Genomic DNA, 51,458 nt, shown 5'->3' on the forward strand with positions numbered 1-51,458 from the left:
CATTGATGGGTATCGGTGAAGCAACAGGTGAGAACCGTGCGGCTGAAGCAGCACGTAAAGCGATTATGAGCCCACTGCTTGAAACCTCGATTGAGGGTGCACGCGGTGTGATCATGAACATCACAGGGGGTACGAACCTGTCCCTGTACGAAGTAAATGAAGCGGCTGAGATCGTAACAAGCGCTTCCGATCCAGAAGTGAATATGATCTTTGGTGCGATTATCGACGAGAACCTGAAGGAAGAAATTAAGGTAACCGTCATCGCCACTGGATTTGAGCATAAGCCTGCACAGCCGTTGCAGCCTGCACGCCGTCCAGCAGCAAGCCAGCAGCCACAAAGCTCCAGCGAGCCTGTTGAAGAAAAAGCGCCTAATCCGCGCCAATTCAACAACAATCAGCAGCAGCCAAGCGGCGATCAATTGGACATTCCGACCTTCCTGCGTAATCGTTCCCGTCATAAAAACGACTAGAACCTTGCCTGCGCAGGGCATTACAGGTTACGATAAAAGGACTTGTTTTCTGCGGAAAACAGGTCCTTTTTGTTTTGACATATAGGTGTAAGCTGGCAGAATATGCTACAGTAATAAATACAGCTATCAAAATAGGTGCGCAGCGTCATCGCATGATAACAATGTCAGATTGAGTTGTATTTTGATGTACTAACAAGGAATGATGAGCGGACGGGCTCATTGAACATAACGATAGATCATCAGGATAGCGAGGTGTAGGATGGAGCCGTTTCAAAGTAATTGGCAAACAGGCGTAACGGAGCAGCGTCCAGAGCTGTTTCTGCTAAGCGGTAAAGAATGGAGCGATGGAATTAGTGCTGGCTTTACCGGAAGGCGTGGAGGCATCAGCAAGGCGCCATATGATTCCTTTAATCTTGCTTATCATGTAGAGGATCAGCCAGAGGATGTACTGGAGAATCGACGTTTGCTATGTCAGCAGCTTGGCTTTGATCCTAAAGGTTGGGTGTGTGGTGAGCAGGTACATAGCAATCATATTGCCTGTGTGACCGCAGAGGATTCAGGCAAGGGCTGGGCAGATCGAGCAAGTGCCTTTCAGGATACAGATGGCTTAATTACCAATGTACCGGGCATACTGCTGACTTCCTTTTACGCGGATTGTGTGCCATTATATTTTATAGACCCTGTTCGGCGTGTCGTTGGGCTTGCTCATGCGGGCTGGAAAGGTACAGTCGCTGATATTGCAGGTGAGATGATTCGCACGATGGAGCGTCAATATGGCAGTCAAGCTGCTGATCTGCGTGCAGCGATCGGGCCATCGATCGGGATGGGACAATATGAAGTCGATGAGCGCGTCATGGAGCATGTCGATGTTTGGACAGGCAGGCTTGAGGGTAATGGACAAGTGCCTACATATGCAAAATCCGGCGCTCCGGGCAAAACGTGGCTTGATTTAAAACAATTAAACCGTGAATTGATGATTTTTGCAGGAATACAGCCTCAGCATATCGAAGTTAGTCAGTGGTGTACGCACGAACGCCATGATCTATTCTTTTCTTATCGTGCAGATGGCGGTCGTACAGGCCGCATGGCAAGCTGGGCTGGTATAGAAACGGAGTGACTACAGATTGGGATTGCAGGAACGAATCGCTCAAGTAGAGCAGCGCATTCAAGCCGCTTGTGAGCGCAGTGGACGCCAGGCAAGTGACGTACAGATGGTAGCCGTAACGAAATACGTATCGACCGAGAAAACGGGTCAGGTGCTGGATGCGGGACTGATTCATCTGGGCGAAAATCGCTGGCAAAATGCGAAGGATAAATGGGAAGCGCTGCATGAACGTGGAGTATGGCATTTTATCGGACATTTGCAGACAAACAAGGTCAAGGATGTTATCGGCAAGTTTGAATATATTCATTCGTTGGATCGATTATCGCTAGCGAAGGAGCTGGAGAAAAAAGCAGCCGAGCTGGAGCTGATCGTGAAGGTGTTTGTACAGATTAATGTATCGGGTGAGGAGTCCAAGTATGGTCTTGCACCGGAAGCGGTAGAGGACTTTTTCCAAGCCTTACAGCAGATGCCGCATCTGAAGGTAGTCGGTCTGATGACGATGGCGCCTGAGGTGGACGAGCCAGAACAGACGCGTCCGGTATTCAGAGGGTTGCGTGAGCTGAGAGATCAGCTTAATACGCTTGGATTAACGGCAGAGCCGATCAAGCATCTGTCGATGGGGATGTCGGGTGATTTTGAGATTGCTGTTGAGGAAGGGGCGACATTTGTACGCCTCGGCTCGATCCTGGTTGGCAAAGAGGAGGATTAACGATGGGTGTAATGAATCGGTTTATGAATTTTCTCGGGCTTCAGGAGGAAGAGGAAGTTGTAGAACGCGAGCAGATTATCGAAGAAGAAGTCGATTCTCGTGAAACTTCTCCTGCGGATGCACGTAGAAACAGTAGAGCCAATAATGTCGTCAGTATTCATTCACAGAAAAATGTCAAAGTCATTTTGAACGAGCCGCGCAGCTATGATGAAGCTCAGGACATTGCAGATCATCTGCGTTCGCATCGCTCGGTGATCGTCAATTTGCAGCGTGTTCGTAACGATCAGGCGCTGCGTATTATCGATTTTATGAGCGGTACGGTCTATGCACTGGGTGGTAGCATTTCCAAGATCGGCGGCAACATTTTCCTGTGTACACCGGATACAGTCGAAATCGAGGGCACAATCGCTGAGATTATGAGCGACGATTTTGATTATAACAAGATGAGGTGATCGGAAGTTGAGCGTATTTTTCGAAATTCTCGGTATTGCATACCGAATCTACATGTACATGATTATTATCTATATCCTGATGTCCTGGCTGCCTAGTGCTCGTGAGAGCTCTTTTGGTCAATTGCTGGCGCGTCTGGTTGAACCTTATCTTGCGCCTTTCCGTCGCTTTATTCCGCCAATCGGAGGCGTACTGGATATTTCGCCGATCGTCGCTCTGTTTGTATTACAGCTGGCGTTTAGCGGATTGATTTACCTGTTGCAAACGATTTTGTTCTAATCGGGTATTCATCGTTTGCACATGTACAGAATGTGTAAGGATTCAAAGCTGAAGCACCAAGCAGACAATAGTGGGACTGTTGCTCTGCTGCATGCTTCGGCTTTTTGCTTTGGATAGGATTTGCTTGGAATAGACGATAGCTGGGTGAATAGAAGATAGCAGAGGAATGGGCTAATTCAGACTCAACCCATGAGCTACCTATGCAGTCATTCGAGCTTTATATAGCGATTAATTTTATCAAAGAGAGACAGCTGCTGAATGGAATAGATGATATAGACCAGATATCAGAGTGAAAAGTATCAGCGTAAAAGGTCATTGTACATCATCTATACAGCGGTCTGGAGGAAAGGTAGTTAGCAGGTATGAACAAAACTATTTTTAGTCATTTTCATCCAGACGAGCGAGAATTTGTGGAACGGGCAGCCGAGTGGATTGAGAATGCAGCCCGTTATCATGAACAGAAGCTGACGGATTTTCTTGATCCGCGTCAGGCGTATATATTGTCCACACTGGCGGCTCGTGAGCCCGATGTGCAGATCCGACTGGAGGGTGGATCGGAGCATGCAGAGCGTAGACGTGCATTAATTGCACCGGATTATGCGGATCTATCGCAGGAAGATATGCAGCTGACGGTGCTGGAGATTACACCAGAAGGGCAACGTTTTACCGAGCTGGAGCATGGCGATTATATGGGCTCGCTGCTTGGACTCGGAATGAAGCGCGACAAGATTGGCGATATTCATGTCCTGGATGATGGCTGTCATACCGTCGTTGCCACGGAGATTGCATCGTATCTTAATTTGAATATGAATCAGGTACACCGACTACATGTGATGACCAGTCTATTACCGATTGAGCAATTACGTGCTGCCGAGCAGGAGCTGCAAACGATGGACCTATCTGTCGCTTCGATGCGACTGGATGGTATCGCCAGCGATGTGTATCGACTAAGTCGCAGTAAAATACTCGTACCGATCAAGGCTGGGCGTTGTAAGGTCAACTGGAAGCCAGAGGAAGATCCTTCTCATGCGCTCAAAGAAGGCGATGTAGTATCGGTACAGGGAATGGGACGCTTCAAGGTGCTGGAGCTGGAAGGTATTACGAAAAAAGGCCGTTACCGTGTGAAAATCGGGAAATTCGTGTAAGCGTCGGCAGGAATATAACGAGGCGATGCTGAATATATAAAAGAGCCCGTGTTGTTTCAATGGAACCACATATCGGTGTATATACAAAAGGATCGCGGCATGCGTCCAGCTGATTCCGTATGGTCGATACGATGTCGTTCAGGCACTGTCTGGCGGTATATATAGGAATACGGGCTTCACAATAGGCGGCATGCTGCCGATATCGTTATCATGTTATTCATTTCGGTAGTAAGCTAGTGTTCAACGATGCTGAAATACAGTATGATAACAATACAAAAGGCAATTCAACGGCCTAATATCATAGGAGGTGTCTATCCATGCCATTAACCCCGCTGGATATACATAATAAGGAATTCTCGCGTCGGCTGCGTGGTTATGACGAAGATGAAGTGAATGAGTTTCTCGATCAGGTAATCAAGGATTATGAGGGACTGATTCGCGAAAACAAGGATTTGCAAAATCAGCTGCTTGCTGTGCAGGAGCGTCTGGATCATTTTGCGAATCTGGAGGAGACACTGAGTAAAACGATCATCGTTGCCCAGGAAGCAGCGGATGAGGTAAAGAACAACGCCAAGAAGGAAGCGCAGCTCATTATTAAGGAATCCGAGAAAAATGCGGATCGTATCATTAATGAGTCGCTGTCGAAGGCGCGCAAGGTGTCGATGGAAGTGGAAGAGCTTAAAAAGCAGGCTTCGATCTATCGTACTCGTTTCCGGACACTGGTGGAGGCACAGCTGGAGCTGCTCAGTCAGGACGGCTGGGACGCCTTGGAAAATCAAACCCGCGAGCTGGAGCGTACAAGCAGTGAGCGTCAGGAGCGCAATGAGCGCGACCGTGAGCAGTGGAATCGTGAACGTCAGGACGAGCGCGAGCCGGAAGAAAATCGTTCGGTAAGTGGCGATCTCTACTAAGCGGCTACATTATGCAGGATCACCTCGTTCCACGGTAGCTGATCCGGTGATGCTATGTTGGAGCTGAGGGATGAATGGTAGCGAAGCTATTTATACAGCCCTATGGCAAATGGTTGACATTTTGCAGAGGAAGCGATATAAATATTTTATGACCATGACGTTTTCTTGGAAGGCGTCACTTCGAAATGACTCGGTAACAGGAGCTTGCTTCTGCACCGTAGTATAGTTGCATACATTCTGTGATGGGGCCAGTACAGGCTATGATCGTTTGTAGAGAGTTGGCGGTTGGTGCAAGCCAATAAACGATGAGCTATGGAAAATCTCCCCGGAGAAGCGCGGCTGAACCTATTCAGTAAGCCAAGCCGGATTGCCTGCCGTTATCAGGGCGCCGCATGAATCGTGCGGGCATAAGTGTCATTATGATCGGAAGAATACGTCTGTGTAGCAGAACGGAATTCTTAACCTATTGTGATGAAACAAGGGTGGTAACGCGAGCAACCTCGTCCCTTTCCAGGGACGGGGTTTTTTTGACGTTTTGGCTAGTGATCAGACAGCTGACGCATAAGGGTAATCGGATGGCGAAAGCGATCCTGCTGCACGGACAGATTCATCATGGTTCGAATTGGAGAAAGGATGGGGAAACATGCAAAGAGTAGATGTGAAAGAGAAAGCACGTGCACGCGATTTGCGCATGCTGAACAAATGGAAAGAGGAGCGTACATTCCAGCGCTCCATCGAGAGCCGTGAAGGTAAACCGAACTTTGTCTTTTATGAAGGCCCGCCAACAGCGAACGGAAAGCCGCATATCGGTCACGTACTGGGTCGTGTAATCAAAGACTTTATCGGTCGTTATAACACGATGAAGGGCTATCGCGTTGTACGTAAAGCAGGCTGGGATACACACGGTCTGCCTGTCGAGCTCGGCGTACAGAAAAAGCTCGGTATCTCGCACAAATGGGAGATCGAGGATTACGGCGTTGAGAAATTCATCAACGAATGTAAAGCGAGCGTATTTGAATATGAACAGCAGTGGCGCGATCTGACAGAAGCAATCGGCTACTGGACAGATATGGATCATCCATACATCACACTGAACAATGGCTATATCGAGAGTGTATGGAATATCCTCGCAACGATCCACGATAAAGGACTCATGTATCGCGGTCACCGCGTAAGCCCATACTGTCCTTCCTGCCAGACGACACTAAGCTCGCACGAAGTCGCACAGGGTTATAAAGACGTCAAAGACCTGAGTGCGACTGCAAAGTTCAAGCTGCATAGCAGTGGCGAATTCGTACTGGCATGGACGACTACACCTTGGACATTGCCATCTCACGTTGCGCTGGCAGTGAATCCAGATATGGAATATGCACGTGTACGCCAAAACGGTGAAGTGTACATCGTTGCGAAAAACCTCGTTGAAAAAGTAATGGAGCCAATCAAAGCCGAGTATGAAGTGCTCAGCACACTGCCAGGTTCCGAGCTGGTAGGTCAAACTTATGATGCTCCATTCAACTATATCCAGGCAGAGAAAACTAATGTCGTGCTGGGTGCAAGCTTTGTTACCGATGCAAGTGGTACAGGTATCGTTCACATGGCACCTGCACACGGTGAAGATGACTATCGTGTATGCCGTGAGAATGGCATCAGCTTCGTCAATCTGGTTGATCTGGAAGGTAAATTCGTACCGCAGGTGACGGATTTTGCTGGACGTTTTGTCAAGGACTGCGATGTAGACATTATCAAGTACCTATCGGAGCATGGCACACTGTTCAGCAAAGAGCGTTATGAGCACAGCTATCCATTCTGCTGGCGCTGTGATACACCGCTGCTTTACTATGCAATGGACAGCTGGTTTATCCAGACTACAGCCATTAAGGATCAGCTGATCGCCAACAACAACGATGTTACCTGGTATCCAGGTCATGTTCGTGAAGGACGCTTCGGTAAGTTCCTTGAGGATCTGGTCGACTGGAATATCAGCCGTGATCGTTACTGGGGTACACCGCTTAACGTATGGGTATGTGAAGAGACAGGCGAGCAATTCGCACCGCATAGCATTGCCGAGCTGCGTGAGCGTGCAATCGGTGACGTACCAGAGGATCTGGAGCTGCACAAGCCTTATGTAGATGATGTGAAAGTACGTAGCTCCTGCGGACAGTACGAAATGAAACGTACACCAGAGGTGATCGACGTCTGGTTCGATAGTGGCTCGATGCCTTTCGCCCAGCAACACTATCCATTTGAAAATGAAGATGTGTTCAAGCAGCAATACCCTGCTGATATGATCTGTGAGGGGATTGACCAGACGCGTGGCTGGTTCTACAGTTTGCTTGCGGTATCTACATTGCTGACAGGACAGGCGCCGTATAAAGCAGTTATGGCAACCGGACACGTACTCGACGAAAACGGTCAAAAAATGTCCAAGTCCAAAGGAAATGTTATCGATCCGTGGGAAGTCATCGAAGAATATGGCACCGATGCATTCCGCTGGGCGCTCCTGTCTGATAGTGCGCCGTGGAACAGCAAGCGTTTCTCCAAAGGGATCGTTGGTGAAGCGAAGTCCAAGCTTGTGGATACACTCGTGAACACACACGCGTTCCTGACGCTGTATGCGACGATCGATGGCTTTGACCCGGCGGAGCATCCATTCCAGCCGTCTGAGCATAAGCTGGATCGCTGGATCGTTTCTCGTCTGAACAGCTTGATCATTGTGGTCGAAAAGGCGCTGGCGGTAAATGATTATCTGAACTCATCCAAAGCAATCGAAGCATTTGTCGATGAGCTGAGTAACTGGTATATCCGTCGTTCCCGTGACCGCTTCTGGGGTGCAGGCTTGACGGAAGACAAGCTGGATGCGTATCGTACGCTGACCGAGGTGCTGCTTACTACAGCGAAGCTGCTGGCACCATTTACACCAATGCTGGCGGAGGATATCTATCTGAACCTGAGCAATGGTGAGAGCGTGCATATGGATGATTATCCAGTTGCCAATGAAGCATTGATCGATGCGGAGCTGGAGCGCGACATGGAGACAGCTCGTCGTATCGTTGAGCTGGCGCGTAACGTACGTAATGAAACGGGAATCAAAAACCGTCAGCCGCTGTCCGAGCTGATTGTATCGCTTGACAAAGACTTTGATCTGGCAAGCTATGAAGAGATCATCAAGGACGAGATCAATGTGAAGGGCATCCGTACGGAGCATGATGATGCGGGCTTTGTTGATTTTAGCTTCAAGCTGAACCTGAAAGTAGCGGGTAAAAAGTACGGCAAAAATGTCGGCTTCCTGCAAAACTTCTTCAAAGAGATGACAGCGGAAGAGACACGTCATGTTGTACAAGCAGGCGTGCTGAACGTAACTTCGCCAGAAGGTGAAGAGCTGCATGTCACAAGCGAAGAGCTACTGGTCGAGAAAAAGGCGAAATCGGGCTTTGCATCCGCATCCGGTTACGGTCTGACTGTAGCGCTGAATACCGATATCACACCAGAGCTGGAGCAAGAGGGCTGGGTGCGTGAGGTTGTCCGTATGGTACAGGATTATCGTAAAAAGCTGGATCTGCCAATCGAGAAATACGTTCATCTGACGCTGAATGTGAGCGATGAGCTGCGCGCAGCGATCGAGGCATTTGATAGCGTTCTGCGTGAAAATGTACTCGTGACCGATGTGACCTTCGGCGAAGTAGAAGGTATGGAGCAGGTGGAGCTGGTCGGTCAAAAAGCGGGTATTCACGTTTCTTGATTGAATTGTAGTAAGTGATATGGAAAGTGATAGAGTGCAGAGATTCAAAATGAAATGATTTAGAGTGAAGTAAAGCAAGCTAAAGTATGCAGTGGCCAGTTATTTCTAATGTAATCCATTGGATAATGTAGTCTATTGGATGATTTAGAACTAAATTAGCCGGCTGCTGCTGAGCCTGTCGTTGTCCTTTTATCCATCAAGTCGTATGGATGCTGGATGACGGCAGGTTTTTTTGTATAATACATGGTGAGCATAATGGATAGTTAGAGGATATCTTATAGCAAATACGATACTATTCATACTTAAAGGATGTATCTCTGCCTGTGAAATTTCACTAGAGACGATGAGTTCATCCTTAACATGCTTCGTTCAATAGACGCACTCTGCCCCCTATGCTACAATAAGAAAAGCTGTGTTTACGATGCAATCGGACAGAATGTAGTGCGCTCCGCTGCCGCCAGCACAGGGATTGAACAAACAGGGTGGAGGATGAACGTGATCTATTATGTAATTGCGCTCGTGGCTATTATTATCGACCAGATCAGTAAATATTTCGTGGCAACACGGATGGAGCTGAGAGAGCAAATTCCGGTGATTGGCGACTTTTTTATGATTACATCGCATCGGAATCAGGGAGCAGCTTTTGGTATTTTGCAAAATCAGCGCTGGTTTTTCATTGTTATTACGATTGCAGTCGTTGTTGCGCTCGTATGGTACATTCAAAAGGTAAAATCTCGGCCGGATAAGCTGCTGCCTGTTGCATTATCGCTTGTGCTGGGTGGAGCGATCGGTAACTTTATAGATCGTGCACGTATGGGAGAGGTCGTTGATTTCTTTCAGTTTAATTTTGGCAGCTACACCTTCCCGATCTTCAACGTTGCAGATTCATGCATCGTGGTCGGGGTGGCATTAATCATTCTGGACGCGATCATCGATATGCGTCGCGAGAAGAAGTAGTATGCCCGCAGGAAAGAGGAGAAGAACAATTGAGTAATCATGAAAAAGAACAAGAACGTACATCACACGTAGAGGAACAGGAAAACCAGCTGCTGGATTCGGCACTGGTAGATGAGCTGTCCGATGAAGATGATGCGGAGCTAGAGACACTGGAATGGACAGTGGATGCAGAGGATGCAAAGGCACGTATTGATAAATACATTACGGATCGTATGCCAGAAGGCATTTCCCGTTCGCAGATTCAAGGCTGGATTGCGGATCAGCATGTGCTGGTAAATGGACAACCAGTAAAGGCGAATCGCAAGCTTGCTGAGGGTGAGCAAGTGCTCGTACGTGTTCCAGGACCTGCCGCTACAGAGCTGCAACCGGAAAATATTCCACTGGATATCGTTTATGAGGATTCCGACTTGATCGTGATCAACAAGCCAAGTGGGATGGTCGTGCATCCAGCGGCTGGTCATTATTCCGGTACAATGGTCAACGCACTGATGTACCATTGCACCGATCTGTCAGGCATTAATGGCGAGCTGCGTCCAGGTATCGTTCACCGTATCGATAAGGATACGAGCGGTCTACTGATGGCAGCCAAAAACGATAAAGCTCATGCATCGCTGTCTGCCCAGCTGAAGGATCACTCGGTTACACGTAAATATATCGCGCTGGTGCACGGTAATGTTGAGCACGATCACGGTACCATTGATGCGCCGATCGGACGTGCATCGCAAAACCGTAAAATGTTTACCGTAACAGAGAAAAACGGCAAGCATGCAGTTACTCATTTTGCTGTAAACGAACGCTTTGGCGATTTTACTGTAGTCGAGCTACGTCTGGAAACTGGACGTACCCACCAGATTCGTGTGCATATGAAGTTTATCGATCATCCGCTTGTTGGTGATCCGATGTATGGACGTGTGCGTGCGAAGGCTTCATTTGTCAAAGGCCAGGCATTGCATGCAGCGGTGCTCGGATTTGTGCATCCGACAACAGGTGAGTATTTGGAATTCCATGCTCCGCTACCTGATGATATGGAGCAGGAATTGTTCGCCCTGCGTAATCGCTGATATTTGATCAATTTAATGTAGTCATAATGGAAGGACCGACGATCTCAAATGAGAGAAGTCGGTCTTTTTTTGCTGTGTATGATGTATATGAAGTCATACAATATTTTCTATACGGATGCGGTGCTTGCTTTATGTTCATATCTTTCTTGATGTTACTCTATATACCTTCAGTTCATTTTTATAGTTATGTATGACGCCTAGGTAACTAATCTGACTAGCTAGAGTATGGAAGCAAATTCCTATGTATCGAAGGCGCACATAACGAAGGGAAGGAGATAAGGGAAAGGACGACTTTTGAGCACAGGAATCTACATTTGCTTCCACTTCGTAGATTCCTGTGCGAGACGGGAGTCCGTCCCTTATTCCTTCCCGAAGTGATTGATGCGATACCTCATCATTCAAGTTAGCTTATCCATCTTCATACAAGAACCCTATATCGTCCTCTACATTTACAAGGTTGACAACCCTGCCCGCTTCTGTCATAATTCAGTTCAGATGAATAAGCACCTTTAATTCAGTCCCGTGAGACTGGCAAGGTAACGTGAATGATGTTCACTGCAAGTACACCCTCCGCTGGAGTGGTGATGGTGCAGTGCGTCGAAGTATGACAGTCATAACCGCTGGTAGATGACTGCACACTCCTTGCCGTTCGGGGCAGGGAGTTTTTTTATGCCCTGTTTTCGAACGGTACCGCAATCACAGTACAGGAGCATGCAGCATAACCATACGACGGTATGCCTGTTAACCACGGGGCCTTAGGTGTAAGCAACATAAACCTGAGGAGGCTATAAATCATGACGATGGATATGCATGTGAACATTATCATGGATGAGACGGCAATTCGCCGGGCACTGACCCGTATTGCACACGAGATTTTGGAAAAGAATAAAGGGATCGAGGATTGCATCATCGTCGGTATTCGCACACGCGGTGTATATCTGGCACGACGAATTGCAGCACGCATTCAGGAGATCGAAGGTACACCGGTTCCTTACGGCGAGCTAGACATTACAGGCTACCGTGATGACCGTAGCGACGAGCCGAAGGCAGCACTGGGCGAGCAGGTTCGACTCACACCGGAAAATCTGAGTATCCGCGATAAGAAGATTATCCTGTGCGATGATGTACTTTACACGGGACGCACGATCCGCGCTGCAATGGATGCGCTGATGGACTGCGGACGTCCGAATCAGATTCAGCTGGCAGTGCTAGCGGATCGCGGACATCGCGAGCTGCCGATTCGACCAGATTATATCGGTAAGAACGTACCAACTTCCAAGCTGGAAGAGATCGAGGTTCGACTGAGTGAAGTAGATGGGAATGATCAGGTTAATATCCTGCAACGTCGGGAGGCCACGGTATGATTATGACAACAACTAATCTGAAACAACGCAGCTTGCTTGGACTGAAGGGAATGGATGCAACTGAGCTGACTTCGATTCTGGATCGCGCGGCTTACTGGGATGCGCACACAGAGAAGCAGGTGTCAGTACTGCAAGGCAAATTCGTAGCGAATATGTTTTTTGAAAATAGCACGCGCACTCGCTTCTCCTTCGAAATGGCTGAAAAGCGTCTCGGTGCAGAGGTACTGAACTTCACCGCTGCGGCATCAAGTGTAGAGAAGGGCGAGTCGATCTACGATACGGTACGTACACTGGAAAGCATGGGCATCGATGCGGGAATCATTCGCCTCAAGCCTGCAGGTGTACTGCAAGAGCTGGCAGAGAAAGTGAATGTTCCGCTCATCAACGCCGGAGACGGTAACAACGAGCACCCGACACAGGCACTGCTCGATCTGTACACGATGCGCCGCCACTTTGGGGAGGTACGTGGACTGAATGTAACGATTGTCGGCGATATCATGCACAGCCGCGTCGCTCGCTCGAACTTCTGGGCACTGCAAGCAATGGGCGCAAATGTAAGCTTCTGCGCACCGGACAATATGCGCGCAGGCGACATTCCGCAGATGCGCTATGTCTCGATGGAAGAAGCGCTGCAATCCGATGTGGTTATGATGCTGCGCGTACAGCTGGAGCGTCATGCGAGTGGAATGATCAAGTCTGCTGAAGACTACCGATTGCACTACGGATTGACCGAAGAACGGGCTGCTCGGATGAAGGAACATGCAATCATTATGCATCCGGCTCCCGTGAACCGTAACGTCGAAATTGACGATGCACTGGTCGAAAGCTCGAAATCGAAAATTTTTACACAAATGCAAAATGGCGTACCGATCCGCATGGCGGTCATCGAACGCGCACTGCGTAATTAAGCATATAGATACGAAACAATGAATAACCATTCAGGTATCCGTATCGTATGCAGTCATCATGCAACGCTGCGGATACCGAAAATTCATAACTGCGAGTATAGCGGTTAACACTTTCGGAGGTTAATAATGACACTTTTCATAAAGAACGCGAACGTACTGAACGGACAAGGCGAGCTTCAAATGAGCCATGTATGGGTTGAGGATGGCATCATTAAGGAGATTTATGCAGCAGAGACGACAGCAGATGAGATTTTGCGTCAGTATGGAAAGGGTCACGAGGTGACCGAGATTGATGGTGAAGGGAAGCTACTTGCTCCGGGCTTGATCGATATGCACGTGCATTTGCGTGAGCCGGGCTTTGAGCATAAGGAAACAATTGCAACCGGTACAGCGGCAGCAGCGAAGGGCGGCTACACAACGATCGCTTGCATGCCGAACACGAAGCCAGTAACCGACAAGGCAGAGGTTGTGAAGCTGATTCTGGACAAAGCAGAGGAAGCGAATGGTGTAAAGGTACTGCCTTATGCAGCGATCACCTACAATGAGCTAGGCCGCGAGCTGACGGACTTTGCAGAACTGAAAGCAGCTGGCGCAATCGGATTTACCGACGATGGAGTAGGCGTGCAAAATGCACAGATGATGAAGGATGCGATGAAGCTTGCTGCTTCGCTGGATATGCCAGTCATCGCACACTGTGAGGATGATTCACTCGTTGTGGGCGCTGCGGTAACGGATGGTGAATTCGCACGCAAGCATGGGCTAAAAGGCATTCCGAACGAGTCGGAAGCGATCCACGTTGGACGGGATATTTTACTGGCGGAAGCAACAGGCGTGCACTACCATGTATGCCATGTCAGCACAGAGCAATCGATTCGCCTCATCCGTATGGCAAAATCGATTGGAATCAACGTTACCGCTGAGGTATGTCCGCACCATTTGATCCTGTCGGATGAGGATATCCCGGGTATGGATGCGAACTGGAAAATGAACCCGCCACTGCGCTCGCCACGCGATGTAGAGGCATGTATCGCTGCACTGGAGGATGGCACGCTGGATATGGTCGTAACGGATCATGCGCCACATAGTGCAGAGGAAAAGGCAAAAGGTATGGAGCTGGCACCGTTTGGTATTACCGGCTTTGAGACAGCATTCCCACTGTTATATACGAAGTTTGTGAAAACAGGACGCTGGTCGCTCGAATTGCTTGTACAGCGCATGACAGCTGACCCGGCAAGAGTGTTCCGTCTGGATACAGGCAGACTGGAGCAGGGTGCTATCGCCGACCTCACCTTGATCGATTTGAATGAAGAACGCATAGTCGATCCGGATACATTTTTATCCAAGGGGAAGAATACACCATTTACAGGATGGAAGCTACAGGGCTGGCCCGTACTAACAATTGTAGACGGTCAAATCGTGTGGTCAGAAAAATCTACAACCACTAGTGCATAAATATACCAACTTGTGATATAATTATTCAGACCTTAATTACGAAGGACGTAGAAGCATCATCGTCCATCATTATAACTTTCAGGAAAGACAGAGGAGTGAAACGGAATGCAGGCAAAATTGTTATTGGAAGACGGAACATTATTCACAGGCCGCAGCTTCGGCGCGGAGGGTGAAACAACGGGAGAGGTTGTATTCAACACGGGGATTACCGGTTACCAGGAGGTACTGTCTGATCCATCGTACTGCGGACAGATCGTAACGATGACCTACCCGCTGATCGGCAACTACGGGATCAACCGTGATGACTTTGAATCGGTTCGTCCGTATATCAATGGATTCGTCGTCCGACGGCATGAGCCGGTTCCAAGTAACTGGCGCGCTCAATACTCTATCGATGAGCTGCTGCGCGAATACGGCATCATCGGTATTAGTGATATTGATACACGGATGCTGACACGCCGCATCCGCCACCAGGGTACGATGCGCGGGATTTTGACTACAGCAGCACTTGCTCCTGAGGAATTGATGGAGCGTCTGCAAGCATCCACACCTGTAATGAATCAAGTGAGCCACACCTCTACCAAGCATGTGTACAGCAGCCCGGGTGCGAAGGAACGCATCGTGCTGATCGACTACGGCGCGAAGAGCGGTATCGTACGCGAGCTAACGCAGCGCGGCTGTGACGTAGTGGTTGTTCCACAGGATACAACGGCTGAACAGATTCGTCGTCTGCATCCAGATGGCATTCAGCTGTCTAACGGCCCTGGGGACCCGAAAGATGTGATGCATGCAGCTAACGTAATCGGCGAGCTGCTGGGTGAATATCCAATCTTCGGCATCTGCCTCGGACACCAGCTGTTCGCACTGGCATGTGGCGCAGATACAGAGAAGCTCAAGTTCGGTCATCGCGGTGGGAACCATCCGGTTAAAGACCTGAGCACAGGCCGCTGCTACATCACTTCTCAGAACCATGGCTATACGGTAAAAGAAGAATCGATCCAGGGTACAGAACTGGAAGTTACTCATATTAATAACAACGATAAAACGATCGAAGGCCTGAAGCACAGCAAATATCCGGCGTTCTCGGTACAGTATCACCCGGAAGCAGCACCAGGCCCATTTGATAACAGCTACCTGTTCGATCAATTCCTCACGATGATTCGTGAGCATAAGCAAAGCCAGCCTCAAACAACACGTCAGGCTGAAATGTTCGCCGCTGTGAAAGGAGCACGTTAATTATGCCTATCAATAAAGACCTCAAAAAAATCCTCGTTATCGGCTCAGGTCCGATCGTTATCGGTCAGGCTGCTGAGTTCGACTACGCTGGCACCCAGGCGTGTCAGGCGCTGAAAGAAGAAGGCGTTGAGGTAGTGCTGATCAACAGCAACCCGGCAACGATTATGACGGATACGAATATGGCAGATAAGGTGTATATTGAGCCCATTACACTGGAGTTCGTCACCCAGATCATCCGTCAGGAGCGTCCGGACGGACTGCTGCCAACACTGGGCGGACAAACGGGTCTGAACATGGCGGTTGAGCTGGCACGTGCTGGCGTACTGGAATCCGAAAATGTAAAACTGCTCGGTACACAGCTGAACTCGATCGAGAAAGCGGAAGACCGTGACCTGTTCCGTGAGCTGATGAGAGAGCTGGAGCAACCGGTACCAGAGAGCGTTATCGTTACTACGCTTGAAGAATCACTGGAATTTGCTAATGAGATTGGCTATCCGATTATCGTGCGTCCAGCGTACACACTTGGTGGTACAGGCGGCGGTATTTGTGCAAATGAAGAAGAACTGCGCGAGACGGTAGCAGCAGGTATCCGCTACAGTCCAATCGGACAATGTCTGGTGGAGAAAAGCATCGCGGGTATGAAGGAAGTTGAGTACGAGGTTATGCGTGATGCGAATGACAACTGTATCGTCGTATGTAATATGGAAAACTTCGATCCGGTTGGCGTACACACAGGCGACAGTATCGTCGTGGCTCCGAGCCAGACACTGTCCGATCGTGAGTATCAAATGCTGCGCTCCGCATCACTCAAAATCATTCGCGCTCTGAATATCGAAGGTGGCTGTAACGTACAATTCGCTCTGGACCCACAGAGCTACCAATACTATGTGATCGAGGTCAACCCACGTGTCAGTCGCTCCTCGGCACTTGCATCCAAAGCAACCGGTTATCCGATTGCGAAGATGGCAGCGAAGATTGCAATGGGCTACACACTGGACGAGATCGTGAACCCGGTTACCGGACAGACCTACGCTTGCTTCGAGCCAACACTCGATTACATTGTAGCCAAAATTCCACGCTGGCCGTTTGACAAATTCACCAGCGCAAACCGTAAACTCGGTACGCAGATGAAAGCAACCGGTGAGGTTATGGCAATCGGACGTACATTTGAAGAAGCGATTCATAAGGCAGTGCGCTCGCTGGAGATCGGTGTACATCGCCTGTACTTGAAAGAAGCGGTGGAGCTGACGGATGAGAAGCTGACCGAGCGTCTGATCAAAGCGGACGATGAGCGTCTGTTCCTGGTAGCAGAAGCATTCCGTCGCGGCTACACCCTGGAGCACATCCATGAGCTGAGCAATATCGACTGGTGGTTCCTGGATAAAATCGAGCGTATTGTCGCTTACGAATCGGTTATCGCCTTTGAAGAGAAGCTGTCTGACGAAACGCTGTACACAGCGAAGCGTCTGGGCTTCACAGATCGTGCTATCGCTGAGCTGCGTCAGCCGAATGATCCAAACGGCACATTCAGCAATGAGCAGTCCATCCGTACGTACCGTAAAGAGCTTGGACTTGTACCGGTATACAAAATGGTCGATACCTGTGCAGCTGAGTTTGAGGCGACAACGCCTTATTACTACTCCACTTATGAGACTGAAAATGAAGTCACGCAAAGTGCAAAACAAAAAATCGTCGTGCTTGGCTCCGGTCCAATCCGTATCGGTCAGGGGATCGAGTTTGACTACTCTACTGTACACGCGGTATGGGCAATTCAAGAAGCAGGCTACGAAGCAGTTATTATCAATAACAATCCAGAAACGGTATCGACGGACTTTAACACATCGGATCGTCTGTACTTTGAACCATTGTTCTTCGAGGATGTTATGAACGTGATCGAGCAGGAGCAACCAATCGGCGTTATCGTACAGTTTGGTGGACAAACAGCGATCAACCTGGCGGCTCCACTCCAAAAAGCAGGCGTGAATATCATCGGTACAAGCCTCGACAGCATTGACGAAGCAGAGAATCGTAAAAAATTCGAAGCGCTGCTGTCCCGTCTGAATATTGCTCAGCCACAGGGTAGCACTGTTCAATCGGTAGACGAAGCCGTCGAAACCGCGCAAAAGCTCGGCTATCCGGTGCTCGTACGTCCATCCTACGTACTTGGTGGACGCGCGATGGAGATCGTATACTCTGACGAAGAATTGCTGCGCTACATGGCAGAAGCGGTAAAAATCAATCCAGAGCATCCGGTTCTGATTGACCGCTATATGCTAGGTAAAGAGGTTGAGGTCGATGCGATCTGTGACGGCGACACGGTTGTCGTACCAGGGATTATGGAGCATATCGAGCGCGCAGGCGTTCACTCCGGTGACTCGATCGCAGTCTATCCGCCACAGCATCTGTCCGCAGAGCTCAAGGAGAAGATCGTTAACATCACGATCAAAATTGCCAAGGAACTGAAAACAATCGGTCTGGTCAACATCCAGTTCGTTATTTTCCAAAATGAAGTGTATGTGATCGAGGTGAACCCACGTTCCTCCCGTACCGTACCGTTCCTGAGCAAAGTAACGAATATCCCGATGGCGAATATCGCGACACAGGCGATTCTCGGACGCAAGCTGGCTGATCTAGGCTACACCGAGGGTCTGTGGCCAGAAAGCGATTATGTATCGGTTAAAGTTCCGGTATTTTCCTTCGCTAAGCTGCGCCGCGTAGAGCCAACACTCGGCCCGGAAATGAAATCGACCGGTGAAGTTATGGGTCGTGACCTGCTATACGCAAAAGCATTATACAAAGGTCTGATCGGTGCAGGTATGAAAATTCCATCCACAGGTGCACTGATCGCAACCGTAGCAGATAAAGACAAAGAAGACGCGGTACGCCTGCTCAAAGGCTTCTACCGTCTCGGTTACAAAATCATCGCTACTGGCGGAACAGCCGAAGCACTGAAAGCAGCGAACATTCCAGTGACGGTTGTGAACAAGCTATCCGAAGGTACACCGAATATTCTTGATCTGATTCGCAGTGGACAGGCGAACTTCGTTGTTAACACATTGACGAAGGGCAAAACACCGGAGCGTGACGGCTTCCGTATCCGTCGTGAAGCGGTAGAGAACGGCGTCGTATGTATGACATCGCTCGATACAGTAGAAGCGCTGCTGACCATGCTCGATACGATCAACTTCTCATCCTACTCTATGCCCGTGTTGAGTAAAGAAAAGCAAGCTGATCCAGAAAGCAAAGTCGTACAAGCAGCTGTAGGTCAATTGCAGGATCAAGAAACGATTCTGAGCTAAATGTAGATAGAACCACCTATGCGGCGGACCATACACGTGTCCGCCGTCATTTGTGTGCGCATTTATGATCTGGTTTTAGTTTTGACAGATGCAAAGTGCTGTGGTGACAGAAGCTGTTATGACGGGACAAAGATAGTCCGATTTGACCAAAATCAGAAATAGACAAGGAGATGGCAGGCGATGACCGAATATGTACATACCGCGGCTGCACAGCGACTGATCGTGGCGCTGGACTATCCAGATGTAGCGCAGGCACGCAAGCTAATCGATACGCTTCAGGGGATTCCATGCTACATCAAGGTGGGCATGCAGCTATTTTATGCGGCAGGGCCACAATTTGTGCGTGAGCTAAAGGAAAAAGGCTACTCCGTCTTTTTGGATCTGAAAATGCATGATATTCCGAACACTGTCAAAGGCGGTGCGCATAGCATCACCCGACTTGGTGTGGATATGTTCAATGTACATGCTGCGGGTGGTCGTGAGATGATGAAGGCAGCCGTAGCAGGTATGGAGCAGGCGCTTAGCGAGGATGCCACACTCCAGCGTCCGGTGCTCATCGCGGTCACACAATTAACAAGCACCTCTCAGCAGACGATGAACGAGGATATCGGCATTCCAGGCAGTGTAGAGGAGACGGTTGTACGCTATGCTAGTCTGGCGCATGAATGCGGACTGGATGGAGTAGTATCATCGCCGCTGGAAGGCCCAGCGATCAAGGCATCGTGTGGACGTTCCTTCGTCACCGTAACACCAGGCGTGCGTCCAGCCGGTACCGATGTTGCCGATCAGACACGTATTATGACACCGGGACGCGCCATTGCAGCCGGTAACGATTATCTCGTTGTCGGACGCCCAATTACAGCCGCTGCTGATCCGAGAGCGGCAGCCGAGCAGATTATAGAGGAGATGAACGAACATGTTAACCATTGAAGAGATTCCAGCACATATCGCAGCAGCCTTGCTTAAAATTGAAGCCGTCGCGCTTCGTCCACAGGAGCCATTCACATGGACGTCTGGTATCAAGTCGCCGATCTATTGCGATAACCGTCTGACGATGTCGTATCCATTTATCCGCGATCAGATTGCAGACGGATTCGCTACGATCATTCGTAATCAATATCCAGATGCAGACGTGATTGCAGGGACAGCAACCGCAGGGATTCCACATGCGGCATGGGTAGCAGAGAAACTAGATTTGCCAATGGCATACGTACGCGACAAAGCCAAAGGACATGGCAAGCAAAATCAGATCGAAGGACTAATCAAGCCAGGTCAACGCATTGTAGTCATTGAAGACCTGATCTCAACAGGCGGAAGCTCGATTAAGGCAGCAGAAGCGATCCGCGAAGCAGGCGCAGAGCCACTCGTTGTACTGGCCATTTTCAGTTATCAGCTTGATAAAGCTGTGCAAGCCTTCGAAGATGCTAATCTGCCACTGCAAACCCTGTCTAACTATACAGCATTGATCGAAAAAGCGGTTGAGCTGGGTACAGTCAAAGAAGAGGATCTGGAGCTACTGCATTCCTGGCGCGCAAATCCAGAAGCATTTGGAAAATAAGTATTGGATGATAGAGGCTAATGCATAGTTGTACGTAATATTAACGACGTTGATGTCGTCATATAGCTTCAGCATAGTCAATTGTTTACGCAGGTCGATATGTAGTCCGGGTGTATAGGACGATCTGGTATGCTGAACTGTATTGATAGAGGATAAGAATAGTAAAATAATAAACGCTGTATGTCATCCAATTGGAGCATACAGCGTTTTATTTACATTTACGATCTAAAATCTAAAATCTAAAATCTAAAATCTAAAATCTATAGCCTACAACCTACAACCCATAGTCTACGATCTGTAGTCGTTATTTTTAGTTGTATGGTATATCAATTGCTCCTTACATCCATCATTAAATGTTATTAGAGCAAAAACCTGCATTCCTGAGCGAGATCATTTAAAGTAAACGAATGGTCAGTTGTAGAGACGCTAACGCCAGTATACAAGCAATCCACTGCAAAAATGATTGACAAATACTCAGAAATTGCGGTATATTAATTGAGTCGCTGTTTACTTGATACACTAAAAGAAAACGTTCTTTTGGTCATGCGGGCCTATAGCTCAGTTGGTTAGAGCTACCGGCTCATAACCGGTTGGTCGGGGGTTCGAGTCCCTCTGGGCCCATACGTAAAAGACGATTCATTCGCGAAAGGTGCGGATGAATCGTCTTTTTGTTTTGGAGCGGTATGCTTGAAGGAATATACTTGAAACGGTATGTTCATACGAGATCATATCCTATTGCTGTATATTGCTGTTACTTTTTGTGTTTATCCTTATCACTCGTAAAATCATCCTCAAGCTTCTCTACGGATTCATCCACTGCTTCCTCTAGCAGATCGGCAGCGCGATGCTTGGCATGGGGATCTGGCTCTGGAATCGGATCGACACCAGCACCTGTCCCCTGTTCAAAGGCTTCATCATCATGCTTGTGCTTGTTATCCGGAGTGTGATCATTGTTAGGTGTATTCATCTGGATTCATCCTTTCTGAATGCGCTATAGGATAGTCGATAGGTGATCATTGGATATGCCGCTACCATCACGGTAAGAGCCCGCAACGTCACGGCACCTATGCTATCGAATAAACCATAACGTTATCGACTGAATCAGTATTCAGAGAGGCTATGCTCGGTAATACGGCTGAAATTACTCTTTTGCTACGCATCAGATCGTCTATTCCTATCGATTCAATATTCATACTACATCAGTATGAATATCGTATTAGTACCAACAATGTGTTAGCATCAACATTGCAGTAGTATCAGCACTGCATTAGTACCAACACTGCATTCATATTCAATATCAATACCGATCATATACTGCTCCATGTGAGCTTACTCCGTCCACTTCGGGGATCGTTAACCCGGCGCGCGTATACGCATCCTCCAGAATCGTCAATGCGGAACGCACGCCGATGCCAAAACGATCACAACCCGCGGAACGCATCGCCAGCAGAGTCTCCAGATCACGAATACCACCTGCGGCTTTGATCTGCGCAGCATCGCCAACAGTAGAGCGAATAAGCTTGATCGTCTCGACAGTCGTTGGCTTCGGTCCCCAGCCTGTTCCCGTCTTCACAAATGCCGCGCCTGCGGAGACGACCAGTTCGCTTCCTCTGCGAATCTCATCATCGGTTAAATAAGCAATTTCCAGAATTGCTTTCACCGGAATACCCTCAGCGGCATCAACTACCGCCTGTATATCGTGTACTACACGCTTCGTATCTCCAGATTTGAGCGCTCCCACATTAATGACCATATCTAGTTCACGGCAACCAAGCTCAAGCATTTCACGCGCTGTATGAACCTTCATCAATACCGTATCTGCACCGGAAGGAAAACCGACCACACCGGTCACCACAGTATCTGGTGTATGCTTCAGCTCGCGAATCACATAGTCCGTCATATATGGCATTGGACTAGCACAAATACAATGATAGGCCTTTACAATTCCAATTAATAGATCGACCTCGTCATGTGTCACATCCGTCCGTACAGCACTGACATCGACCCAGCGCCCAATGTTGGCAAGCTCTAACTCTGTATGTTCCATATTGTATCTCCTTTTAATAAAGATAATTATCTTTTATGTGATCAATATAGCGGATGAAATCCTGAAATACAAGCTCTATCTTTATAACAAGCGAACTGAAAAACCTCATTAATACTTTAAAACGTTGATTAATACTATAATTAGCACTGTGTAATAATAATTTTTCTACTTGAATCGATATTCTATCAAAACGCTCAAGAATGAAAGCGCTTGACAAAAGATAGTTATCTTTAATATATTCAATGCAAAGACTCTATGCAAAAGTAGCTCATGCTTAAAGCTAACTACAATTTTTCTATATATAGCTAATGATAGATAGCCAATCATAGAAAGAGGGAGCGCGATGTCGTATCTAATCTCTTACGATCTAGGCACTGGTGGAGTGAAGGCTTCGCTATACGATCGTCATATGCAGACCGTTGCACGTTCGTTTACCGAATATGCGACCTATTATCCTCAGCCGAATTATCATCAGCAGCGTCCTGCGGATTGGTGGCAGGGGATCGCACAATCGACTCATTCATTGCTATCGACTGCTGGTGTGGATGCTACACAGATTGCTTGCATTAGTTTATCCGGGCATAGTCTGGTTAGCGTGCCCATTAGCCGTACCGAGGGTGCATTGCTGGAGCAGGTGCCGATCTGGTCAGACAAGCGTGCTGAAGCTGAGGCAGCATTATTTTTCCAAAAGGTAGACGAGCAGCAATGGTACCTGCGCACAGGTAATGGCTTCCCGGCAGCCTGCTATCCGTTATTCAAGCTGATGTGGATGCAAAAGTATCAGCCCGACATTTTCGCACGAACCGATGTGATGCTCGGCTCAAAGGACTATATCAACTACAGATTAACTGGAGCGATCTATACCGATCCATCGTATGCATCCGGGCTAGGCGCGTATGATCTCAAGCAGGGTGTACTAGTAGAGGAGTGGCTGGATGTAGCAGGCATTGCACCTCATGTATTTCCGCCGATCGTTCCGTCACATGAGTTAATCGGACATGTCACAGCGGAGGCAGCGGCCTATACCGGCTTAGCAGAAGGAACGCCGGTCGCATGTGGTGGTGTAGATAATGCGTGTATGGCGCTGGGGGCTGTTGGCAGTGAGGAGGGACGTAGCTATGTGTCTCTTGGCTCATCCAGCTGGATACCTGTGAACTCATCAGAGCCTGTACTGGATATAGCGACAAGGCCATATGTATTTGCCCATATTGCCGAAGGGATGTATACGAGTGCCTATTCTATTTTCGCCGGGGGAAGTTCTCTGCGCTGGGTACGAGATCAGTTATGCTCGGAGCTGGCGGAGCAGCCGGACGCTTACGATAGGATGAATGAGCTGGCAGCAGCAGCGCCGCCTGGCTCGAACGGTGTACTTTTTGATCCGAGTCTGGCAGGTGGAACTTCGCAGGATGCAAGTGTCCATATTCAGGGAAGTTATATCGGCTTACAGCTAGCGACCACACGTAATGACCTGATTCGTGCAGCAATGGAAGGAATCGCTATGAATCTCAAGCTGTCGCTCGATCTACTACGTCAGCGCACACCGATTACGGGTGAATTGTTATTTTGCGGTGGAGGAAGTCGTAGTGCGTTATGGCGACAGATGTTTGCCGATGTGTTCGATATGAACATTGTCAAAACGAATATTGATCAGGATGCGGCTTCCCTGGGAGCGGCTGCGATTGCAGCGCGTGCAGTAGGCTGGTGGAACGATTACAGCGGGATTGCGGATGTACATATCGTCGAGCATACAAGCCAGCCTGAACCGTCCAGTCGTGAAATATATCAACACATATTACCTGTATTTCAGCATATTCATGAGCAAATGGCAGCCCTTGGGGAGTATATGCATCATCATACACGGAAGCATCAGGCACAATCACCAATCACTAGCAGAATGGAGGAATGAGCATGCAGATCAATTCGATAGATACAAGCTTTTCTCTGGCAGGGAAAACAGCCATCATTACTGGTGCTGCATCCGGTATCGGACGAGCCGTGGCGCAGCTATTTGTAGAAAAAGGGGCTTCGGTTGCGTTACTCGATCTGAATCTGGAGCAAGCACAGGAGGTGGCAAGTAGCCTGGAGCGTGCAGCGGCATTCGCAGTCGATGTGGGAGATCGTGCTTCGGTTGTGCAGGCGGTTAGTGCAGCGAAGGAACATTTTGGACGTTTGGATATTCTCGTTAATAGTGCAGGGATTGGGCCGGTGGAGTGGGCAGAGGATTATCCAGAGGAAGACTGGCATCGGACGATGCGTGTGAATCTAAATGGTACATTTTTCATGTCACAGCAGGTAGGACGCGAGCTTATTGCTGCCAAACAGGGCGGCAAGATCATCAGCCTTGCCTCGCAGGCAGGCATTGTAGCCATCGATCGCCATGTGGCCTATAGTGCCAGCAAGGCAGCCGTTATTTCCGTTACCAAATCGCTTGCTTACGAATGGGGCAAATACGGCATTCAGGTCAATGCCATTTCTCCAACGGCAACGTATACACCACTAATCGAAGGCTACTGGGAAGGGGAGATCAAGGACGAGGCGATTCGCAATACACCTGCTGGTCGTTTTGCTGAGCCAGGCGAGATTGCTGCTGCCGCCTTATTCCTTGCAAGCCAGGCATCCAATATGGTGACAGGCGCGAATCTTGTTGTAGATGGAGGCTATACGATCCACTGATCTAGCGTTACAGTAAGGCAGCCATCGTTTTAGTAGATAGGATAATCGATAGGCTGAATGGAATATGGGTATCGCACTACTTATGAAGCTATAGCCATATCGTCATCATCCTATGTGCCATAGAATGAATATCATAGCCTGTTAACGAACCCTATCAGATTCAGTAGCCTGCTATTCCAGCACGGCTTACTTCCATCTCCCTTATCAGCGTCTGCCCTCCAGGTAGACGCTATATTCGTATTTGTCTGCTACCAGCTTGGTGATACTGTATTCAAAAGGCCCTTGTTCGATAAAGGTTAGCCGTTTACTGCATAATAGCGGAGCGCCAAGCGGCACCTGTAAAATCTGCGATTCTGTAAAATCAGCAGCCACCGCTGATAATCGCTCTGACGCATGTAGCAAAATCAATTGATACGTTTGCTCCAGAAAAGCATACAGGCTGTTAAATGTATTACTATACTGCTCCAGTCCGGGCACCTTGCTAGCACGCAAATAATTATTCATCAATGCAATCGGCTGTCCATCCGCATATTGCACCCGCTGAACCCAGTAGACCTGCTGTCCTGCGGGGAGTTGGAGCTCGTGGGCAATCGATTCCGGCGGTGAGATCAATTGAATCGACATACCGCGCGTTTGCACATCATAGCCTTTGGCGATGAGCGTTTCGGTAATGGAGGTGAGATGGTTTAGTCGCTGCGTTGTAGAGGTATCGAGCACCTCGGTGCCTTTGCCCTGCGTTTTGCGAACAAAGCCTTCGCTATGTAATTGTTCAATCGCTTTCCGAATGGTCGTGCGGCTAAAATGAAATCGTTCCTCCAGCTCGGATTCAGTTGGTAATAGCGTACCGGCTGGATAGACACCTTCTTTAATATCTTGCTTGAGCAGACTGTATACTTTGCGATAAGCGGGAATATTATTCATGGACTGGACTCCTTTGGCGATCGATCAGCAGGTCAAGCGAGCAGAGAGAACTGATGTACAGGTACGTATACTATCGCTCCTACATCACGATGCTCCTGCTCTGCATGCCTGTATAAGCTGATCTTGCCATAAAAAGAATCTTTATTCAAGAAAAGATCATGATCTTTCAAATAAGTTAAAGCGCTTAAACTTTTAGGGCAAATAAAAAGTATACAAGACGACGAATCCGATCAGAATACATGGTAGAAAGTCCATAGCTTGCCTGTTCGGTGCAACGCTCCGGCTACCATGCTTCTACAGCGTAAAATGGAACGAAAGTATACACTACAGATGAAAGACAGCCTCGCTAATGAACAGCAATCAGATATAGCGCTGTTGGTCACGCTCGCATGTAGAATACAGCTCCCTACTCTAGCAGCGTGTATATACGATCTAAGCCACATATGCTCATACCTGGTTTAAACGTAGCTTGTCTGTTCACTCGTTCATTCCCGTCACCATTTTAGTGTGACAACCGATTTGGCAGGAACTGTGTAGTTCACCGACTGGTTGTTCCAATTGACTTTAACCGTCCGTGCACTATTTTGCGAGTTGTATAGCACGACTGCTTTGGAGCCGTCCGTGTTTTTGAACGCTACACTTTGCATGTCATTAAAGGTATTGGAGTCGATTCGATAAGCACCCGGACTTACAAATTTGCTAAAGTGACCGAGCAGATAATATTGCTTCGTGTACGTTACCTTATCCTCTGGATTGCTGGAGTTATTATCCGAGTTCTGGATCGTGACCATGCCTTTATTAGTGTTATTATCACCAATCACGCTTGGGCCATCCTTCTGATCCAGAGCCGCATTCCACAAAATAATTGATTTCGACCAGTTGCGAGTCATTCCGATAAACTCATTGATCATATTGTCAAAGCCCTGTGTGGTACCATTTACCGGATCATTCCAATCACCAAAGCCACCCTCGGTGAACCAGATGTCTTTGTCTGGATGCGCATTATGCATATTCGTCATCGCTGTAAAATCGCCGCCATAATGATGGAAGGCACTACCAGCGATGTACTGAGATTTGCCATTGTCCTTCAAGCCCTGTACAACAGTACGCGGGAACGTCCAGTTATCATAGTTATGATCATAAGCGATCACCTTCGTATTCAGACCCGCAGCACGCAGTGCCGGGCCAAGATAGTCGCCGATCATACCAATCTGATCCTGCTCGTTCATGAGCATACCTGGATAACGCCCTGGCTCGAATAATGGCTCATTTTGCGGTGTGACCGCATAGATCGGAATCCCCTGCGCCTGGTACGCTTGAATGAATTTGACAAAATAATTAGCATACACTGGATAATTCTCAGCCTTGAGCTTGCCTGTACCATTTTTGTCATTCGTTGTGTACTTCATCCATGCCGGTGCGCTCCACGGGGAGGCGATGATTTTAATTCCGGCATTTTTAGCCAGTGCGGCTTTAACGATCGGGATGATATAGGGTTGATCGCGCGAGATACTGAACTGATTCAGCGCTGTATCTCCATTTACATCATCATAAGTATAGGTGCTCCAGGCAAAGTCACTTGCGCCCATCGGCTGGCGCAGCATACTCATTGAGATACCGGAGCCGCTGAACAGATTACTCATCACTTCATTACGCTTTGTACTGCTGAGCTTGTAATTAAGCAACCAGGCGGAAGCATCGGTAAGGGAGACGCCAAATCCGTCCATCTGCTGATATGTCGTGCCTTCATTAATGTTAACTGTGTAATCTGCATTACCTGTGGTGCTGCTGAACGTCAGATCATTCTGTCGGGTCAGCCGTCGATCTGTGCTCAGCCCTACCTTGGGCTCAGCATTCGGATCAGCGGTTGTAAGCCATACCTGAGCTTTTTCATTAGCAGCATAGGCAGAGGATGGCGCTACAGAAATGAGCGGCGTAATGACCAGACTACTTAACAAAACTACATGAAGACTCTTTTTCAATATCGACATCACATACACCTCGGTTTGCAGTTGTAAGCGTTTCACCGAACATCGCTCATGTTATCAGCAGGCGGAAGGATTTACAACCTAATTTTTACATAATTATCTAGTTTTAGATCGCTTATATGATATGGGAATAGAGTGAGGTGAATGGAGATGATAAAAAGTGAAGGCAGGCAAGCTTTACGGATGAATGCTAATTTTCGCTATGCTTATGCCAGTTTTTTATTTTTATGTTTTGGATAAGAATAGATAGTCGTTATAGGTGAGATGGAATGGCTAAATAAATGGTAGCACGGTCAAATGGGAACAAGTCGTGAGAACTATACTAAATACTGACAATCAATGCTAACGAGGGAATAAGATTGCCGCGAATGCTCATTTATGAATAATATGAGACAATCCATACGGATTTTGGACAAATTGATGCCTGTGCGCACATATACAAGCAGGAATTTGGGGCGGTGTGGTGTAATTTTACAGAGAGCCCCATTTTGCTGCCTATTGTGACTGGTGGCGAAAGGATGCCTGATCCTATGGATCATCATGAAAGCGGTATACTTTGTTATTTTGAAATGGTTATCTATCTTGTATTTCAAGCGAATTGACCATGCAATGAGCGTGTATTACCAAGACCATGAAAAAGGGGAATCCGTACATGTCGATGTCTATTCAAAACAAGGCAATGCTCATTACGTATGCCGATAGCCTGGGTAGTCATATGGGCGAGCTGGCAGATATTCTGGATCAGCATCTTGAGGGTGTAATCAGTGGTGTGCATTTGTTGCCATTCTATCCTTCCTCCGGCGATCGCGGCTTTGCACCAATGGATTATACGAAGGTGGATCCAGAGCTGGGAAGCTGGGAGGACGTTCGCCGTATTAGCCAAAAATTTTACATGATGTACGACTTCATGATTAATCATATTTCACAGCAATCGGAGTATTTTCAAGATTTCTTGGAAAAGAAGGACGAGTCCGAATACGCAGACCTGTTCATCCGCTACAAGGATTTTTGGCCGGGTGGCGAGCCAACCGATGCCGACGTTGATCTGATCTATAAGCGTAAGCCGCGCGCTCCGTATGTTGAGGTGACGTTCAAGGATGGAACAAAGGAAAAAGTGTGGTGTACCTTTGACGAGCAGCAGATTGATCTGGATGTAACGACAGAGACGACGCGTCGCTTCATTCGGGACAACTTGAATTTCCTGGCGGAGCAGGGGGCATCTGTTATTCGTCTGGACGCATTCGCCTATGCCAACAAAAAAATCGGTACGAACTGCTTCTTCGTCGAGCCAGATATCTGGGAGATGCTCAAGTACGCTGCTGATCTGACCGAAGCTAAAGGTGTTGAAGTGCTGCCAGAAATTCACGAGCACTACAGCATTCAGCTCAAAATCGCAGAGCAGGGCTACTATGTATATGACTTTGCGCTACCAATGCTCGTACTACACGCGCTGTACAGCGGACAAACGAATCGCCTTGCACACTGGCTGAATATCTGTCCACGTAAGCAGTTCACCACGCTGGATACGCATGACGGCATCGGCGTGGTCGACGTTAAAGACCTGATGACCGACGAGGAAGCCGAAATGACACGCGAAAGCCTGTACAGCAAAGGCGCGAATGTGAAGAAAATCTACAGCAGTGAGGCATACAACAATCTGGACATTTACCAGATTAACTGCACGTACTATTCTGCGCTTGGTAACAATGATCAGGCGTACCTGCTCGCGCGCGCGATTCAGTGCTTCGCACCAGGGATTCCGCAAATTTACTATGTGGGTCTGTTAGCTGGTGAGAACGATATCGACCTGCTGGAGCGCACGAAGGAAGGGCGTAATATTAACCGTCATTACTATAGTAAGGAAGAAGTGGCACAGGAAGTACAACGTCCTGTCGTGCAGAAGCTGTTCGATCTGCTGCGCTTCCGTAATACGAGTGCGGCATTTGACGGAGAGATTGCGGTGGAGGAAGCTGGCGATCATCTGCTGCATATTACGTGGACGAATGGCGGTACAGCTGCACGTCTGGAAGCTAATCTGAAAACGCATGAGTTTACGATTAGTGAGACGCAGGATGGGGCAGCGTGGAGTACGGTTTTTTAAAAAGGATAGCTTGAAGCAATCTGGACATGTATTAGATTAAATGTACGAAATGAAAAAAATGAACGAAATACGCCTATAAAAGAGAACGCAGTTAGATTGGAAAGAACATCTGATTGAGGTTCTGATTCAGCACGGAGATACAATATACAGATAGACGTAGAAAAGGAGCGCAGATTGGCGCTCCTTTTTGTTTTTCTATGGAATATAAATCAGCAGTTTATGCGGTTTATTAACAGTTAGCTGGTAATGGGTAAATAGATTAAAAAAAATTGCTTTACAAGTTGCTGAATTCGTTATATGATATATTGGTGTTCGGCAATCACAGCAGATATCATCGAATGCAAGCATACATAGTATATCGTGGTAACTAAGGCAACATCTGTGACAGCATCACACTTTACATCATGCCGGGGTGGCGGAATTGGCAGACGCACAGGACTTAAAATCCTGCGGTAGGTGACTACCGTACGGGTTCGACCCCCGTCCTCGGCATATAGATTAACATGGAAAAGCCCTTGTGAATACAAGGGCTTTTTTGTTTTTAGAATTAATCTAGTGTGTAAAGCTTACATGATTTCTCACATTAAAATAGAGAAGTTTACCAAGGGAGCGCGCAACCTTGATTATATGGAGGACACTTAGGAGGCGTTGCAGCTGAAGTAACAATAGAAAAAGATAAGGTAAGAACTGCGGTCAGAACCAAAATAGCTAAATATTTTTTCATATGTAGCACCTCTTTCATTAGATTTAAATTAATATAACAAATAAATTCTTTTAATGGAAGTAAATGTAATAATAATGTTAGCTAATAATTATATTTTTAACAAAAAATTTAATGTCTATAATGGCTTGTTCTAGATATGTAGTTTTATTACTACCTAAAAAATGAGGGGTAACAACCTATAATCTATAAATTGTAAGCGCCTCCAATAATGGTACGATAAATAGACCAGACTATACCACAGGAGGACGATCATGCAAAATCAAACTAACTCTCCCTCAGATACTGTGCCGCATCCATCTCATTCATCTCAAACGATTCATAGCGAACGTGACCTACAACGCTACGAAACCGGCTACGATGCCTGGCTTTCCTACATACCTCTCCAGACCTTCCCAGCTACAGCGAATGCTGAAGCCTGGGCAGCTTGCTGTCGCCATATTCATGTAGCAGCCGAGCAGCAGCATCCTGTGATACAAACTGCTACACAGGAGCTAGCTCGCGGCATCAGCTCCATGCTAGGACAAACTGTCCAATACACCAGTAGTGAACTCAACCAAGAGCCATCCCACTCCCATGGGCAGGAGACAGGAATCTGGCTTATTCCACTACATACCATTGTCACACCAGCCAACGTTCCCGACACTTACGAGCTTCCAGAGTGGCTAACCTCCATGTATCCACAAGCCCATGATGATGTACAGCAATGTATGGCACAGGGTGAAGAAGGCTATGTTCTGCGCGCATGGCCAGCGGGCAACCAGAGCACCTCCAATAGTCATACTGGCTATCCCCATTCTACTGCTACATTAATATCGGATACGAGCAGTGATGATCGTCATCCTACAGCGAGTGAATCAAGCTCTACTACCAACACGACCAGCAATGGCAGCAGGCTTATCATTCTGGCATCTTCTCCAGAAGGTGTGCTTTACGGTACGTTCCATCTACTTCGTCATATGGGCACCGGACAGCCGCTGGATCAGCTTACAGCGATCAGTCGTCCAGCTAATCGTCTACGTATGATCGACCATTGGGATAATGCGGACGGTAGTATTGAACGTGGATATGCAGGACAATCTTTTTTATATGAAAATAACGCCTTTACTCGCGATTGGGACAGACTGCATGATTATGCGCGTCTGCTCGCTTCGACTGGCTTTAATGCGTTGTCGATCAATAATGTCAATGTACATGCGACAGAGACGCTATTCATTACCGACGCCTTTTTGCCAGATGTAGCTGAGATTGCGAATATATTGCGCAAGTATGCGATTCGTTTGTATTTGAGCGTCAACTTTGCCGCTCCAATGGAGGCAGGAGGGCTATCTACAGCCGATCCGCTGGATGAAGCGGTGCGACGCTGGTGGCAGGAAGCGGCAGCGAATGTGTATCGTTATATGCCTGATTTTGGTGGATTTCTCGTGAAGGCGGATTCGGAGAATCGTCCGGGGCCGTTTACATATGGACGAGATCATGCAGATGGCGCGAATATGCTGGCGGCGGCACTGGAGCCCCATGGTGGACAGGTGATCTGGCGCTGCTTTGTATATAACTGCAAGCAGGATTGGCGTGATCGGACGACAGATCGAGCGCGTGCGGCATATGATCATTTTCAGCCGCTTGACGGGAAGTTTGCCGATAATGTGATGCTACAGATCAAAAATGGGCCGCTTGATTTTCAAGTACGTGAGCCGGTGTCGCCGCTATTTGGAGCGATGCAGCAGACGCATCAGTTGCTAGAATTCCAGATTACACAGGAATATACCGGACAACAGCGCCATGTATGCTATCTGGTGCCACAGTGGAAGGAAATTCTCGATTTTGATACAGCGGTAAATGATCGCTTTGCTCCAGTAAAACAGATTGCCAGCGGCTCGATCTGGCAACGTGAATGGAATGGGATTGCAGCAGTCGGGAATGTCGGTGCCGATGGAAACTGGACGGGACATCTATTAGCGCAGGCGAACTGGTATGGATTGGGACGACTGGCATGGGAGCCAGATACCCGTGCAGAGACAATTGCACGTGAGTGGGCGATGCTCGTATTTGGAATGGATACCGAAGTGGTTGAGACGATTACGACGATGCTGCTTGATTCCCTGTCCATTTATGAAAATTATACATCACCACTTGGCATCGGCTGGATGGTGAATCCTAATCATCATTATGGGCCGAATGTCGATGGTTATGAATATTCACCGTGGGGCACGTATCATTATGCCGATCATATGGGGATTGGTGTCGATCGCACGATTGCGACAGGAACGGGCTATACGGCTCAATATGCGCCTATCAATCGAGATCGCTATGATTCGCTGGAGAGCTGTCCAGATGAGCTATTGCTCTTTTTCCATCATGTTCCGTATACACATGTGCTTCATTCTGGGAAGACGGTGATCCAGCATATTTATGATACCCATTTTGAGGGAGCAGAACAGGCAGCAGAATTGATTGCACGCTGGCAGACGCTGGAGGGACGGATGGCTCTAGGCCTGTATACGCAGGTGGCAGAGCGATTAGCAGAGCAAGCGGAGCATGCAAAAGAATGGCGAGATGTGATTAATAGCTATTTCTATCGTAAAAGTGGAATTGCAGATGTGCAGGGTCGGGTCATTTATTAAGTAGAGTGAGCAATCGATCTAGAATCGTCCTGCCCTGTTAATCCGCTAATATGTATAAACTACTAAAATTTAAAATTACTAAGGCAAGCGCGTGTTCCGTCATGCGCTTGGGATATAATCCTGCACCATAATAAATGAAGCTCTTGTCCGTAACCTAGCGAGAGAAAGGAGCGAGCTACGATGCAGATGGAACCTTCCCGTTCCAGCCATACTCTAACAACCAGCTATACGGTACAGCAGGTGATGGAACATCTATTTCATGCCGACCAGCATACGATTCGTGAACGCCAGTCAACAGGCACAACGGTAGATGGCTTGGAAACGGGAGTAGCCGATACGATCGTAACAGGAATAGCGACTGCCTTTTCTGCCAGTCAGCGAGTGATTCAGCAAGCAGCAGCACAGGGTGCAAACGTACTGGTTGTACATGAAGGGATATTTTATAGCCATCATGATCAGCGAGAACGGCTGCATGACGATCCGGTATATCAAGCGAAGTGCACGCTGATCGAGCAAATCGGTATGCACATCATTCGTCTCCATGATGCCATTCATCTGGAACGACCGGATGGGATTATGGAAGGCTTGCTGGGTCAATTGGGATGGCGACAGCAGGTAGTAGAGGAGATGGCGGTCTGGTCTATTGTTGAGCTTGAACAGCCGCTACAGCTCCAACAGTTAGCCCAGTGGCTCAAGCAGCAGCTCGCCGCTTCCTATATGCGATTGTCGGGTGAATCCGAGCAGATTTGCCAGCGTATCGCTGTACTGGTCGGTTATCGTGGAGGTGCGACACATGGTCTGCCCTTATTAGGACGCGATGATGTAGACGTACTCATCGCAGGCGAAGGCCCGGAATGGGAGCTGCCTGAATATGTACGTGATGCGATCGAACAGGGACGTAGTAAAGGACTGATTATGCTGGGACACGCGGAAAGTGAGCAGCCGGGTATGCAATGGCTGGCGACTCGACTTGCAGCGCAATACGAAGGCTTGCCTGTTACTTATATTCCAAATGAGCCTGTATTTCGCGTGATATAGTAGCGCGGAATAGCGAAGCTTCAATGTTCCGATCACGCTTTATACAAGCGACGAGGCATGCAACTACTTTTCCCGGGAAATAATAGCTTTCTGATGTACCGATAGAATCATATACCATCTAAACTAATATCATCCCAACTAACTATCGACGCTCTGACGGACTACAGCCACGTAGCTGGCGAAACACGCGGTTAAAGGTACGCACATTGCCAAATCCACAATCTAATGCAATATCGATCAGCTTTCGCTCGCGAATCGACATTTGCTGCTCGGCGCGCTGAATACGTAGCTCATTGATATAGGTATTGTAGCCGATCCCGGTCACATTTTTAAAAAATCGGGAAAAGTGGAATACACTCATCCCTGCCTCATCTGCACCATCCTGCAAGGTGAGCGGCTGCGTGCAATTTTGCTCCAGCCAATCGAGTAAGCCCTGCATAACCGCAAGATGAGCAGCGCTTGCTCTGCGACGAATAGCAGGGCCGTGTGCTGGCATACAGCGTAGACATAGACCGCACAGCATATGAAGCAGTCCGGTAATAACGGTCTCCGCATGAGCCTGCTGCTGCTCATGCTCCAGCAGTAGCTGTTCCATAATCGCTGCAAGCTGCTGTCTAATCTGTTCATTATCTACGCTAGAGCTTATCGAAGCCGCATCAGCACGCAAAATAAAGCCAGAATGCTGCCGCTGCTCGATAGGCCATCCCGCAGGTGCGCCGATCAGTCGTGGATTGAAAATGACCATGATCAACTCTGAATCCGAGCCCGTATGCTCATAATAATGAATATCTCCACTACCACAAAAGGCAAATTCACCAGCCTGTAGCATCTGCACCTCTGAATTGATGCCGACACGTAGCGATCCCTGGCGTACATAGATAAACTCCAGATCATGATGCCAGTGCGCAAGAAAGCTCATATTATGAACGGTGCCGATTTGCACAGGCCAGCCTTTGTTATAGGAACGGGTTTCATGAAAAGCTCGCATATTCATTCACCTCATGAACGATATTGAAGGATATTATAGAAAGCTTGCTCAACAGAGTCGAGTGGAAGACGCTTAGAACGAACTCAATGCTCTGCATCCGATATTAGCAAAAAATGTCCACTGAGACAATGAAATTGACGCGCAAATTGTATACGCTTGCATTACAATTTGGCTATACCTGCATCATGCAGCTAGATACTTCAAAATCAGATGGGAGCGTATCAATATGAAAAAACAAGCATTGCTCGTCAGCGGCGGCTGGGATGGACACCAACCGAAGGAAGTGGCCGATATTTTCGCAGAGGTATTGCGTCAGGAAGGCTTTGATGCAGAGATTTCGTACACACTGGATGCTTTTCTGGATGAAGAACGTCTGAATAGCCTGAATCTGATCGTACCGATCTGGACGATGGGCGAGATCAAGGACGAACAGCTACAGCCCGTGCTACGCGCAGTTGCAGGCGGTGTAGGCATGGCAGGCTGTCACGGTGGGATGTGTGACTCGTTCCGCAATAGCGTAGATTGGCAATTTATGACCGGATCGCAATGGGTCGCGCATCCGTTCAACGATGGTGTGGAATATGAAGTGAATATGGTGCGTACATCGTCAAGCCCACTGATTGAGGGCATTCCCGATTTTCAGGTAAGCTCGGAGCAATATTATTTACATGTCGATCCTGTAGTGAATGTGCTGGCAACCACTACATTCCGTATCAGTGAGGGCCCTCACTCCGCCAATGGTGAGATTGTGATGCCTGTGGTGTACACGAAGCGTTGGGGCGAAGGCAAGGTGTTCTATAATTCCCTTGGACATCAGGCAAATATTTTCGATATTCCAGAGGCAAAAGAGCTCATGCGCCGTGGGATGCTATGGGCAGCGCGTTAAGCCAGTCGATAATTATGATGCAGGGATTGATCATAATTACAGCTTATTTATGCTTATGACCCGTATGCATAACTCCCACATAACAGCTGATGTGGATACATAGGCATTTAATGAAGCCTAAATCCGAATCCAATTGTAAATCGAAACTGAATCACAACCTTCAACATCGGATACCTATACCTGAAAGGCGGAACCCATCATGCGTAAAGTGAAAATTGGTATCATCGGCTGCGGCAATATTAGCAGCATTTATATGCAGAATCTGACGCGCACCTTTGCTAATACCGAGGTGTATGCGTGTGCAGACCTGAATCCAGAAAAAATGGAGGCAGCGGCAAGCGAATATGGCATTCCGAATCAGTGGACAGCCGAGCAGATCATCACAAGCGACGAGATCGAGATCGTTGTCAATCTGACCACGCCAAAGGATCATTTTGAATTATGCCGTCAGGCGCTGGAAGCAGGCAAGCATGTATACGTGGAAAAGCCACTTTCCCTTTCATCAGAGCAGGGGAGAGAGCTCGTACGTCTGGCAAAGGAAAAAGGAGTATTGCTGGGCGGAGCGCCGGATACGTTTCTCGGAGCAGGCTTGCAGACGTGCCGCAAGCTGATCGACGACGGCTTTATCGGCGAACCCGTTGCAGCCACTGCCTTTATGGTCAATCACGGACATGAGAGCTGGCACCCGAACCCATCGTTTTATTATAAAAAGGGCGGCGGCCCAATGTATGATATGGGGCCATATTACCTCACCGCACTCGTCTCCTTGCTGGGGCCAGCACAAACCGTAGCCGGTATGACCAAAAAGTCATTTGAACAGCGTACCATTACGAGCGAACCGCGCTTTGGGGAGGTGATCGATGTCGAAGTACCGACCCATATCGCTGGTACCGTGCGTTTCCATGGGGGCGCAGTGGCTACGCTTATTACCAGCTTCGATGTGTGGAGCAGCACATTACCATGTATTGAGATCTATGGAACACAGGGCACGCTGATCGTTCCAGACCCGAATACATTTGGCGGCCCGATTCGCCTGCGTACAGCACATGGAGATACCTTTAGCGAAATTCCGTTATTGCACCAGTACGAAGAAAATAGCCGTGGGATCGGCATTGCCGATATGGCAGACTGTATCCTGCACGGCGGCACCCCACGCGCAGGCGGCGAACTCACCAGCCACGTGCTGGAAATTATGGATGCCTTCCATAGTAGCGCCGATTCTGGCCAATACGTGACCCTGCAAACAAGCTGCGAGCAACCCCGTTCGTTGCCAACCGGACTTGTCAAAGGGCAGGTAAGGTAAAAGAATCGACATATAAGCTAAACAAGCATCCCAATCCGCAGGTAGGAGCCTTGCAAAGCCCACTCACATGCTGGATGTGAATAGGCCCAGTTCAAGCTCCTCACCTGCACACCCTCAACGTATGAAAGAGCATAAAAAATACGATCCCCTCTAAGTTCATGTCCTGTGGTGTGGACAGGACAACCAAACGCTTTGCCTTCTCACAGTATCCCCCCGAGAAGACAAAGCGTTTTTATATGCAATCCCACCTATATTATTTTCAATGTCTTTCTAAATACATGGCTTCTCTAAAGAAATGAAAAACACATAAAGTCTTAGTAACTAACCAATCTACAATTCCAAACTGCTAAATTTAAGACGATAAAGCCATTAAACTAAAGAATACACTATACACTAAATACTAATCTCTATTTTAAAAAAGCCCCAAATCACAAAATAAATTCAGCTATAAACCAATCATCGACACAGTTATACATATTGCGCAGCATGCGATCTCCATCACCATTTGCTGCTCCCCCGTTGGAGGCAGAATTATATTGCAAGATGCAATGATGCAAAGCGCACGGAGCGAGGGCAAGGAAATAAGGGAAAAGGACGACTTACAGTGTTAGTGCCTTCCTAACACGGGATTCAATGAAAAGTGATTTTTGCGAAGCAAAATATCTTACAGCTTTGGAGCGCTGAGAATCTACAATTAACTCCCATTCCGTAGATTCCCGCGGCTCCACCCGAGTCCGTTCCCTTATTCCTTGCCCGAGCGGTGCCCCTCGCCCCCACCATCTGCAAAAAAAAGCTGAAACCAAACCCAATATACATTATCATAAAAAGAGGGTAATAACAGAAAGGAGCCTGATGCACCGCACCACTAGCACCAGATGATACCCAGCGCATTATGCAGCTACATACATCGATCATCTGGATGGAAACAAAGAAGGGATGTTGCTTATGTTTGGAAACGATTGGGATGATATATTAAAGGAAGAGATGGAACAGCCGTATTTTGGGGAGCTGATGAGCTGGCTGGATGAGGAGTACAAGGAGCATACCGTCTATCCGCCGCGTGATCTGCTGTTTCAGGCACTTCGTCTAACGCCATATCATGAAGTGAAGGCCGTTATTTTGGGACAGGACCCGTATCATGGTGCTGGACAGGCAGAGGGTCTGAGCTTTTCCGTGCAGCCCGGGGTAAAGGTGCCACCTTCCCTGCGTAATATTTACATAGAATTAAAAGAAGATATGGGCGTGCCGACTCCATCGCATGGCTCGCTTGTAAGCTGGGGCAAGCATGGCGTGCTGCTGCTTAACACTGCACTGACTGTACGAGAGGGCAAGCCAGCCTCGCATCGCGGCAAGGGCTGGGAGCGTTTTACCGATACGATCATTCGTCTGCTGAATGAACGCGAGCAGCCGATGGTATTTCTGCTATGGGGCAATCATGCAGCAGAGAAGGAGGTGCTGATCAATACGGAGCATCATCTCGTTATTCGCTCGGCGCATCCAAGTCCATTTGCTGCACGTAAAGGCTTTTTCGGAAGCCGTCCGTTCTCACGGACAAATGCATTTTTGCAAGAGCATGGTCAGCAGCCAGTAGACTGGACAATTCCGGAGCTGAATTAAGCATGGGGCGTGGAGGTGGGATCATGAAACAGTGGGAAGGCAAAAAGGTGGTTATTACGCGGGATGATGAATATCATTCCAGGCTCTACGGCACCATTCAGCATTGGGATGTGGAGAAGAATCGGCTTGTCCTGCAACCCGGCTCCATCCATATCCTGCTGAATGATATTTTGCATATCAAAGAGCTGGACATGCTGCCACAGGATCTGAATTCTGCGGCATGGGAGCTGAATTCAGTCGGTTATGTGATGAAGCAGCCTGTGCAGTTCGATAATGCGATCCTGTTCGGCTCCAAGGTGATGATCTGGAAGGAAGATCAGCTGATCGAGCCATTCGCTCGACTGATTCGTCATAATCGGGAGCGTGTCATACTAGACGATCAGCGTATATTTACGAAGGCGGATCATGTATTTGTAGTTCGCTCGCGCCGTGGCGGCTAAGCCATAGATGTCTTAGTCACATGTTAAATAAGTACAATCAGATAGGTAGGAAGCGAGCCAAAAGGCAAAGGAGGACTATCGTCGCCAATATGGGGCGATAGTCTTATTTTGGTAAAAAAACGAGGTTTTTTACAGCAGAAGCTTCAATTTTTTGGCTTTCTCTCCGATATTATTTAAGGACTGAACACAGACGAAACTATAACTCAAGGAGAGAAATGAATGACACATACTGTGAAATTAGGAAAATGGATGTTGTCGCTTCTGCTCATGAGTACACTGCTTTTTCCAAGCGGAGTATTCGCTGCTGATACGAGTGCCGTATCCCTGAAGTTTTCAGACGATAATGCACTGACGGTATCGCTTGACGATGATACGAAGGATCTGACGTTGTATGCGGTAGATGGTAATGGCGACACGACAGATGTAACGGATGAAGCAACATGGTCTTCAAGTACACCTACTGTAGCTACAGTGGATAAAGGAAGCGTGGATCCTGTAAGTGCGGGAACAGCAACGATCACTGCCAAGTACGGCGATCTGGCTGCAACCAAAAAAGTAACGGTCACCTCTCCATACACTAAGCTGACGCTGTCTCCAGCAGAAGCTATGAATGTAACGATTGGCACGCCTTACGAATTTACAGCGACAGCTACCAAAACAGACGGCACTACAGTAGACGTTACCGATACGGTTACATGGTCTACATATGATAGTAAGGTAGCCAAAGTAGTAGAAGGACAGGTTACAGGTCTGTCTCAAGGCAGCACAGCGCTGACTGCCAAATATGCAGGTCTGACAGCAAGCACGAATCTGTATGTACGTTCTTCCTTCCAGGGTCTGATTCTGACACCGGAAGAGGATCAAGTGATGTTTATCGGACAAGCTCCGCTGCAAATTAAAGGCGAGGTTGTAAATGCAAGCTCAATTCAGGATGTAACGTCCGATGTAAAATGGACATCCTCCAACCCGATGAATGCGACAGTGAATGGCGGTCTGCTTACTCCATGGGTAGAAGGAACGTCCACGATCAAAGCACAATACGAGGATTTTGCAAAAAGCTTTAAAGTCACTGTATACAAAACAATGAAAAAGCTGGAGCCAAGCGTAACATCGATTGAACTCGTAACCGGTCAATCTGTAGCGGTACCGAAAGTAAAAGGTACAGCAGTAGATGGTACAACGGTCGATCTGTCCAAAGCAATCGATTGGAGCATCGATAGCGCTGTAGCAACAATTGACAATAACAAGCTGACCGCTGAAGATGCAGGCGATGTGACACTGGTAGGTAAAGTGGGCAACATGCAGGTTAGCATTCCAGTTAGTGTCAAAACGAAAGTGATCAATCTGACGGCATCCGTGAGTAACCTGAGCATTGTTGTAGGTTCTTCCGCTGTACTGCCAAATGTAACAGCGATCAATGCAGACGGTACAACCGTGAATGTAACGGATGATGTAAAATGGACAGCTAGCACAGATAAGATTCTGGTTCAAGGTAGCAATGTAAAAGCACTGGTTAAAGGTTCTGCTACACTGAAAGGAACCTACCTTAACGATTCTGTTCGCGTTAGTGTAAAAATGGAAGGCAAAATTCAATCACTGGATGTATCTCCACAATCGATTGATCTTGGTATGAAAAAGAGCAAAACGATCAAAGTCGTAGGTACGTACACGGACGGCAAAAAGGTGACACTGTCCAGTAAAATGGACTGGGTATCCTCCAACCCTTCTGTAGCAACGGTGAAGGGCGCAAGCGTCAAAGCAGTTGGCCCAGGTACAACAACGCTGACAGGCTCGTATCAAGGACTAACAGCGACTGTGAAAGTATCTGTAACTGCACAGCTCAAAAAAGTAACATTGTCTGAAAAGACACTCAAGCTAACTACAGGCTCGACTACAGTGGTAACACTGACAGCAGAATACGACACAGGTAATATGGTGGATGTAACGAAGGCAGCAGCATGGACATCCACAAAAACAACGGTTGCTACAGTCTCTGCTGGTCGCGTTAACGCTGTAGCCAAAGGCAGCTCATCCATCAAGGCTGAGTATGGCGGCAAACGTGCCACACTAAGCGTTTCGGTTAAAGATCCAGCCAAATAATCATACTCCTTTTGAATAGCTACCTGTTCAGTCTGACAGACGGTGCGATCGATGCAGCTTGCTCGATCTGCCGTTTGCCGGTAGTCAGCACATGTGTCCCATGTGACTGGCAGCGATTCTTGCTATAGGTTGTATAAGTACCGCCTGCAACATCCATACGGATGCGGCAGGCGTTTTTTTTCGTGGATCGTGAATTAAAGGTAGTTCAAGCGAAGCAAACGTTATCAAGATTATGCTATTGCCAAAAAGCAATACCTGGTATATCCTTTATAAGAACATACGTTCCTTTTAATTTAGATTCTGAAATCGATATGGAGATGTACATAAAAATGACAGGGATTTCGTTTAAACATAACCCAGGCCGAATCAAGCCTAGACCATCCATCAAGGAGGGAGATTGCCATGCTGGAGGATGCCGAGCGGAAGCTATTACGCGTGCTATTTAACTTTTTTGTCAAAAATCGCCGAATGCCTGTATGGCAGGAGCTAACTGCAATAACAGGCAAGCATCGGGCAGACCTGATTCGTACGCTGCTGTCGCTAGAGCGTCAACAGTACATTGTGTGGACACGTAGAGAAAGTCCACATACCGTTCTGCTCATTGAGGGCTGGGAGAGACGAGAACGCCTTCCAGCGCGTCATCGGATTACGAGCGGATCAGCTGGTATCTCGTATTGGACGCAGTACTAATTAAGATGAGGTAGATAAATGGAGAAGCATACAATGCATTTGTAGGATTGTATGGATCAGACGACATGGTTTCATAGCGTTAGGAGTAAGACATTTTATGTAATGAGTAGCATGCAAATTATAGGAATGTCTTTATTTCTTAAAATGTTTACAAGTTGGATACAAGCGCGAGCCTGGAATGATACATTTGCGGTGTAATCTGTTTACAGATACGAGAGATTAACACGGTGAGCAGATGAGTCATATCGCTTGCCCAATATGACACCACAAAGGAGATCTAATAATGAAAACTAAAAAATGGGTAGCAGCAGCAATGACAGTAGGCATGGTAATGACAGGCTCCGCAGGCGTATATGCTGGCACACAGCTGGAAGCGATCAAGGCATACATGAATCACGGTATCAAAATTGAAGTCGATGGCAAAGCTTATACACCAAAAGGTGCTAACGGTGCAGAACTCGCACCAATCACATACAATGGCTCCACGTATCTGCCAGTTCGCTCACTTGCCGATGCACTGGATGTTCCGGTCAACTATAGTGCATCTCAGGGTAAAGTATCGATCGGTAACGGAAGCTCATCCACAGGCTCGACTTCTGGCAGTGGAAGCACGTCCACAGGCAACACGTCGAATAGCAGCGTAAAAGCTGTTTCTTATACAGCAGCTCAGATCCAGCAAATGAAAGAAGCGCGTAGCGGCTTCGGTGTACCAAGCTTTACAACCCCATATGCTCCGACCAAAATCGGTAGCCAGGATCAATTCGTAAAAGTAGCAGCCGCTGACGGTGCAGACAGCGTCAACCTGCTCTACAAGCACATGATCGTATCCGCAGCAGCCCGCGACAATAGCGGCGGTGACTTCGGCAACGGTGGTACCAAGGTACAGCTAGCTAACGGCGCAGCAGGTACGTATTATGCATCTACAGCAACAGAGACGGCTTCGCTAGCATTTGAGCTGGATGGTAACTACTTCACACTGCGCGCATTGGACGGTTTGCTGACAAAGGAACAGCTGGTTGCAGTGGCTGGTTCGGTGAGTAAGCTGTAAGTACGAGATCGGGTGTGCTGGTGAATAGTAGATGTAATTGTAATAGCTGAATGAAACGCTAAAAGCGGCTGGGATCGTTCTCAGCCGCTTTTAGTGGTTAACTCTTTTTGACGAACAGAGTTAATTCAGGCAAGAAAGGGATATCCCAATTCAGCTTGACCCGAATCAGCTGTAACATACATGCCAGCGCATATCCAATATGACAACCGATTAGATTGATCACCACATCATCAAGATCCGCGATACCGAGCATCGATAGAAATTGAAATGCTTCTATCCCCATAATAATCAGCAGGCAAATGCCCATCGTTTGAACATAATTAAAATTTCTACGCACAAAAGGTAATAAAAAGCCTAATAGAATCAATAAATAGATATTCGCAAACAGCACTCTGACAGGAGCTCCTGCATAATCACCCTCACGTATATAAAAGCGATAGGTCGTATATAAATCATCAAACGGAGTCAAATTCACATTCCAAAACCCAGCTTGCCTGGCATAATAATGACCTTTGATCGTAGTAAGCATAGCGCCTACATGTCCAAAGAATTTTAAGCAGATGATATCGAATAGGATGATAAGATACAAAATAAAAATATGCTTTAGCCGTATTTTTTTAAGTCTATACATAATCGTTCATCCTTTGCTTTTTGAAATAAAGGTTTAGCTGATATAGAAGTAGCAAGTGGAGATTAGCTATTGCGCTATTGTAGCATTATTTATTGAAACGCGATTCCAGCTACTTTTCGCTAAGGTTGAATAGGTACATGCGATCAGCGGATAGGACTGCTCCATAAAAGCTGCCTATTACGTTGCTGCAATAAAAGCGAGTTATTTATTACTTGACGCACCTTACAGGATTTGATATATTAAGTTTTGTTATTATAATATGACCTGTTAGCTCAGCGGGAGAGCACTATCTTGACAGGGTAGGGGTCAGTGGTTCGATCCCACTACAGGTCATCAGAAGTTATCGAAAAAAGTCCTTGAGAAATCAAGGGCTTTTTTGTTTATATACAGATACTCATTGGATCAATATATACGTTAGGGGACATATTGGGGACAAGCTTCGATTCTAATGGATCTACAAGTATATGTTCCGTACACCATTCCTAAATAATTTAATTTATCTGCTTACCTATAGAAGGAAAAGATACATAAACAGCGAATTAAACATGAATCGTATAAAATTCAACTCCAGACGCATTGGCCTGATCTTAAATACATGAATGATAACTAGCTCTAAACGTGCAGGATAATGCTGTATTTATTATCCTATCGCTGCGTATTCAAATCGAAAGGAGGCGCCTTCATGAGACGGATTCTATCGCTTATTCTGTTCCCATTGATCTTTGTATGTGTCATTTTATTTCCGCTGATTACACTGGCACAGACCTTAATACTGGCACTTCGTGATGTACCGATGTCTGTGATTGTATTGGCGGTTTTGCTGTTTGTATTGTTCAGAGTCGCTGCGCATGTATACCATACAAGCAAAATGCGTCTGACCAATCGTTAAGGTTCTATTTTCAAAAGCAACGCTACTAACGCCAAGCCGCCAAATGGATACAGCTACAAGTATCCCGGTTTGGAGTTGCTAGCGTTGTTTTTATGAGTACTTGTAAGGAGGCGAGCGTGTGTCCCAACCAGCTTATGCTTATATTGATCGATCGGTGCTGCACGTATTTCACGTGCTCGCTGATTATGAAGCGGCATGTCTGCATGCTAGAGGACGTGTAGTGGAATACAAAGGTGCGCATGAATACGGCTATCCATTGCTGGATGGCGAACCATTAATTGTTTATACGGAGACGATGAAGGAGAAGAATAAACGCAGTATTCCACCGTACATTTGTGCGGCGATTGATGCGTTGAAGTAAATTATGAGCAGAGCAAGCAGATTGATGCTACCTGCAATTCAAATGAACCAAAAAATTCAGATAAGCAAAAGAATAACAGGATACAGTGCTCTATGTTCATTCATCTTAACCCAACTTGATTTGCTTTCGCTGCTCGTACACAAGCTTGCGCTGGCAGGGACTTTTTGCTTTGTGTATAATAAAGCTTTGGAAATGAGCAAAACAAGAGGAGGCACATGATGGCACAACGTTATCGTATTACACGAGACAACCAGCAAATTGATGATGAGCAAAAAGCGATTACGCTTGAGGAATGCAAAGCGTATTTTGATACTCAGCCTGACATGGAATACACATCCGTATTTACAGTCAAGGGAGAAGCAACCATGTCGATCGAGGGCGACTTCTTTTTGTGGCATGCAGGAACAGCGGTTATTCCTTTCCGTCATTATGGCGGCGACCTGTATGTATCTGGCACCAATGAAGCCGTTATTCCGAAAATGATCGAAGTGGCGAGCGTTCTACGCGCTGACATTGCTGAGGATTAAGATACGGATAAACAAGAGGTCTGGACGGTAATCATCGTGTGATGGTGATCGCTTCCAGGCCTTTTTTTGCTTGTTTTCCAAGCTAAAATCATGCTCTATTTACAAAAAAATCTATTTATGTATTCAATTTAGATAAGTTAGTTTAAGAATTTTTTAAAGCAACGCTTTTTTTGTTGAAAAAGGATATATTTACCGTATAATTTATATATGCTTTTGAATCGGGAGGAAGAAAATTGCTAGAAGCCATCAGATTTGTATTCTTTTCCAGCATAGAGTATTTGGCGATTTTCGCATTGATGCTGTCGATATTTCGGCTCAAGCCGTTGGAGTATATCGGCACAGCCTCGTTCGTATTTTTGATTATGAGTTTAATTAGTTTTGCGCTTCGTGCAGAGTTTGATCTTTCATTTGTGGTACCGGTTGTAGGCGCCATTTCTTATATTTTGGTGCTTGCAACGATTGTGCGTATACCTTTATTGTGGTCGTCAATTATCGCTGTATCTGGTCTGTTTATTTATGGAATTATTCAAGGACTCATCATACTGACATTTTTCGGATCGTATACATCCAGTATGCAATATTCCAGTACAGGCACTTTAATACAAATCATATCTATTATCATCACACTAGGAATTTGTTATGTATTAAATTATTTTAAATTCGGATTCGTTGCCGATTTTGAAAAATTCAAATTTAAGTTTGAGCACATCGTTATTGTTGTTTTTACATCATTGGCATTAATCGTTGTTTCTATACTTATGTACTACAATAACCTGTTTTACATTATTATTTTCTTACTATTGCTTGCAGGTATATTCATTTATTATTCCGTTTTGAAGGAGCGCACTGCTTATGATTGATCGCTGGGCTTATCATGCTGCTAAGCATATTAAGCAGGTTGTTCCTCAACATAGTGCAAGCCTGGCTGTATTAACTTTTTCTTTGTCGATAGTCATCAATACCGTTTCGATTGTATTGGTGACTATTTTTTTATCCCTTTTATTAGGAACTTTTAAACAGTCTATGATTATTATGGTTACGTTTGCTATATTAAGAATGTTTACGGGAGGATACCATCTGAAATCTGGCTTACATTGTATTTTGGTATCTTCCTTGCTCTTTGTGCTATTGTCGATAGTGACATTGCCAACTATCTATTGTATAATTTTTACATGTATGAGTATTATGCTCATTTTATATTATGCTCCTTCTAATATTGATAAACATTCCCGCATTCCTAAAACGTATTATATTTGGCTAAAAGTTATGGGTTGCTTACTGGTGGCTGTTAATTTGGTAGTCTTGTCTTTGCCGTTTGCATTGGCTTTCTTCGTTCAAGCGATAAGTTTGATTCGAAGGAGGTGAAACGATGCGACTGATTCAATACGGCTACTTGATTACAGCAACAATTTTATCTTCACTTGCAGTATTATTTGTGAGTGCAGCCAGTGCCTTTTTCATCTATTCGCCAGAAGCGCCCGAGGAGCTCTTAAAGAAATAATATAGGAGTGATCGTGTTGTTGGAGGTAATCAGAGAATTAGATAAGCATACTGTGGAGACGGTACAGCTTGCTGCTGACGCTGTCTGGTTCATGGAGTATGATCGTCGGAAAGATCGGATTGTGATCCATGCACAGGACAGTATCTATTATATGAAGGGCTCGATCAAGCATTTGGAGATACATTTGCGTGACGAAGGCTATCGTTTTCTTGAGGTTGACCGGGGAACGCTGATCAATGCGGATAATATCGTGTGGATCAATCTGGTGCGCAAGGAAGCTTTTTTTGAGCCGTATCCAACTCGCAAATCCAAACGCTGTGGCATCGCCCATCATCGTTTCTTAAATACGGTGGATGAACTGCATCGTATGAATCCGAGTCTGAGCATAACCTCGCCTGCCTGAGTGGCAGGCTTTTTGTTTATGCCAGGCTTGTCCATTCCTTATGCGGTAATTCGCTGAAATAGCCAGAATGCTGCAATACAGACTGTAATGATGCTCAGAATCGGCAGTGTACGTCCATACGCACGTGAGCGATGCCATAGTGTAAGCAGTGGCAGAGCAATCAACAGCAGCGTGAGCTGTGTAAGCTCAATACCGAGATTAAAGCCCACCAGTGCAGGCACCAGCTGACGATTAGGCAGATTCATCTCCACAAGCAGATCGGCAAAGCCAAGCCCATGAATCAAGCCGAATAGGAAGGTGAGCCACCAGCGATTGCGTGCATTACGCTGGAAAAATAGATTTTCAAGCGCGACATACATAATACTGGCGGCGATCATCGATTCAACGAATTTAGATGGCAGCGTAACGATATGCAGCACAGATAAAGCAAGCGTCAGACTATGCGCTACGGTAAATGACGTAATAATTTTGACGTAATCGCGGATACGCATGCGCAGTGCCAGCAATGTTAACAGAAATAACAGATGATCCGTACCGGTGAGAATATGCTGTGATCCCAGCCAGATAAAATTAAGCCAGCCGCTCTGCTGTACTTCACTTGTTCCTTCTGCATGATTCATTTTCACCGTAAACGTCCACGGAGCTTGAAATAGAGCAGAGGTGGATTGTATCTGTCCGTTGTTAAGCACATTGATGAAATTAGCATATTCGCTCGGAATCACACTGTGGAATGTATCATGTAGCTGAAGCTGATCCATGTTCCCTGTTGCCGGAAATGTAACGGTAAGGGTAACGAGCTTGGCGTTAGGCAGCAGCAGATCACCGTAATGCATACTGTCCTTAAAGCGAAAGCTATTTTTATCCGGTAATTCTCGGTTGAGCACCAGCTGTCCGCTGTTGAGATCAATTGGGCGATCATTGTCGGTTAGCTGTAGGTGGGCACTAATCCACTGCATGATCCGATCATGTCCAGTCTGAATTTCCGATTCATCCAGATAATAGTCACCGTTCGCATCTACACCAGGTAATGCCTCCAGCACGGATAGATCATCCAGTGCATATTGCATCGTAATCTGACCTTTCGCATAGCTAATTCTTGTAAATGCGACACTATAAGCATGAGCGGATGCGACGGGTACAGACCAGCCACCCATCACCAATGCCAGTAAAAAGGCCAGCGCATACGTTCTCGCCGGCCATAATCCATTCTTCGTGCGATAAGATAATCGTGCCTCAAGCATTGTATTCATATTAGAGATACCCCATTGGATCGACTGGCGTACCGTTAACCCGTACTTCAAAGTGACAGTGTGGCCCTGTGGAGTTACCTGTCGAGCCAACCTCGGCAATTTTATCACCGCGCCCTACACTTTGACCGACGGATACGACCGTTCCGCCATCGCGGATATGCGCATACAACGTCTGAATGCCATTGCCATGATCGATAATAACGACATTGCCATACCCGTTCATCCAGCTTGCGACTACTACCGTTCCGCCATCTGCGGCATAGATTGGTGTACCCTGAGCTGCGGCGAGATCGATACCGGTGTGCATTTTATACTCGCCTGTGATCGGGTGGATGCGATAGCCAAATGGGGAAGAGATGCGTGCACCGACAACGGGCATCGTCATCATACCGGAACCACTCGGCTGGTAGTTACCACTTGAATCGCCGCCACTATCGGTGCCACTGTCACTACCGCTATTCGAATCACTTGCGCTTGTATCGGCTGGAGCGGAGGCGGCTACGCGCGCAGCTGCTGCGGCAGCCGCTGCACGGCGAGCTTCTTCGGCGGCTCTAGCACGTGCTTCAGCCTGTGCCTGTTCCTCGCGTTCACGCGCCTCGACAGCGGTTTTTTCTTTGAATAGCGTTGCGCGCTGATCGGCTAATGCCCAGAGCTGCTGTTCTTGCTCGGTACTGATATCGTCGGCATTTTCGATCTGCGCATTATATTTGGCGATAAGCACTTGCTTTTCGTTTTCCTTTGCGTTCAGCTCCAGCTTGCGCTGAGCCTTTTCAGCATACAGTGATTTGGCGCGTGTATAATCGGTATTCAGCTGCTTCTGTGTGATAATAACCGCCTGCTTATCCTGCTCCTGCTGCTGCAAAATGTCCTGATCCTGCTCGACGATCATCCGCAATGAATCCGCTCGTGCGAGAAAGTCAGAGAAGTTATTCGATGACATTAGCACATCCAGATAGGATACCATACCATCGGTATACATCATTCGTACACGTGTATCGATCATGCCCTCGCGCGCTAGAATGCGCTGCTTGGTCGCTTTCAGATCGATCTCTGCCTGTCGTAAGCCTGCCTCGGTCTGAGCAATATCATTCGATACGCGGGATAGCTGACTGCTGACCTCATTGATCGCTTGAAGCACGACACCGAGATCTGCCTGTGTGCGATCCTTGAGCTTTTGAGATTGTTGCTTTTGGGCTTCTGCTTGCTTTTGCTTGACGGCAGCATCATGTGCTTGCTGATCAACGGCGTCCAGTTCCTTTTTGATATCATTTGACGATTTGGCTGCATACCCTGTCTGAGTTAAACTGCTAGCTAGCAGCAAGACGGCTGCGAAGGACACGAATGTTTTCAATAGATTGCCCATCCTTTGTATACAAATTTCGTTCCGATCTGGACGTTAAGAAGTGGTGAAGCAGAAGTGATACATAATGGATGATATCCATTCTTTCTGCTGGCTAACCAATGCTTCGAAGTAAGAAGGTTACAGCAGCATGACTATTTATTATATTCATCGGCAAGCGGTGGATACGGATTGAGCCTCGTAAACCAGAATACCATTTGGATTTGTTTAAAAAGTATGTTCGACTACAGTCCGCGAGTTCCCTGCTAAAATAAAAGAATTTGCAATCATTTAATGAATAAATCGTAACATTTACTATGTAGAATATATCAGCACCGATAATAATGTCAATTGTTGCATAACAACGCTGTAATCTTAGAGGATCTCCTTCCTAAACAAGACGAAAACAGCATCTGGTAGCCCATCCATTTATCTCTATATCGTCTGAATATGGTCTGATCCATCTCCATCCATCTCTATCGTGAGAATGGTAAAAAAAGTATGAAAAACCTGTTTAACCAGCACCTGAAAAGGGTGATATACAATTATGAAATCTTGTATAGTGTAGTGTTAGCGATCTTCTAACACGAGGTGAAACAAAAAGGATTTTTGCGTAGCAAAATATCGTACTGCTATAGTGTTAGCGATCTTCTAACACGAGGTGAAACAAAAAGGATTTTTGCATAGCAAAATATCGTACTGCTATAGTGTTAGCGATCTCCTAACACG

The 51,458-nt window shown here is 47.2% G+C and carries 44 protein-coding genes, 3 tRNA genes and 1 other annotated feature (1 of these 48 cut by a window edge); of the genes, 39 read left to right on the top strand and 8 right to left on the bottom strand.

The window, feature by feature from the left end; genetic code table 11:
* From ftsZ to IEX62_RS15360, 18 genes are all read left to right on the top strand, one after another.
* Positions 1-470, top strand: the 3' portion of a protein-coding gene (gene ftsZ / locus IEX62_RS15275; RefSeq protein WP_188776397.1) for a cell division protein FtsZ. Its footprint begins 670 nt before the window's first position; only the last 470 of its 1,140 coding nucleotides appear in the window; the start codon falls outside the window, past its left edge; it ends in the stop codon at positions 468-470.
* A 259-nt stretch (positions 471-729) separates the two neighbouring features.
* Positions 730-1,587 (top strand): peptidoglycan editing factor PgeF, encoded by an 858-nt coding sequence (gene pgeF, locus IEX62_RS15280; RefSeq protein WP_188776398.1) that lies wholly within the window; start codon positions 730-732, stop codon positions 1,585-1,587.
* A gap of 7 nt (positions 1,588-1,594) precedes the next feature.
* The gene (locus tag IEX62_RS15285; protein WP_188776399.1) at positions 1,595-2,284 is read left to right on the top strand and encodes a YggS family pyridoxal phosphate-dependent enzyme; all 690 of its coding nucleotides are present in this window, start codon (positions 1,595-1,597) and stop codon (positions 2,282-2,284) included.
* Positions 2,285-2,286: 2 nt separating this feature from the next.
* Positions 2,287-2,736 carry a cell division protein SepF gene (locus tag IEX62_RS15290; RefSeq protein ID WP_188776400.1) on the top strand — a complete coding sequence of 150 codons (450 nt, stop codon included), beginning with the start codon at positions 2,287-2,289 and terminating at the stop codon, positions 2,734-2,736.
* A 7-nt stretch (positions 2,737-2,743) separates the two neighbouring features.
* On the top strand, positions 2,744-3,013 hold the full coding sequence (locus IEX62_RS15295) for a YggT family protein (protein ID WP_229685818.1): 270 nt from the start codon (positions 2,744-2,746) through the stop codon (positions 3,011-3,013).
* 362 nt (positions 3,014-3,375) lie between these two features.
* Positions 3,376-4,158 (top strand): YlmH family RNA-binding protein, encoded by a 783-nt coding sequence (locus IEX62_RS15300; protein ID WP_188776401.1) that lies wholly within the window; start codon positions 3,376-3,378, stop codon positions 4,156-4,158.
* A gap of 317 nt (positions 4,159-4,475) precedes the next feature.
* Entirely contained in the window at positions 4,476-5,069 is a 594-nt protein-coding gene (locus IEX62_RS15305; protein WP_188776402.1) for a DivIVA domain-containing protein, read from the top strand.
* Positions 5,070-5,299: 230 nt separating this feature from the next.
* Positions 5,300-5,580 (top strand) — a binding site (T-box leader).
* 132 nt (positions 5,581-5,712) lie between these two features.
* A complete protein-coding gene (ileS, locus tag IEX62_RS15310; protein WP_188776403.1) occupies positions 5,713-8,808 on the top strand; it encodes an isoleucine--tRNA ligase in 3,096 nt (1,031 codons plus the stop codon).
* A gap of 495 nt (positions 8,809-9,303) precedes the next feature.
* Entirely contained in the window at positions 9,304-9,765 is a 462-nt protein-coding gene (gene lspA, locus IEX62_RS15315) for a signal peptidase II (protein WP_188776404.1), read from the top strand.
* A gap of 89 nt (positions 9,766-9,854) precedes the next feature.
* Positions 9,855-10,826 carry an RluA family pseudouridine synthase gene (locus IEX62_RS15320; RefSeq protein ID WP_188776455.1) on the top strand — a complete coding sequence of 324 codons (972 nt, stop codon included), beginning with the start codon at positions 9,855-9,857 and terminating at the stop codon, positions 10,824-10,826.
* Positions 10,827-11,626: 800 nt separating this feature from the next.
* Entirely contained in the window at positions 11,627-12,190 is a 564-nt protein-coding gene (gene pyrR, locus IEX62_RS15325) for a bifunctional pyr operon transcriptional regulator/uracil phosphoribosyltransferase PyrR (protein ID WP_373289147.1), read from the top strand.
* Positions 12,187-13,098, top strand: coding sequence for an aspartate carbamoyltransferase catalytic subunit (locus IEX62_RS15330; RefSeq protein ID WP_188776406.1), 912 nt, complete (start codon positions 12,187-12,189; stop codon positions 13,096-13,098). Before pyrR ends, IEX62_RS15330 begins: the two co-directional genes overlap by 4 nt.
* Positions 13,099-13,224: 126 nt before the next feature.
* Positions 13,225-14,550 (top strand): dihydroorotase, encoded by a 1,326-nt coding sequence (gene pyrC, locus IEX62_RS15335; RefSeq protein ID WP_188776407.1) that lies wholly within the window; start codon positions 13,225-13,227, stop codon positions 14,548-14,550.
* Positions 14,551-14,655: 105 nt separating this feature from the next.
* On the top strand, positions 14,656-15,786 hold the full coding sequence (gene carA, locus IEX62_RS15340; RefSeq protein WP_188776408.1) for a glutamine-hydrolyzing carbamoyl-phosphate synthase small subunit: 1,131 nt from the start codon (positions 14,656-14,658) through the stop codon (positions 15,784-15,786).
* Between the two features lie 2 nt (positions 15,787-15,788).
* On the top strand, positions 15,789-19,085 hold the full coding sequence (gene carB / locus IEX62_RS15345) for a carbamoyl-phosphate synthase large subunit (RefSeq protein ID WP_188776409.1): 3,297 nt from the start codon (positions 15,789-15,791) through the stop codon (positions 19,083-19,085).
* A 180-nt stretch (positions 19,086-19,265) separates the two neighbouring features.
* Positions 19,266-20,015, top strand: coding sequence for an orotidine-5'-phosphate decarboxylase (pyrF, locus tag IEX62_RS15350; protein WP_188776410.1), 750 nt, complete (start codon positions 19,266-19,268; stop codon positions 20,013-20,015).
* Positions 20,002-20,643 (top strand): orotate phosphoribosyltransferase, encoded by a 642-nt coding sequence (pyrE, locus tag IEX62_RS15355; protein WP_188776411.1) that lies wholly within the window; start codon positions 20,002-20,004, stop codon positions 20,641-20,643. Before pyrF ends, pyrE begins: the two co-directional genes overlap by 14 nt.
* Before the next feature lie 547 nt (positions 20,644-21,190).
* Positions 21,191-21,264 (top strand) — tRNA-Ile (locus IEX62_RS15360).
* 130 nt (positions 21,265-21,394) lie between these two features.
* Here the strand turns inward: IEX62_RS15360 and IEX62_RS15365 are convergent.
* Positions 21,395-21,610, bottom strand: a complete 216-nt coding sequence (locus IEX62_RS15365; protein WP_188776412.1) for a hypothetical protein — start codon at positions 21,608-21,610, stop codon at positions 21,395-21,397.
* A 330-nt stretch (positions 21,611-21,940) separates the two neighbouring features.
* Positions 21,941-22,690, bottom strand: coding sequence for a deoxyribose-phosphate aldolase (deoC, locus tag IEX62_RS15370; protein WP_188776413.1), 750 nt, complete (start codon positions 22,688-22,690; stop codon positions 21,941-21,943).
* 343 nt (positions 22,691-23,033) lie between these two features.
* On the opposite strand from deoC, the gene IEX62_RS15375 reads away from it, so the two are divergent.
* The gene (locus tag IEX62_RS15375) at positions 23,034-24,596 is read left to right on the top strand and encodes a xylulokinase (RefSeq protein ID WP_188776414.1); all 1,563 of its coding nucleotides are present in this window, start codon (positions 23,034-23,036) and stop codon (positions 24,594-24,596) included.
* Positions 24,597-24,598: 2 nt separating this feature from the next.
* Entirely contained in the window at positions 24,599-25,363 is a 765-nt protein-coding gene (locus IEX62_RS15380) for a GolD/DthD family dehydrogenase (RefSeq protein WP_229685820.1), read from the top strand.
* Positions 25,364-25,567: 204 nt separating this feature from the next.
* Here IEX62_RS15380 and IEX62_RS15385 read toward each other — a convergent pair whose 3' ends face one another.
* Together IEX62_RS15385 and IEX62_RS15390 are read right to left on the bottom strand one after the other, a co-directional pair.
* Positions 25,568-26,284, bottom strand: coding sequence for a GntR family transcriptional regulator (locus IEX62_RS15385; RefSeq protein WP_188776416.1), 717 nt, complete (start codon positions 26,282-26,284; stop codon positions 25,568-25,570).
* A gap of 494 nt (positions 26,285-26,778) precedes the next feature.
* Positions 26,779-28,311 carry a glycoside hydrolase family 30 protein gene (locus IEX62_RS15390; RefSeq protein WP_229685822.1) on the bottom strand — a complete coding sequence of 511 codons (1,533 nt, stop codon included), beginning with the start codon at positions 28,309-28,311 and terminating at the stop codon, positions 26,779-26,781.
* Between the two features lie 619 nt (positions 28,312-28,930).
* Between IEX62_RS15390 and gtfA the strand changes: the two genes are divergently transcribed.
* The 4 genes from gtfA (at position 28,931) to IEX62_RS15410 (ending at position 34,756) form a co-directional block, all read left to right on the top strand.
* A complete protein-coding gene (gene gtfA, locus IEX62_RS15395; protein WP_188776457.1) occupies positions 28,931-30,373 on the top strand; it encodes a sucrose phosphorylase in 1,443 nt (480 codons plus the stop codon).
* Between the two features lie 406 nt (positions 30,374-30,779).
* Positions 30,780-30,865: transfer RNA gene (locus IEX62_RS15400), tRNA-Leu, on the top strand.
* 483 nt (positions 30,866-31,348) lie between these two features.
* Complete coding sequence (locus IEX62_RS15405; RefSeq protein ID WP_188776417.1) at positions 31,349-33,718, top strand: alpha-glucuronidase family glycosyl hydrolase; 2,370 nt, start codon at positions 31,349-31,351, stop codon at positions 33,716-33,718.
* Positions 33,719-33,898: 180 nt separating this feature from the next.
* Positions 33,899-34,756 carry a Nif3-like dinuclear metal center hexameric protein gene (locus tag IEX62_RS15410; RefSeq protein WP_229685824.1) on the top strand — a complete coding sequence of 286 codons (858 nt, stop codon included), beginning with the start codon at positions 33,899-33,901 and terminating at the stop codon, positions 34,754-34,756.
* Positions 34,757-34,898: 142 nt separating this feature from the next.
* On the opposite strand, the gene IEX62_RS15415 is transcribed toward IEX62_RS15410, so the two are convergent.
* Complete coding sequence (locus IEX62_RS15415; protein ID WP_188776418.1) at positions 34,899-35,744, bottom strand: helix-turn-helix transcriptional regulator; 846 nt, start codon at positions 35,742-35,744, stop codon at positions 34,899-34,901.
* A gap of 226 nt (positions 35,745-35,970) precedes the next feature.
* Here IEX62_RS15415 and IEX62_RS15420 point away from each other — a divergent pair, with 226 nt between their 5' ends.
* The 7 genes from IEX62_RS15420 to IEX62_RS15450 all read left to right on the top strand — a co-directional run bounded on the left by IEX62_RS15420 (position 35,971) and on the right by IEX62_RS15450 (position 43,828).
* Positions 35,971-36,630 (top strand): ThuA domain-containing protein, encoded by a 660-nt coding sequence (locus IEX62_RS15420; RefSeq protein WP_188776419.1) that lies wholly within the window; start codon positions 35,971-35,973, stop codon positions 36,628-36,630.
* Between the two features lie 199 nt (positions 36,631-36,829).
* A complete protein-coding gene (locus IEX62_RS15425) occupies positions 36,830-37,933 on the top strand; it encodes a Gfo/Idh/MocA family protein (protein WP_188776420.1) in 1,104 nt (367 codons plus the stop codon).
* Between the two features lie 945 nt (positions 37,934-38,878).
* The gene (locus tag IEX62_RS15430) at positions 38,879-39,550 is read left to right on the top strand and encodes a uracil-DNA glycosylase (protein ID WP_188776421.1); all 672 of its coding nucleotides are present in this window, start codon (positions 38,879-38,881) and stop codon (positions 39,548-39,550) included.
* A 23-nt stretch (positions 39,551-39,573) separates the two neighbouring features.
* Entirely contained in the window at positions 39,574-39,990 is a 417-nt protein-coding gene (locus IEX62_RS15435; protein WP_188776422.1) for a hypothetical protein, read from the top strand.
* A 219-nt stretch (positions 39,991-40,209) separates the two neighbouring features.
* Positions 40,210-42,090 (top strand): Ig-like domain-containing protein, encoded by a 1,881-nt coding sequence (locus IEX62_RS15440; protein ID WP_188776423.1) that lies wholly within the window; start codon positions 40,210-40,212, stop codon positions 42,088-42,090.
* A 402-nt stretch (positions 42,091-42,492) separates the two neighbouring features.
* A complete protein-coding gene (locus IEX62_RS15445) occupies positions 42,493-42,780 on the top strand; it encodes a hypothetical protein (RefSeq protein ID WP_188776424.1) in 288 nt (95 codons plus the stop codon).
* A 283-nt stretch (positions 42,781-43,063) separates the two neighbouring features.
* On the top strand, positions 43,064-43,828 hold the full coding sequence (locus IEX62_RS15450) for a stalk domain-containing protein (RefSeq protein ID WP_188776425.1): 765 nt from the start codon (positions 43,064-43,066) through the stop codon (positions 43,826-43,828).
* 97 nt (positions 43,829-43,925) lie between these two features.
* Here the strand turns inward: IEX62_RS15450 and IEX62_RS15455 are convergent, their stop codons facing one another.
* Positions 43,926-44,459: a VanZ family protein gene (locus tag IEX62_RS15455; RefSeq protein WP_188776426.1), complete on the bottom strand. Its 534-nt coding sequence runs from the start codon at positions 44,457-44,459 to the stop codon at positions 43,926-43,928.
* Between the two features lie 261 nt (positions 44,460-44,720).
* On the opposite strand from IEX62_RS15455, the gene IEX62_RS15460 reads away from it, so the two are divergent.
* The 8 genes from IEX62_RS15460 (at position 44,721) to IEX62_RS15495 (ending at position 48,140) form a co-directional block, all read left to right on the top strand.
* Positions 44,721-44,792 (top strand) — tRNA-Val (locus IEX62_RS15460).
* A gap of 349 nt (positions 44,793-45,141) precedes the next feature.
* Positions 45,142-45,348 carry a hypothetical protein gene (locus IEX62_RS15465; RefSeq protein ID WP_188776427.1) on the top strand — a complete coding sequence of 69 codons (207 nt, stop codon included), beginning with the start codon at positions 45,142-45,144 and terminating at the stop codon, positions 45,346-45,348.
* A 118-nt stretch (positions 45,349-45,466) separates the two neighbouring features.
* Positions 45,467-45,709: a hypothetical protein gene (locus tag IEX62_RS15470; RefSeq protein ID WP_188776428.1), complete on the top strand. Its 243-nt coding sequence runs from the start codon at positions 45,467-45,469 to the stop codon at positions 45,707-45,709.
* 218 nt (positions 45,710-45,927) lie between these two features.
* Positions 45,928-46,236: a hypothetical protein gene (locus tag IEX62_RS15475; protein ID WP_188776459.1), complete on the top strand. Its 309-nt coding sequence runs from the start codon at positions 45,928-45,930 to the stop codon at positions 46,234-46,236.
* Between the two features lie 233 nt (positions 46,237-46,469).
* Positions 46,470-47,096 carry a hypothetical protein gene (locus IEX62_RS15480; protein ID WP_188776429.1) on the top strand — a complete coding sequence of 209 codons (627 nt, stop codon included), beginning with the start codon at positions 46,470-46,472 and terminating at the stop codon, positions 47,094-47,096.
* The gene (locus IEX62_RS15485) at positions 47,089-47,601 is read left to right on the top strand and encodes an accessory gene regulator B family protein (RefSeq protein ID WP_188776430.1); all 513 of its coding nucleotides are present in this window, start codon (positions 47,089-47,091) and stop codon (positions 47,599-47,601) included. The genes IEX62_RS15480 and IEX62_RS15485 overlap by 8 nt, the downstream gene beginning before the upstream one ends.
* Positions 47,602-47,605: 4 nt before the next feature.
* Complete coding sequence (locus IEX62_RS15490) at positions 47,606-47,737, top strand: cyclic lactone autoinducer peptide (RefSeq protein ID WP_188776431.1); 132 nt, start codon at positions 47,606-47,608, stop codon at positions 47,735-47,737.
* A gap of 16 nt (positions 47,738-47,753) precedes the next feature.
* Positions 47,754-48,140, top strand: coding sequence for a LytTR family transcriptional regulator DNA-binding domain-containing protein (locus tag IEX62_RS15495; RefSeq protein WP_188776432.1), 387 nt, complete (start codon positions 47,754-47,756; stop codon positions 48,138-48,140).
* 38 nt (positions 48,141-48,178) lie between these two features.
* On the opposite strand, the gene IEX62_RS15500 is transcribed toward IEX62_RS15495, so the two are convergent.
* Positions 48,179-49,390 carry a HupE/UreJ family protein gene (locus IEX62_RS15500; protein WP_188776433.1) on the bottom strand — a complete coding sequence of 404 codons (1,212 nt, stop codon included), beginning with the start codon at positions 49,388-49,390 and terminating at the stop codon, positions 48,179-48,181.
* Position 49,391: 1 nt separating this feature from the next.
* Positions 49,392-50,741 (bottom strand): murein hydrolase activator EnvC family protein, encoded by a 1,350-nt coding sequence (locus IEX62_RS15505; protein WP_229685826.1) that lies wholly within the window; start codon positions 50,739-50,741, stop codon positions 49,392-49,394.
* Between the last annotated feature and the right edge of the window lie 717 nt (positions 50,742-51,458).

Origin of the sequence: Paenibacillus hunanensis, assembly GCF_014645615.1 — a bacterium.
Lineage (GTDB): Bacteria > Bacillota > Bacilli > Paenibacillales > Paenibacillaceae > Saccharibacillus > Saccharibacillus hunanensis.

Coding starts and splice junctions, on each gene's coding strand:
- IEX62_RS15485 (WP_188776430.1), top strand. CDS start 47,089: ATGATTGATCGCTGGGCTTATCATGCTGCTAAGCATATTAAGCAGGTT.
- deoC (WP_188776413.1), bottom strand. CDS start 22,690: ATGGAACATACAGAGTTAGAGCTTGCCAACATTGGGCGCTGGGTCGAT.
- IEX62_RS15475 (WP_188776459.1), top strand. CDS start 45,928: ATGGCACAACGTTATCGTATTACACGAGACAACCAGCAAATTGATGAT.
- gtfA (WP_188776457.1), top strand. CDS start 28,931: ATGTCTATTCAAAACAAGGCAATGCTCATTACGTATGCCGATAGCCTG.
- IEX62_RS15305 (WP_188776402.1), top strand. CDS start 4,476: ATGCCATTAACCCCGCTGGATATACATAATAAGGAATTCTCGCGTCGG.
- IEX62_RS15410 (WP_229685824.1), top strand. CDS start 33,899: ATGCAGATGGAACCTTCCCGTTCCAGCCATACTCTAACAACCAGCTAT.
- IEX62_RS15425 (WP_188776420.1), top strand. CDS start 36,830: ATGCGTAAAGTGAAAATTGGTATCATCGGCTGCGGCAATATTAGCAGC.
- pyrC (WP_188776407.1), top strand. CDS start 13,225: ATGACACTTTTCATAAAGAACGCGAACGTACTGAACGGACAAGGCGAG.
- IEX62_RS15380 (WP_229685820.1), top strand. CDS start 24,599: ATGCAGATCAATTCGATAGATACAAGCTTTTCTCTGGCAGGGAAAACA.
- IEX62_RS15455 (WP_188776426.1), bottom strand. CDS start 44,459: ATGTATAGACTTAAAAAAATACGGCTAAAGCATATTTTTATTTTGTAT.
- IEX62_RS15450 (WP_188776425.1), top strand. CDS start 43,064: ATGAAAACTAAAAAATGGGTAGCAGCAGCAATGACAGTAGGCATGGTA.
- IEX62_RS15375 (WP_188776414.1), top strand. CDS start 23,034: ATGTCGTATCTAATCTCTTACGATCTAGGCACTGGTGGAGTGAAGGCT.
- IEX62_RS15415 (WP_188776418.1), bottom strand. CDS start 35,744: ATGCGAGCTTTTCATGAAACCCGTTCCTATAACAAAGGCTGGCCTGTG.
- pyrF (WP_188776410.1), top strand. CDS start 19,266: ATGACCGAATATGTACATACCGCGGCTGCACAGCGACTGATCGTGGCG.
- pgeF (WP_188776398.1), top strand. CDS start 730: ATGGAGCCGTTTCAAAGTAATTGGCAAACAGGCGTAACGGAGCAGCGT.
- carB (WP_188776409.1), top strand. CDS start 15,789: ATGCCTATCAATAAAGACCTCAAAAAAATCCTCGTTATCGGCTCAGGT.
- IEX62_RS15445 (WP_188776424.1), top strand. CDS start 42,493: ATGCTGGAGGATGCCGAGCGGAAGCTATTACGCGTGCTATTTAACTTT.
- pyrR (WP_373289147.1), top strand. CDS start 11,627: ATGGATATGCATGTGAACATTATCATGGATGAGACGGCAATTCGCCGG.
- IEX62_RS15405 (WP_188776417.1), top strand. CDS start 31,349: ATGCAAAATCAAACTAACTCTCCCTCAGATACTGTGCCGCATCCATCT.
- IEX62_RS15440 (WP_188776423.1), top strand. CDS start 40,210: ATGACACATACTGTGAAATTAGGAAAATGGATGTTGTCGCTTCTGCTC.
- IEX62_RS15430 (WP_188776421.1), top strand. CDS start 38,879: ATGTTTGGAAACGATTGGGATGATATATTAAAGGAAGAGATGGAACAG.
- IEX62_RS15500 (WP_188776433.1), bottom strand. CDS start 49,390: ATGAATACAATGCTTGAGGCACGATTATCTTATCGCACGAAGAATGGA.
- IEX62_RS15420 (WP_188776419.1), top strand. CDS start 35,971: ATGAAAAAACAAGCATTGCTCGTCAGCGGCGGCTGGGATGGACACCAA.
- IEX62_RS15330 (WP_188776406.1), top strand. CDS start 12,187: ATGATTATGACAACAACTAATCTGAAACAACGCAGCTTGCTTGGACTG.
- IEX62_RS15435 (WP_188776422.1), top strand. CDS start 39,574: ATGAAACAGTGGGAAGGCAAAAAGGTGGTTATTACGCGGGATGATGAA.
- ileS (WP_188776403.1), top strand. CDS start 5,713: ATGCAAAGAGTAGATGTGAAAGAGAAAGCACGTGCACGCGATTTGCGC.
- pyrE (WP_188776411.1), top strand. CDS start 20,002: ATGTTAACCATTGAAGAGATTCCAGCACATATCGCAGCAGCCTTGCTT.
- carA (WP_188776408.1), top strand. CDS start 14,656: ATGCAGGCAAAATTGTTATTGGAAGACGGAACATTATTCACAGGCCGC.
- IEX62_RS15385 (WP_188776416.1), bottom strand. CDS start 26,284: ATGAATAATATTCCCGCTTATCGCAAAGTATACAGTCTGCTCAAGCAA.
- IEX62_RS15290 (WP_188776400.1), top strand. CDS start 2,287: ATGGGTGTAATGAATCGGTTTATGAATTTTCTCGGGCTTCAGGAGGAA.
- IEX62_RS15490 (WP_188776431.1), top strand. CDS start 47,606: ATGCGACTGATTCAATACGGCTACTTGATTACAGCAACAATTTTATCT.
- IEX62_RS15465 (WP_188776427.1), top strand. CDS start 45,142: ATGAGACGGATTCTATCGCTTATTCTGTTCCCATTGATCTTTGTATGT.
- IEX62_RS15300 (WP_188776401.1), top strand. CDS start 3,376: ATGAACAAAACTATTTTTAGTCATTTTCATCCAGACGAGCGAGAATTT.
- IEX62_RS15365 (WP_188776412.1), bottom strand. CDS start 21,610: ATGAATACACCTAACAATGATCACACTCCGGATAACAAGCACAAGCAT.